This is a genomic window from Janthinobacterium sp. PSPC1-1 (assembly GCF_049897625.1).
GTDB classification, from domain to species: Bacteria; Pseudomonadota; Gammaproteobacteria; order Burkholderiales; family Burkholderiaceae_D; genus Janthinobacterium; species Janthinobacterium tructae.
This window is the reverse complement of the sequence record NZ_JAFCWP010000002.1, coordinates 739408-786429: the sequence shown is the minus strand read 5'-3', so window position 1 is coordinate 786429 and position 47022 is coordinate 739408. Positions and strand designations below refer to the sequence as shown.

General features: G+C 61.8%; 39 protein-coding genes, 2 tRNA genes and 1 pseudogene (1 of these 42 only partly in view). 25 read left to right on the top strand and 17 right to left on the bottom strand.

All coding sequences use genetic code 11. The features are described from left to right. Nucleotides 1-268: 268 nt before the first annotated feature. A complete protein-coding gene (locus ACP7EG_RS11045; protein ID WP_426087625.1) occupies nt 269-1045 on the bottom strand; it encodes an enoyl-CoA hydratase in 777 nt (258 codons plus the stop codon). A 76-nt stretch (nt 1046-1121) separates the two neighbouring features. Between ACP7EG_RS11045 and ACP7EG_RS11040 the strand changes: the two genes are divergently transcribed. Together ACP7EG_RS11040 and ACP7EG_RS11035 are read left to right on the top strand one after the other, a co-directional pair. Continuing rightward, entirely contained in the window at nt 1122-2423 is a 1302-nt protein-coding gene (locus ACP7EG_RS11040) for an MFS transporter (RefSeq protein WP_426087624.1), read from the top strand. A gap of 137 nt (nt 2424-2560) precedes the next feature. After that, a complete protein-coding gene (locus tag ACP7EG_RS11035; RefSeq protein WP_332862549.1) occupies nt 2561-2998 on the top strand; it encodes a universal stress protein in 438 nt (145 codons plus the stop codon). Nucleotides 2999-3037: 39 nt separating this feature from the next. Here the strand turns inward: ACP7EG_RS11035 and mltA are convergent, their stop codons facing one another. Next, nucleotides 3038-4279 carry a murein transglycosylase A gene (gene mltA, locus ACP7EG_RS11030; protein ID WP_426087623.1) on the bottom strand — a complete coding sequence of 414 codons (1242 nt, stop codon included), beginning with the start codon at nt 4277-4279 and terminating at the stop codon, nt 3038-3040. A 49-nt stretch (nt 4280-4328) separates the two neighbouring features. Between mltA and ACP7EG_RS11025 the strand changes: the two genes are divergently transcribed. Then, a complete protein-coding gene (locus ACP7EG_RS11025; protein WP_167468630.1) occupies nt 4329-4475 on the top strand; it encodes a hypothetical protein in 147 nt (48 codons plus the stop codon). 23 nt (nt 4476-4498) lie between these two features. Here the strand turns inward: ACP7EG_RS11025 and apaG are convergent, their stop codons facing one another. Beyond that, nucleotides 4499-4873: a Co2+/Mg2+ efflux protein ApaG gene (gene apaG / locus ACP7EG_RS11020; protein ID WP_034753698.1), complete on the bottom strand. Its 375-nt coding sequence runs from the start codon at nt 4871-4873 to the stop codon at nt 4499-4501. 159 nt (nt 4874-5032) lie between these two features. Between apaG and rpe the strand changes: the two genes are divergently transcribed. From rpe to ACP7EG_RS10985, 7 genes are all read left to right on the top strand, one after another. After that, complete coding sequence (gene rpe, locus ACP7EG_RS11015) at nt 5033-5707, top strand: ribulose-phosphate 3-epimerase (RefSeq protein WP_426087622.1); 675 nt, start codon at nt 5033-5035, stop codon at nt 5705-5707. After that, complete coding sequence (locus ACP7EG_RS11010; RefSeq protein ID WP_426087621.1) at nt 5707-6423, top strand: phosphoglycolate phosphatase; 717 nt, start codon at nt 5707-5709, stop codon at nt 6421-6423. The genes rpe and ACP7EG_RS11010 overlap by 1 nt, the downstream gene beginning before the upstream one ends. A gap of 253 nt (nt 6424-6676) precedes the next feature. Further along, entirely contained in the window at nt 6677-8173 is a 1497-nt protein-coding gene (gene trpE / locus ACP7EG_RS11005) for an anthranilate synthase component I (protein ID WP_426087620.1), read from the top strand. A 1-nt stretch (nt 8174) separates the two neighbouring features. Then, nucleotides 8175-8738: an aminodeoxychorismate/anthranilate synthase component II gene (locus tag ACP7EG_RS11000; protein ID WP_096233736.1), complete on the top strand. Its 564-nt coding sequence runs from the start codon at nt 8175-8177 to the stop codon at nt 8736-8738. 65 nt (nt 8739-8803) lie between these two features. Further along, nucleotides 8804-9847 carry an anthranilate phosphoribosyltransferase gene (gene trpD, locus ACP7EG_RS10995; protein WP_426087619.1) on the top strand — a complete coding sequence of 348 codons (1044 nt, stop codon included), beginning with the start codon at nt 8804-8806 and terminating at the stop codon, nt 9845-9847. A 32-nt stretch (nt 9848-9879) separates the two neighbouring features. Next, a complete protein-coding gene (gene trpC, locus ACP7EG_RS10990; protein ID WP_426087618.1) occupies nt 9880-10680 on the top strand; it encodes an indole-3-glycerol phosphate synthase TrpC in 801 nt (266 codons plus the stop codon). 20 nt (nt 10681-10700) lie between these two features. After that, a complete protein-coding gene (locus ACP7EG_RS10985; protein ID WP_426087617.1) occupies nt 10701-11165 on the top strand; it encodes an energy transducer TonB in 465 nt (154 codons plus the stop codon). Here the strand turns inward: ACP7EG_RS10985 and ACP7EG_RS10980 are convergent. The 10 genes from ACP7EG_RS10980 to dkgB all read right to left on the bottom strand — a co-directional run bounded on the left by ACP7EG_RS10980 (nt 11116) and on the right by dkgB (nt 24177). Beyond that, on the bottom strand, nt 11116-12291 hold the full coding sequence (locus ACP7EG_RS10980; protein ID WP_426087616.1) for a GGDEF domain-containing protein: 1176 nt from the start codon (nt 12289-12291) through the stop codon (nt 11116-11118). The two genes, ACP7EG_RS10985 and ACP7EG_RS10980, sit on opposite strands and share 50 nt — an antisense overlap. A 219-nt stretch (nt 12292-12510) precedes the next feature. After that, a complete protein-coding gene (locus tag ACP7EG_RS10975) occupies nt 12511-14352 on the bottom strand; it encodes a M61 family metallopeptidase (RefSeq protein ID WP_426087615.1) in 1842 nt (613 codons plus the stop codon). A 27-nt stretch (nt 14353-14379) separates the two neighbouring features. Then, nucleotides 14380-14988: a nucleotidyltransferase family protein gene (locus tag ACP7EG_RS10970; RefSeq protein ID WP_426087614.1), complete on the bottom strand. Its 609-nt coding sequence runs from the start codon at nt 14986-14988 to the stop codon at nt 14380-14382. A gap of 13 nt (nt 14989-15001) precedes the next feature. Then, entirely contained in the window at nt 15002-17275 is a 2274-nt protein-coding gene (locus ACP7EG_RS10965; protein ID WP_426087613.1) for a molybdopterin cofactor-binding domain-containing protein, read from the bottom strand. Nucleotides 17276-17285: 10 nt separating this feature from the next. Continuing rightward, entirely contained in the window at nt 17286-17744 is a 459-nt protein-coding gene (locus ACP7EG_RS10960) for a (2Fe-2S)-binding protein (protein ID WP_071079595.1), read from the bottom strand. A 132-nt stretch (nt 17745-17876) separates the two neighbouring features. Then, on the bottom strand, nt 17877-18593 hold the full coding sequence (locus ACP7EG_RS10955; protein WP_426087612.1) for a DsbC family protein: 717 nt from the start codon (nt 18591-18593) through the stop codon (nt 17877-17879). Between the two features lie 170 nt (nt 18594-18763). Beyond that, a complete protein-coding gene (locus ACP7EG_RS10950) occupies nt 18764-20008 on the bottom strand; it encodes an FAD-dependent monooxygenase (protein ID WP_426087611.1) in 1245 nt (414 codons plus the stop codon). Between the two features lie 78 nt (nt 20009-20086). Next, complete coding sequence (locus ACP7EG_RS10945; RefSeq protein WP_426087610.1) at nt 20087-22258, bottom strand: S41 family peptidase; 2172 nt, start codon at nt 22256-22258, stop codon at nt 20087-20089. A gap of 148 nt (nt 22259-22406) precedes the next feature. Next, nucleotides 22407-23351: an LLM class oxidoreductase gene (locus tag ACP7EG_RS10940; protein WP_426087609.1), complete on the bottom strand. Its 945-nt coding sequence runs from the start codon at nt 23349-23351 to the stop codon at nt 22407-22409. A 1-nt stretch (nt 23352) separates the two neighbouring features. Further along, the gene (dkgB, locus tag ACP7EG_RS10935; protein ID WP_426087608.1) at nt 23353-24177 is read right to left on the bottom strand and encodes a 2,5-didehydrogluconate reductase DkgB; all 825 of its coding nucleotides are present in this window, start codon (nt 24175-24177) and stop codon (nt 23353-23355) included. Nucleotides 24178-24363: 186 nt separating this feature from the next. Here dkgB and ACP7EG_RS10930 point away from each other — a divergent pair. The 3 genes from ACP7EG_RS10930 to ACP7EG_RS10920 all read left to right on the top strand — a co-directional run bounded on the left by ACP7EG_RS10930 (nt 24364) and on the right by ACP7EG_RS10920 (nt 28303). Further along, a tRNA-Phe gene (locus tag ACP7EG_RS10930) sits at nt 24364-24439 on the top strand. Nucleotides 24440-24755: 316 nt separating this feature from the next. Further along, on the top strand, nt 24756-25529 hold the full coding sequence (locus ACP7EG_RS10925) for a hypothetical protein (protein ID WP_426087607.1): 774 nt from the start codon (nt 24756-24758) through the stop codon (nt 25527-25529). A gap of 1142 nt (nt 25530-26671) precedes the next feature. Then, a complete protein-coding gene (locus ACP7EG_RS10920) occupies nt 26672-28303 on the top strand; it encodes a TIGR04141 family sporadically distributed protein (RefSeq protein WP_426087606.1) in 1632 nt (543 codons plus the stop codon). A 170-nt stretch (nt 28304-28473) separates the two neighbouring features. Here ACP7EG_RS10920 and ACP7EG_RS10915 read toward each other — a convergent pair whose 3' ends face one another. After that, nucleotides 28474-29013 carry a DUF2058 domain-containing protein gene (locus ACP7EG_RS10915; protein ID WP_071079601.1) on the bottom strand — a complete coding sequence of 180 codons (540 nt, stop codon included), beginning with the start codon at nt 29011-29013 and terminating at the stop codon, nt 28474-28476. A 266-nt stretch (nt 29014-29279) separates the two neighbouring features. Between ACP7EG_RS10915 and ACP7EG_RS10910 the strand changes: the two genes are divergently transcribed. From ACP7EG_RS10910 to ACP7EG_RS10895, 4 genes are all read left to right on the top strand, one after another. Then, entirely contained in the window at nt 29280-29585 is a 306-nt protein-coding gene (locus ACP7EG_RS10910; RefSeq protein ID WP_096233722.1) for a PsiF family protein, read from the top strand. A 90-nt stretch (nt 29586-29675) separates the two neighbouring features. Next, complete coding sequence (locus ACP7EG_RS10905) at nt 29676-30086, top strand: energy transducer TonB (RefSeq protein WP_426087605.1); 411 nt, start codon at nt 29676-29678, stop codon at nt 30084-30086. 120 nt (nt 30087-30206) lie between these two features. Then, nucleotides 30207-32471: a putative bifunctional diguanylate cyclase/phosphodiesterase gene (locus tag ACP7EG_RS10900; RefSeq protein ID WP_426087604.1), complete on the top strand. Its 2265-nt coding sequence runs from the start codon at nt 30207-30209 to the stop codon at nt 32469-32471. 97 nt (nt 32472-32568) lie between these two features. Continuing rightward, nucleotides 32569-34959, top strand: coding sequence for a prolyl oligopeptidase family serine peptidase (locus ACP7EG_RS10895; RefSeq protein WP_426087603.1), 2391 nt, complete (start codon nt 32569-32571; stop codon nt 34957-34959). Nucleotides 34960-35095: 136 nt separating this feature from the next. On the opposite strand, the gene ACP7EG_RS10890 is transcribed toward ACP7EG_RS10895, so the two are convergent. Continuing rightward, nucleotides 35096-36091 carry a cytochrome-c peroxidase gene (locus tag ACP7EG_RS10890; protein WP_426087602.1) on the bottom strand — a complete coding sequence of 332 codons (996 nt, stop codon included), beginning with the start codon at nt 36089-36091 and terminating at the stop codon, nt 35096-35098. A 208-nt stretch (nt 36092-36299) separates the two neighbouring features. On the opposite strand from ACP7EG_RS10890, the gene ACP7EG_RS10885 reads away from it, so the two are divergent. After that, nucleotides 36300-36737: a hypothetical protein gene (locus ACP7EG_RS10885; protein WP_426087601.1), complete on the top strand. Its 438-nt coding sequence runs from the start codon at nt 36300-36302 to the stop codon at nt 36735-36737. A gap of 41 nt (nt 36738-36778) precedes the next feature. On the opposite strand, the gene ACP7EG_RS10880 is transcribed toward ACP7EG_RS10885, so the two are convergent. After that, nucleotides 36779-37537, bottom strand: a complete 759-nt coding sequence (locus ACP7EG_RS10880) for a hypothetical protein (RefSeq protein WP_426087600.1) — start codon at nt 37535-37537, stop codon at nt 36779-36781. A gap of 131 nt (nt 37538-37668) precedes the next feature. Between ACP7EG_RS10880 and ACP7EG_RS10875 the strand changes: the two genes are divergently transcribed. The 3 genes and pseudogenes from ACP7EG_RS10875 to ACP7EG_RS10865 all read left to right on the top strand — a co-directional run. Beyond that, a tRNA-Phe gene (locus ACP7EG_RS10875) sits at nt 37669-37744 on the top strand. A 288-nt stretch (nt 37745-38032) separates the two neighbouring features. Then, nucleotides 38033-38374: a collagen-like protein gene (locus ACP7EG_RS10870; protein WP_426087599.1), complete on the top strand. Its 342-nt coding sequence runs from the start codon at nt 38033-38035 to the stop codon at nt 38372-38374. Between the two features lie 123 nt (nt 38375-38497). Continuing rightward, nucleotides 38498-40858 (top strand): annotated as a pseudogene (locus tag ACP7EG_RS10865) (acyl-CoA dehydrogenase); the annotation flags it as partial. Here the strand turns inward: ACP7EG_RS10865 and ACP7EG_RS10860 are convergent. After that, a complete protein-coding gene (locus ACP7EG_RS10860) occupies nt 40816-42027 on the bottom strand; it encodes a TCR/Tet family MFS transporter (protein WP_426087598.1) in 1212 nt (403 codons plus the stop codon). The pseudogene ACP7EG_RS10865 and the gene ACP7EG_RS10860 overlap by 43 nt on opposite strands. 105 nt (nt 42028-42132) lie before the next feature. Here ACP7EG_RS10860 and ACP7EG_RS10855 point away from each other — a divergent pair, with 105 nt between their 5' ends. The 4 genes from ACP7EG_RS10855 to gdhA form a co-directional block, all read left to right on the top strand. Next, a complete protein-coding gene (locus ACP7EG_RS10855) occupies nt 42133-42771 on the top strand; it encodes a TetR/AcrR family transcriptional regulator (protein ID WP_426087597.1) in 639 nt (212 codons plus the stop codon). A gap of 96 nt (nt 42772-42867) precedes the next feature. Then, nucleotides 42868-44229, top strand: a complete 1362-nt coding sequence (gene yegQ / locus ACP7EG_RS10850; protein WP_426087596.1) for a tRNA 5-hydroxyuridine modification protein YegQ — start codon at nt 42868-42870, stop codon at nt 44227-44229. A gap of 184 nt (nt 44230-44413) precedes the next feature. Further along, on the top strand, nt 44414-45661 hold the full coding sequence (locus tag ACP7EG_RS10845; RefSeq protein ID WP_426087595.1) for a DUF819 domain-containing protein: 1248 nt from the start codon (nt 44414-44416) through the stop codon (nt 45659-45661). A gap of 207 nt (nt 45662-45868) precedes the next feature. Further along, nucleotides 45869-47022 carry the 5' portion of an NADP-specific glutamate dehydrogenase gene (gene gdhA / locus ACP7EG_RS10840; protein WP_426087594.1) on the top strand. 190 nt of this gene lie beyond the right edge of the window, so the window shows 1154 of its 1344 coding nt (coding positions 1-1154); its start codon is at nt 45869-45871; the stop codon falls past the right edge of the window.

Genomic DNA, 47022 nt, shown 5'->3' with positions numbered 1-47022 from the left:
ACATTTGATATTTTAAGTTAGACGCCAATCCGAAGATTGACGCTGCACTTACATCAAATGCCCACACTTATCGACTGTTAATTGTTAAAGAACGGTATTCGGTACTGCTTTCGCGCTATCGACAAAGCGTTGTGTTTGTCAGCTGCGAAGAAGGAAGAGTATGAAGCTTTTTCAGCATTTCGTCAACCTTCTTTTTTACTACCCAGCCCCTGAAGGCTGTCCCTTTTGTGCCGCAAACTAGTGCGTCTCATCGGGGAGGCGAATCATATCAAAGACCATCGAAGTTTGGCAAGCGCTTTTCCAGGAAAGCGTGCATGCCTTCTTTTTGAGCAGGCGTGCCGAAGGCAGCCTGGAACAAGCGCCGCTCGTAGGCGACGCCATCGGTCAGCGTGGTTTCGAAGGCGCGGTTGACGCAATCCTTGATCATCATGGCAACCGAGGTCGGCATGGCGGCGATGGTCTTGGCGGCGGCCAGGGCTTCTTCCAGCAATTTATCTGCCGGCACCACGCGCGACACCAGGCCGATGCGTTCCGCCTCGGCAGCGTCGATGGTGCGTGCCGTCAGCAGCAGATCCATGGCCTTGGCCTTGCCGATGGCGCGCGGCAGACGCTGCGTGCCGCCCGCGCCTGGCGTGACGCCGACCTTGATTTCCGGCTGGCCGAATTTGGCGCTGTCGGCGGCGATCAGGAAATCGCACATCATGGCAAGTTCACAGCCACCACCAAGTGCGTAGCCAGCTACGGCACCCACCACCGGTTTGCGCACGCGCAAGATATGCTCCCAGTTGCGGCTGATGTAACCCTGGGTAAAAGTGTCCGGATAGGTGTAATCGGCCATGGCGGCGATATCGGCGCCAGCGGCAAACGCTTTTTCGCTGCCCGTGAGCACGATGCAGCCGATATTCTCGTCCGCGTCGAATTTCAGCAGGGCGTCGCCCAGCTCATTCATCATGTTGTCGTTCAAGGCGTTGAGTGCCTTCGGGCGGTTCAGGCGGATGACCACCACTTTGTCCTGGATGTCGATGATCAAGTCTTCGTATTGCATAGTGTCTCCTCTGGATGAACGGTGTGACGATTGTAGCGGCTAACGGCGGCGGCGCGACAGGTGCGCTGCTATTATTGTGAGCCCGATCACCTTTATCGAGCAGCGTATTTTCTCTTCCTTCTTCCAGTACTGCGCCCGCCACCTGCGCGGCGACGGCAGCGCCGCCAGCGTCAATTTTCGCCGCTTGTGGTTCAGCAACGGCCTCAATTGCTTCGGCGCCCAGATCACCTCGCTGGCCCTGCCCCTGTGCGCGGTATTGTTATTACATGCGACGCCAGAACAAATGGGGATGCTCGTCGCCCTGCAGGCGCTGCCGTTTGCCCTCTTCGGCTTGCCCGTCGGCGTGCTGCTGGACCGGCGCAGCAAGCACCCGATCATGCTGTTCAGCGAAAGCATGTCGGGCCTGGCGCTGGCCAGCGTGGCCGTCGCCTACTGGTGCGGCGTGCTGTCGATGCCCTGGTTATATATAGTGGGATTCATCATCGGCACTGGCTTCGTCGTCGGTGGCGGCGCCGAACAGGTTTTCCTGACCTTCCTGGTGGGCCGCGACGGCTTGATCGATGCGCAATCAAAATTTGCTGCCACCGAATCGGCTTCGCGCCTGATCGGCCCCGGCCTGGCCGGCGTGCTGGTGCAAGTCCTGTCGGCGCCCGTCGCCATCCTGTGCACGGCCTGCGGTTATCTGGTTTCTGTAATCAATTTGCGCGCCATGAGCGTGCGCGATCCACGTCCCGCGCCGTCCGACAAGCACGCCCTGCGCGACATCGCCGACGGCTTGCTGTTTGTCTGGCGCGAACCGCTGCTGCGTGCGCTGGCCTGGGGCGCCGGCATCTGGCACTTCCTGTTTTACGCCAGCATGGCCTTGACGGTGCTGTTTGCCACACGCGACCTGGGCATGAGTCCTGGCGTGCTGGGCATGACGCAGATGCTCGGTGGCGCCGGCGTGCTGCTGAGCGCCTTCATCGTCAAGCCATTGACGCGCCGCTATGGCGCCGGCCGCACCATTCTGATCGGACTGGCGTCCACCTCCGTCTGCTTTGCCCTGACGCCCACCATCCCCGCCGCCTTGTTCGGCAGCGCGGCCGCCAGCGCTGTGGCGTATGCCGTACTGATGTTCTTTTTTGATTGCGGCGTGATGCTGTTCTTTATTCCCTACCTGGGCTTGCGCCAGAAAGTCACACCCGACCCCATGCTGGGTCGCATGACCTCGACCATGCGTTTCCTGACGGTGGCGACGGCGCCGCTGGGCGCGCTGGCCGCCGGCTGGGTAGCGGAACACTTTGGCGTGCGCAATGGCCTGGCCTGCATCGCGGCAGGCAGCATTGCACTGACGATCGCCATGGTGTGGGGCACGCCGCTGCGTAGCGTGCGCACCTGAAGCGATAAACGGGCATACACTGCTGAAAGATTGCCTTGGCGACACTATTCATGCCAAAGCCTGTGAGTTTTGATTTACATCAAGGAATTAATTGAGGTAAATCCATAAGCTGTCTTACATCACTCTAGGAGCACGTCATGTTTAACACCATCTTATTTCCCACCGACGGCTCGCCGCTGTCCGACAAAGCGGCCGAGACGGCCCTCGCCTTCGCTCAATTGAACAAGGCCAAGCTGGTTACCATCAGTGTGGTGCAGCCCTTCCCGTTCTCGCCGATGGCCGATGGCGGCATCGTGCTCGACGCCGGTTTGTACGAGCAACAAATGCAGGAAGCATCGCAACGCGCCGTCGACAAGATCGGTGAAGCGGCGCGCGCTGTCGGCGTGCCCTTCGAAGGCGTGGTCGTCGTCTCGCCCAGCCCGCACGAGGAAATCGTCAATGCGGCGCAAACCTACCATTGCGACATCATCCTGATGGCCTCGCATGGCCGCAAAGGCTTGAACAAGCTGTTCGTGGGCAGCGAAACGCAAAAAGTGCTGGCACATACCCAGCTGCCAGTCATGGTCCTGCGCTAACTTTGCGCTAGCGCATCCCCGCCCGGCGCCGCGAGAAACTCAGCGCGCCGGCGCCTGCTTCGGCAACAACACCCACACGGCGCCGCTCTGCTTCATGCGGCCCGCATTCTCCGCCGCTTCCGCACCGAAACCAAAGAAGTAATCGACCCGGATGGGGCCGCGAATGGCGCCGCCCGTATCCTGCGCCATCACCAGCCGCTGCATGGGAATCTCGCTATTGGCTTGCGTGGTGGACAGGAACACGGGCGCACCCAGCGGCAGGAAGCGCGAATCGATGGCCACCGAGCGCTGCGGCGTCAACGGCACGCCCAATGCGCCCTTCGGTCCCACTTTGGGATCAGGCAGGCGCTCTTCCTTGAAGAAGACATAGCTCGGATTGGCGTTGAATAATTCATCCTTGCGCGTGGGGTGGCCGGCGATCCACGCCTTGATGCCCTGCGCGGACGCCTGGCTCAACGTCAGCTCGCCCTTGTCGACCAGGTAGCGGCCGATCGATTTGTACGGGTGACCGTTCTGGTCCGCGTACGCCACGCGCACGGTTTCCTGCGTATCGGTCAGCTGCACGCGCCCGGAACCCTGCACTTGCAGGAAGAACGCTTCGACTTCGTCATCCACCCACAGCAATTCCTTACCCGTGACGGCCGTGGCGCGCTCGATGTCGGCGCGGGTCGCGTACGGGATCACCTTCTTGCCCACCAGCTTGCCCCGTAAACGCATGTTTTTCAGTTCCGGATACACGCCAGCCAGGTCGACGGACACGAGATCGTCAGGCACCTTGTACAGCGGCGTCTGGTATGGACCGCCCCGCTTGCGCGCGCCATGCAGCAGCGGCTCGTAGTAGCCCGTCACCAAACCGGTACTGGCGCCATCGGCGGTAATGACTTGATTGGGCACAAAGAAGGTCTCGAAGAACAGACGGATGGCCTTGTCGCTATCAGCATTCACCTGACGCGCGATGGTGCACGATTCCTTCCAGTCCGGGCGCTTGACCAGTACGCCGCACGAAGCCATGAAGGCGGGCCAGGCGGCGCGCATGTCGTCGCGGGCCCAGCCTGGCAAGGCGGCAAATTTGGCGGGCACGAAGGTGGGGGCCGTCGCCGCATCGATGGTGTCCTTGGCATCCTTGGCCTCGGCCGGCTTGGCCGGCACCGGCCTGACGACGGTCGGGGCGATGGCTGGCGCCTTGCCGCCGGTGGCAGCGGGTGGGGTGGACGGCGTGGTACAGGCGGAAAGCGCAAGCGCGACGGCGCCGATTGAAACGGGTAGACTACCGCGTGTCAACAGACGGCGGGTAAATACTAAGCTGCGGGTAAATAACATAGGGGGGCGTATGTGGATCTTGATGATAGAGGCGCTGGTGGCGTTCTTCTTGCTGGCATTTATAGTCTGGTGGACCATGTATTCGGGTAAAAAACCCGCACCACCGGCGCGCAAGCAGCTCAGTGAAGAACAGGACGCCACCGAAAAACTGAAATAGGGGCGCAAGCCCCCGGCGTTTCGTTAATGCAGGGTACGCGGCACCGACAGCACGAACTCGGGAATCGGCGCTTCGAACTGATGGCCATCCTCGGCCACGCAGAAGTATTCGCCGTGCATCGAGCCTTGCGGCGTGCCCAGCATGGTGCCACTCGTGTATTCGAACTGCTCACCCGGCTGCAGCAGCGGCTGGTGGCCGACGGCGCCCAGGCCACGCACCTCTTCGACCTTGTTGTTCGCATCCGTGATCACCCAGTGGCGCGAAATCAGTTGCGCGCCTGCCGTGCCCGTGTTGACGACGCGAATCGTGTAGCTGAACACGTGCCGCCCCTGGTCGGGGGCCGATTGCTCGGGCAGATATTGTGTCTTGACCGTTACCGTAAATTCATAAGTCGCCATCGTCATTCCTATTCAGACATTGCCAGTCGTATATTGTGTGTCGCGCGCGCTGCATTGGCCACCGCGCGCCATGTATTCTGCGTTCCAGTAAGGCATGGTAACGGCGTCAAGCGTAAAATAGCGCATCTTCGCACTTTCTACTCTTAGCCCTAAGCCACCATGACAACATTCCGTATCGCTCCCAGCATCCTGTCCGCCGACTTTGCCCGCCTGGGCGAGGAAGTGCGCAACGTCGTTACCGCCGGCGCCGACATCATCCACTTCGACGTGATGGATAACCATTATGTGCCGAACCTGACCATCGGCCCGCTGGTGTGCGAAGCGATTCGCCCGCACGTGCAAGTACCCATCGATGTGCATCTGATGGTCAAGCCTGTCGATCGCATTATCCCGGATTTCGCCAAGGCTGGCGCGAACATCATCACCTTCCACCCGGAAGCGTCGGATCACCTTGACCGTTCCTTGCAGCTGATCCGCGACAATGGCTGCAAATCGGGCCTGGTGTTCAACCCGGGCACGCCGCTGCACTACCTGGAACACGTGATGGACAAGATCGACATCATCCTGATCATGTCGGTCAACCCGGGCTTCGGCGGCCAGTCCTTCATCCCGCAAGCACTGAAAAAAATCGCCGAAGCACGCCGCATGATCGACGAATCGGGCCGTGACATCATGCTGGAAGTCGATGGCGGCATCAAGATCGACAACATCGGCGCCGCCGCTGCCGCCGGCGCCGACACCTTCGTCGCCGGCTCGGCCATCTTCGGCAAGCCCGATTACAAGGCCGTCATCGATGCGATGCGCGCCGAGTTAGCCAAAACGGTAGGCAACTGATGCAGCCGGGCACGCTGAAAGACCACGTACTGGCCGGCGTGCGCGCCGCCATCATCGACCTCGATGGCACGATGCTCGACACCGTGCCCGATTTTCATGTCGCCATCAACGGCATGCGCGCCGAATTCGATCTGGCGCCCATCAGCGCCGAGGCCATCAAGCTGATGGTGGGCAAGGGTTCGGAAAACCTGATCCGCGCCGTACTGACACTCGACTTCGACGCGGCCGGCGTGGAACAGCATTTCGAGCACGCCATGGACGCCTACCAGCGTCATTACCTGGCCGTCAACGGCCAGTACAGCACCCTGTATCCGGACGTGGAAGCAGGGCTGGCGGCGATGAAGGCAGCGGGCCTGCGCCTGGCCTGCGTCACCAACAAGCCGATCGCCTTCGCCCTGCCCCTGCTGCAACAGAAAAACCTGGCGCAGTATTTCGAGATCGTCTACGGCGGCGATTCGCTGCCGCAGAAAAAACCGCATCCCATGCCGCTGCTGCAAGTGTGTGCGGACTTCGACCTGGCGCCCGCCAAAGTGGTGGCCATCGGCGACTCCTCGAATGACGCGCAAGCGGCACGGGCTGCGGCTTGCCCCGTCTTGACCGTACCGTATGGTTACAACCACGGACACTCTATACACGACACCGATTCCGATGGTATAGTAAATACGCTGCTCGAAGCGGCGCATTTTATTAGCATGCACAACAGACCAGCATACTGACCATACCTAACACCATATCGTGAACACGTTTCTCATCAAAAAACACAATGTCACCCAAACCGGCTCGATTGAGGCCTGGCTTTGGCGACGCTGGCAATCCTGGCAGGCCTAAGGGCCGAGCCGTGTAAGATTGCTGTCGGCGGCACGCGCGCATTTGCGTGTTGTATGCGCCGGCAGGTTTTTTGATAACCACCGCAGGATCTGTGCTTTTAAGCACGACGCACACGCGTACCCTGGCGGCATGGAGAGACACATGACCGAACTCGAATTCAAATCGCTGTCCCAGCAAGGCTACAACCGCATCCCTCTGATCGCAGAAGCTTTTGCCGACCTGGAAACCCCGCTCACGCTGTACCTGAAACTGGCGCAAACCCAGCAAGGCGGCAAGAACACCTTCTTGCTCGAATCTGTCGTCGGCGGCGAACGCTTCGGCCGCTATTCCTTCATCGGCTTGCCCGCCACCACGGTGCTGCGCAGCCATGGCAACCGCACCGAGATCGTCAAGAACGGCGCCGTGATCGAAGAGCACGAAGGCAATCCGCTCGACTTCATCGAACAGTACCAATCGCGCTTCAAAGTGGCCCTGCGCCCCGGCATGCCGCGCTTTTGCGGCGGCCTGGCCGGTTACTTCGGCTACGACACCGTGCGCCACATCGAGAAAAAGCTGGCCGGCGGCGCGCCGAAAGACGACTTGAACCTGCCCGACATCCAGTTGATGGTGACGGAAGAACTGGCCGTCATCGACAACCTGTCCGGCAAACTCTACCTGATCGTGTATGCCGACACCACGCAACCCGAGTCGTTCTCGAAAGCGCGTCAGCGCCTGAAAGACTTGCGCATGATGCTGCGCCGCGGCGTCGATGCGCCCGTCACCAGCGCCTCCGTACGTACGGAAACCATCCGCGACTTTTCCAAGGAAGACTACCTGAAGGCCGTCGCCAAGGCGCATGAATACGTGATGGCCGGCGACTTGATGCAGGTGCAGATCGGCCAGCGCATCCGTAAACCTTATGTCGATTCGCCGCTGACCCTGTACCGCGCCCTGCGTTCGCTCAATCCGTCGCCCTACATGTACTTCTATAATTTCGGCGACATGCAGATCATCGGCGCCTCGCCCGAAATTTTGGTGCGCAACGAGAAGCTGGCGGACGGCGGCAAGAAAGTCACCTTGCGTCCCATCGCCGGCACCCGTCCGCGCGGCGCCACGCCAGAGCGCGACGCCGAATTGTCGGCCGAACTGCTGGCCGATCCGAAAGAGATCGCCGAGCACGTGATGCTGATCGACCTGGCCCGCAACGACATCGGCCGCATCGCCGAAACGGGCAGCGTGCACGTCACCGACCGCATGGTCATCGAAAAATACTCGCACGTGCAGCACATCGTCTCGAACGTGGAAGGCACGCTGAAAGATGGCCTGTCGAACCTGGACGTGCTGCGCGCCACCTTCCCCGCCGGCACCCTGACGGGTGCGCCGAAAGTGCGCGCCATGGAAGTGATCGACGAGCTGGAAATCACCAAGCGCGGCATCTACGGCGGCGCCTGCGGCTACCTGTCGTTTGGCGGCGAAATGGACGTGGCGATCGCCATCCGCACGGGCGTGATCAAGGACGGCATGCTGTATGTGCAGGCTGCGGCCGGCATCGTGGCCGACTCGATCCCCGAAATGGAATGGCAGGAAACCGAAAACAAGGCGCGCGCCGTATTGCGCGCCGCCGAACAAGTGCAAGATGGCCTGGATGGGGAGTTTTAAGATGCTGCTGATGATCGACAACTACGACTCCTTCACCTACAACATCGTGCAGTATTTCGGCGAGTTGGGCGAAGACGTGCGGGTCTACCGCAATGATGAAATCACGCTCGAACAAATCGAAGCGTTGAACCCTGACCGCATCTGCATCTCGCCCGGCCCGAAAGCGCCGGCCCAGGCGGGCATTTCGGTGGCAGTGCTCAAGCACTTCGCCGGAAAAAAGCCGATACTGGGCGTCTGCCTGGGCCACCAGGCCATCGGCGAAGCGTTTGGCGGCAAAGTCATCCGCGCCAAGCAGGTCATGCATGGCAAGACTTCCCTCATCGCGCATACGGGCGTGGGCGTCTTCAAGGACATTCCCAGCCCCTTCACAGTGATCCGCTACCACTCTTTGGCGATCGAACGCGCCTCGCTGCCTTCCTGCCTGGAAGTGACAGCGTGGACGGACGACGGCGAAATCATGGGCGTGCGCCACCGGGAATACGATATCGAGGGCGTGCAATTCCACCCCGAATCGATCCTCTCGGAGCACGGCCACGCCCTGCTGAAGAATTTCCTCGAGCGCTGATCCCATGCGCACGCCACGGCGTGCCATCAGTGTCCTCCTGCGCCATCATTGAAGAAGGAAGCATCATGCCGATCACCCCACAAGAAGCCCTGCTGCGCTGCATCGAACACCGCGAAATCTTTCACGACGAAATGCTGTACCTGTTCCGCCAGATCATGTCCGGCGAAATGTCGCCCACCATGATCGCAGCGCTCACCATGGGCTTGCGCGTGAAAAAGGAAACCATCGGCGAAATCGCCGCCGCCGCGCAAGTGATGCGCGAGTTTTCCACCAAGGTGCCCATGGCCGACACCACCAACCTGCTCGACATCGTCGGCACCGGCGGCGACGGCGCGCACACTTTCAATATCTCCACCGCCTCGATGTTCGTGGCGGCGGCAGCCGGCGCGCGCGTGGCCAAGCATGGCGGACGCAGCGTCTCATCCTCGTCCGGCAGCGCCGACGTGCTCGACTCGCTGGGCGTCAACATCAACCTGCAGCCCGAGCAGATCGCCCAGTCGATCGCGCAAACGGGCATCGGCTTCATGTATGCACCGAACCACCATGCGGCCATGAAGCATGCGGCGCCCGTGCGCCGCGAACTGGGCGTGCGGACGATCTTCAATATCCTCGGCCCGCTGACGAATCCGGCCGGTGCGCCAAACATTCTGATGGGCGTGTTCCACGCCGACCTGGTCGGCATCCAGGTACGCGTGCTGCAGCGCCTGGGCGCGCAGCATGCCATCGTCGTGTATGGCCGCGACAATATGGATGAAGTGTCGCTGGGCGCGGCCACCATGGTGGGCGAACTGGTCAACGGCGAAATCCGCGAATATGAAATCCATCCGGAAGACTTCGGCATGTCGATGATCGCCAGCCGCAACCTGAAGGTGGCCGACTCCATCGAATCGAAGGCCAAGATGCTGGAAGCCCTGCGCGGCGAACCCGGTGCGGCAGCAGACATCGTCGCCCTGAACGCGGGCACGGCGCTGTACGCGGCCGGCGTGGCCAGCTCGATCGAAGACGGCCTGGCGCGTGCGCGCACTGCCGTCAGCTCGGGCGCCGCCTTGGCAAAACTGGAACAATTCGTGCAGGTGACGCAGCAGCTTGGCACCCCGGCGCAAGCGTAAGCTCCTCGCCCTCCTTTAGAATAGCGACCATCATGTCCGACATACTCGATAAAATCCTGGCCGTGAAGGCCGACGAAGTGGCGAAGGCGAAAGCCCACCGCAGCCTGGCCAGCCTGCGCGGCGACGTGGAAAACGACAGCGCCCTGCGCGCCAATCTGCGCGGCTTCGAGGCGAGCCTGCGCCAGCACATCGCCGCCGGCAAGCCCGGCATCATCGCCGAAGTCAAAAAGGCGTCGCCATCGAAGGGCGTGATCCGCGCCGACTTCCGCCCGGCGGACATCGCCGCCAGCTATGCGGCGCATGGCGCGGCTTGCCTGTCCGTGCTGACGGATGAACAGTTCTTCCAGGGCTGCGTGGATTACCTGCAACAGGCGCGCGCCGCCTGCGCCATTCCCGTGCTGCGCAAGGACTTCATGGTCGACATGTACCAGATCTATGAAGCGCGCGCCATGGGCGCCGACTGCGTCCTGCTGATCGTCGCGGCGCTCGACCACGGTCTGATGGCGGAGATGGAAGCGTGCGCCCACGAACTGGGCATGGGCGTGCTGATCGAAAGCCACGATGGCGACGAACTGACGGCGGCACTCAAGCTCAAGAGCGCGCTGATCGGCATCAACAACCGCAACCTGCGCACCTTCGAAACGTCGCTGGAAACGACACTCGGCCTGCTGCCGCGCATCCCGCAAGACAAATTGATCATCACGGAATCGGGCATCCATAGCACGGCCGATGTGCAACGCATGCGCGACGCGCACATCCACAGCTTCCTGGTAGGCGAAGCGTTCATGCGCGCACCCGACCCCGGCGTGGAGCTGGCACGCCTGTTCAGTTAAACCATGGTAGGCTGGCAGGCATGAGACACACGATGATCGTCCTTGCCGCCGCCAGCCTGCTGTCGGCTTGCCAGACTGCGGCCCCGCCAGCGGCGCGCACGCCCGCACCTACGCCCCCTCGCACGCCGGCCGCGATACAGCTTGCCGCCAGCATCGACGCCTACAAGTCGCTGGTGGCGCAGCAGATCATGGCAGCCAACGCAGAATATACGTTCAGCGGGCGCCTGCCGCCCATACTGCCGGCCATCGTCGTGCTCGACCTGAGCGTCGGCCCCGACGGCGAGCTGAAAAGCGTGCATGTGCACCGCTCACGCGACAGCGAAGCCTCGGCTGCGGCGCTGGCCGCCGTGCGGCGCGTGCCAGCGTTCTTTCCGCCGGCGGCACACCTGATGCGCCGCCACGCACGGACCTTTGATTTCTCCGAAACCTTCCTGTTCAACGAGCAGTACCGATTCCAGCTGCGGACCTTGTCCGGTCCTCAGTAATCGCACAAGCATCGAGTTCGATGCGGTCGCGTCCCCGTTCCTTGGCCAGGTACAGGGCCGCATCGGCGCGCGACAGCAATTCTTCCAGCCCCTCCACCACCGAGGCCTGGCAAGCGACGCCTATGCTGACGGTACACGAAGGCAGTCCCGCATGAGTGGACTCGCGCAGCAAGGCGCGTATGCGTTCGGCCACGCCCAAGGCATTATGTACAGGCATATCCGGCATCAGCACGACGAACTCCTCGCCGCCGAAACGCGCCACGCAATCCGATTCGCGCAAGGCGCCTTTGATAACGGTGGCCACATGCGCCAGCACCTGGTCTCCCACCGCGTGACCGTAGCGGTCATTGATCAATTTGAAGTAATCGAGGTCGATGCTGAGCAGTGTCAATGGCAAACGGCGACGGCGCAGATTATCTATCTCGCGCGCATAGGCATCGCCAAAGCCGCGCCGGTTCAGCACCTGCGTCAGCGGATCGTGGGTCGAGCGGCGCTCCAGTATCTGCTGCAAGCGGCGCGTTGCCACCGTCATGAAGCCCACCGTCAGCAGCAGCGCCATGAAATTGGCGACCGCCAGATAGATGCCCGCCGGCGTGCCGGCCACCGCCAGGTTGACGCTGGCGCCGCCATGCAGCAATGCCGACACGCCGCGCGCCAGCACCACGACAGCTTGCAGCAGCATCAGCGCACCAAAGAAAAAACTCGAAAAATGGCGCTCACCGTAGCACCATACCAGCTGCACCTGCCGCGCATAAAACAGGAAGACCAGCAGGGAGAAGACCGCCACGCGCGCCGAGAAGTCGGGGTGCACCAGCAGCCACCAGCTATTGCCGGCGATGGCCAGGACAAGTATCAGCAGATAGGCGCGGCGACTCGTCGCCAGGCCATAGAATTTCTCCGTGCCCAGCATCGACAGGCCGATGCCGGCCACCAGCGCCGCATTGGCTGCGATCATGGACAGTGCCGGCGGCAGCACCTCGCGGGTGCCGAACAGCATCGATGCGCACACCAGCAACAGCAAACCGGCAGCCCAATGTCCCAGGCCATGCACCTCGCGCCGGAAACTCCGATACACCGAGAACATGACAATGCTCATCGCCCCGCACATCAGGGTCGTCATCAGCATGATCGTTCGTGGATCGAGGGTTTGCACGTTGGGCGCGATCTAAAAGAAACAGTTCGGCAATTTTAGTTTAGTTGAAGGAAAATTAGTTCATTTGCGGTAAATATGATGGTACAGCGCCAATATTGGTGGATTACTTGCATTTAAGAAGTGGCATCTTGAAATGAAAAACCGGCCATAACGGCCGGTTTCTAACTTAACGCATGTTCATCAACATGAGCATCATGCGGCGCTAGGACGCTTTGGCCCCAAGGCCTTCTTGGGCGCTGGCAGCAGCGTCAAGCTGACGCCAGGAACACGGTCGCCCTGCAGTACGGTGGCAAACGTCATCAGCTCGTCGCGGCGGAAGGCGTGGATGGCCACCCTGGCGCCGACGGCGTAACGGCCCAGCAAGGTATCCAGGTTGGTGCCCGTCACGCGCAAACCATCGACCGCCACCAGCACGTCGCCCGCCGACAGGCCAGCCACGTGGGCGGCGCCGCCCTGGTGCACCTGCGCCAGTTTGGCGTCGTTGCCATCGCGGCCCAGGTTGACGTCCAGGCTGGGCTTTTCCGCCTTGCGCGAGTCGCTGTACTTGACACCGAATGGCGCCAGCAGGCGCGCCAGCGGCACGTCGTCCGTGCCGCGGATGTAGCGCTCGAAGAACGGCTTCATGCGCGTGCCGGAAATCTCATCGAACAGGGCTTCGACTTCGGCCGGCGTCACGCCGCGGCCTTTTCCTTCTGCCTTGCCCTTGTAGAAATCGCGGCCATAGCGCTGCCACAGCGCCTGCATCACGTCATCCAGCGATTGCTCGCCATGCGTCTTGCTGCGGATCGTCAGGTCGAAGGCCAGCGCGATCAGCGAACCCTTGGTGTAATAGCTGACGATGGCGTTCGGCGCGTTTTCATCCTGGCGGTAGTACTTGCCCCAGGCGTCGAAGCTGGAATCGGCCACGCTTTGCTTGCTGCGGCCGCTGCCGCGCAGCACACTGTTGACGGTCTTGCCCAGCAGCTTGAAATAGGCTGCCTCGTCGATCAGGCCCGCGCGCACCAGCATCAAGTCGTCGTAGTAGCTGGTGAAGCCTTCGAATAGCCACAGCAGCGGCGAATAGCTTTCCGCCTGCAGGTTATACGGCGCAAAAGCGGCCGGCTTGATACGCTTGACGTTCCAGGTATGGAAGTACTCATGGCTGCACAGGCCGAGGAATTTCAGGTAGCCCTCGCCGATCTCCGTGCTGCTTGACGCCGTCGTCGGCAAGTCGGCACGGGCACAGATCAGCGCCGTCGAGGCACGGTGTTCCAGGCCGCCGTAACCGTCGCCGACGGCCATGGTCATGAACACATAGCGGTCCATCGGCGCTTTTTTTGTCTTCGGCTCGAAGAAGGCGATCTGCGTTTCGCAGATGGCTTTCAGGTCGCGACACAAACGGTCCAGGTCCAGGTTCGGCACCTTGCCCGTGACGACGATATCGTGCGGCACGCCATGCGCCTTGAAAGTGGCCAGCGCGAAGTCGCCCATTTCCACCGGATGGTCGATCAGCTCATCGTAGCTGGCCGCCTGGTAGCTGCCGAAGCCATAGCGCTTCGCCTTGAGTTCCGGCAGGGTGGTGGCGACTCTCCAGGTCTTGCAGGCCGCATCCTTCGGCTGCACGATGTGCACTTCATGCGGTTCGGCCTCCTGGCCCAGCACGCGCAGGAATACGCTGGTGCCGTTGAAGAAACCGTGATTCTGGTCCAGGTGCGCGGCGCGCACGGACAAATCCCAGGCATACACGTCGTATTCGACCGTCAATGGGCCCTTGCACGGGGCGGCTTGCCACGAATGCTTGTCCAGCTTGCTCAGCGCCACGGCCTTGCCCTCGGACTCGGCGCGGATGCTGACGATGTTGCGCGAAAATTCGCGGATCATGTAGCTGCCCGGGATCCAGGCCGGCAAGGACAAGACCTGGCCGATGGCGGCCGGCGACTTGACCGTCAAGGTGACCTTGAACATGTGGCCAGCCAGATCAAGGGCGGCGATACTGTAGATGATGCCGGCGGCGGGCGCCTTGGCGATATTTTTTTTAATTGGAGCTTTTTTCATGTTTTTCTCGTGTCTGGCATGGATATTCTAAAGTCGCCCGGGCGCGCCATGCACCGGCGACAAATCGTCAGATGTATCAATATCGCGCAAGATGCCGCTGTCGTCCACTGTCACGTCGCATACGGCATGGCTGTTGACGATGCTGCGCGCGCCCTGGTCGCCATCGAGCGCCAGCAGCAGCGGCAAGTGAAAGGCGCTGAACGCGACAGGATTGCCGCGCCGTCCCTGGAACACGGGCACGGCGATGCGCGCGCCATCGCCGATGGCTTGCGACAAGGCGGCGATTGTAGCCGCTTCTACGTAAGGCATGTCGCCCAGAGCGATCAGCCAGCCCGGCGCACCGCGCACATAGTCGATGGCGCAGGTGAGCGAGGCGGCCATGCCCGTGTCCGCATCATGGCAGACGCGCACCTCGCAGCCCAGCGCACCGAGTGCGCGCGCCACCTGCGTGTCGTCGGCGCGCACCACAGCCAGAACGCGCGGCAAGGCCGCCAGCATATTCCTGGCCGCCGCCGCCACGACGGGCAAGCCCGCATGCGGGCCTTCCGTCAACGGCTGCAATAATTTGTTCTGCACGCCGGAAGGATCGAACCTGCGTCCCCTTCCGGCTGCCAGCAAGATGCCGACCGTACTCAAAAAACTGCTATCGTCATGCGGCCGCCAGGTCGAACGGCAGCTTGCGCAGGCGCTTGCCCGTCAGCGCGAACAGCGCATTGGCGAAGGCGGGTGCCAGCGGCGGCACACCCGGTTCGCCCATGCCCGTCGGTGCGTCGCCCGATGGCACCAGGTGCACCTCGATCACCGGCATGTCGGGCATGCGCGGCACCGGGTAGTCGCCGAAGTTCTGCTGCTGCACCACGCCATCCTTGAGCGTGATGGCCGCGCCGGGAATGGTCATGCCCAACGCCATCAGCGCGGCGCCCTGCACTTGCGCCTCGATCGTCAGGGGATTGACGGCCAGGTTGCAATGCACGCCAGCCCATACCTGGTGCAGCTTGGGCGTACCTTCCACCACCGACGCCGTCACCACGTAGGCGACCACGGAATTGAACGATTCATGCATCGCCACGCCCCAAGCCTGCCCTTTCGGCAGCTTCTTCTTGCCATAGCCGGACTTGGCCACGGCCAGGTCCAGCGCGGCGATGTGGCGCGTGTGCTTCGCATCGATCAGCTGCTTGCGGTAGGCGACGGGGTCCATCTTCGCCACATGCGCCGCTTCGTCGATCAGGGTTTCCATGACGAAGGCCGTGTGCGTCGAGCCGACGGAGCGCCACCACAGCACGGGCACGTTCGCCTTGGCCGTATGCACGGACAGCTTCATCGGCAAGGTGTACGGTTCACCCATGCCTTCGACCATGGTGCCGTCGACGCCATTTTTCACCATGAACGCTTCGAACGGCGTGCCGGCCATGATGGACTGCCCGACGATGGTGTGGTCCCAGGCGAGGATCTTGCCTTTGGCGTCGAGGCCGATCTGCGCGCGGTGCACATGCGACGGCCGGTAGTAGCCACCCTTGATGTCATCCTCGCGGCTCCACATCAGCTTTAATGGTCCGCTCTTGCCTGCCGCCCGGTACGCCTTGGCGACATTGACGGCTTCGACCACGTAGTCGGACGAGGGCACGGCGCGCCGGCCGAAGCCGCCGCCGGCCATCATCGTGTGCAGGGTCACCTGCTCGGGTTTCAGGCCTGAGGTGGCGGCAATCGCCGCCTGGTCGCCGGTCTGGAATTGCGAGCCCACCCACATCGTGCATTTGTCGGCCTGCAGGTCGACGACGCAGTTGAGCGGCTCCATCGGCGCGTGTGCCAGATAGGGGAACTCATAGACGGCCTCGATTTTTTTCGGCGCCTTGGACAATGCGGCGACATCGAATGCGCGCGCCACCGTACCCGGCGTCTTGGCCAGCGCCTTGAAGGCCGCCAGTTGCTGGTCGCTGCTGACCTTTTCCACGGCGCTGCTATCCCATTCGATCACCAGCGCGTCGCGTCCCTGCTTGGCCGGCCAGTAGCCGTCGGCAATCACCGCCACGCCGCTGCCGCCACGGTCGGTCTTCACTTCCAGCACCTCCAGCACGCCTTTGATGGCCTTGGCCTTGCTGGCGTCGAACTTCGCCACTTTCGCGCCAAACACGGGCGGGCGCGCCACCATGGCCACTTTCGCGCCGGGCGGCTTGAAGTCGATGCCGAACTGCTGTTTTCCCGTGGACTTGGCGGCCGCGTCGAGCCGTTTCACGGGTTTGCCGATGATGGAAAAGTCGCGCGGGTCCTTCAGCTTAACGCTGGCAGGTACCGGTTGGCGCATGGCCGCGTCGGCAAGTTCGCCATACGTCGCCTTTTGCCCACCGGGGCCATACAGCACGCCTTTCGCGGCGCGCACCTGCTCGGGACTGACTTTCCACTGTGCGGCGGCGGCGCCCACCAGCATGGCGCGCGCCTTGGCGCCGATTTCCCGGTACTGCGTAAACGAATGGGCGATGCTGCCGGAGCCGCCCGTCATCTGCATGCCGTAGGCGGCATCCTTGTACTGCTCGCCGGCTGGCGCCAGCGCGCCCGTTACCGTCGACCAGTCGGCGTCGAGTTCCTCGGCGATCAGCATGGGCAAGCTCGTTTGCACGCCCTGGCCGAATTCCAGCCGGTTCACCTGCACCGTCACCGTGTTATCGGGGGCGATGTGCAAAAAGGCGTTCGGCGCGTACACGGGCTTGGCAGGGGCGGCATCGGCCGCCTGCGCCAGTTTCCCTGCGCCGGGCAGGAAAAAGCCCAGCATCAAGCCACCGCCGGCCACCGCGCCGGCCTTCATGAAACCGCGCCGCGAGACGCCATCGGCCGCGCCAACCACAGCCACCGGCGCCGCTGCCAGCGCCGCGCCCAGGGTCACGCCGCCATGCTGCAATGCTTCCTGATTCAACCATTCGATACGCATGTCGTTCTCCTCAGGCCAGGGTCTTGGCCGCGTCCTTGATGGCCGCGCGGATCCGTTGATAGGTGCCGCAGCGGCAGATATTGCCGCTCATGGCGCCGTCGATGTCGGCATCGCTGGGCGCCTTGTTGCTGCGCAGCAGCGCCGTGGCGCTCATCACCTGGCCGCTTTGACAGTAGCCGCATTGCGGTACGTCGTGGCGCACCCATGCCGCCTGCACCGCCTTGCCCACCTGGTCGTTTTCCATCGCTTCGATAGTGGTGATCTTTTGTGCGCCGACCGAGGAAATCGGCGTGATGCAGGAGCGGATGGGCTGGCCGTCGAGATGCACCGTGCAGGCGCCGCACAGGGCCGCGCCGCAACCGAACTTGGTGCCCGTCATGTTCAGGTTATCGCGCAGCGCCCACAGGATGGGCGTGGAAGGATCGGCGTCGACCTGCGTGTCGCGTCCGTTGATATTCAAGGTAATCATCTGCTGTTTCCCCTTTTTTGGATTGTTATGGCGTCTACAAACAACACTTGATGATACGACAGCGGAAAAAAGTACAAAAAAAAGCGCGCCTTGCGAGGGCGCGCCGTCCAGCCTTCCTGGCGACAGCCCGGATTACTTAATGGTCGAGAATTTCTGTTCCAGCGTTTTCGCATCGACTGCGCCCGGAATGCGGCTGCCGTCGGCAAAGAAGATGGCCGGCGTGCCCGAGACGCGCAACTGCTGGCCCAGGGCCAGGATTTTTTCATGCGGATTGGCGCAAGTGGCGGCGACCGTGGCCGGCGCCTTGCCGTTCAACATCCAGTCATCCCAGGCCTTGTTGCGGTCCGGTGCGCACCAGACATTGCGCGACTTGACGATGGAGTCCGGCGACAGGATGTTGTACATGAAGGTGTAGACGGTGACGTTGTCGATTTCCTTCAGCGCGTTCTGGCGGAAGCGCTTGCAATAGCCGCAGTTCGGATCTTCGAACACGGCGATCACGCGCTTGCCGTTGCCCTTGACGGATTTCATGGCCGAGTCGAGCGGCAGGTCGGAGAACTTGATGCGGTTGACTTCGTCCAGGCGCACCTTGGTCAGGTCTTGCGAGGTCTTGGCATCGAAGACGTGGCCGACGAACAGGTATTGCGCGGCCTTGTCCGTGTACAGGATATCGCCACCGGTGCGCACTTCGTACAGGCCGCTGTACGGCGTTTCCTTGACCGAATCGACCTTGGCGCCTTCGCCCAGACGCGGCTCGATCAGCTTTTTGATGCTCGCTTCCGTTGGCGTTTCCGCGCCGGCGCACGACATCATCAGGCCCGAGGCCATCAGCAAAGCGATTTTGCTCATGCTTCTGTTCATTGTTATCACTATCACTTCTCCACTTGAAACGCCTGACGGAACTGGCCCTGGCCCGACGTCGTTATCTCTTTGACAAAACGATCGCCGCAGACCAGCTGCGGCGACCTTGAATTTTCACTGCTACCATTATCCAGCGATATCTTAAGACTTACTGATTTTCACTGATGCCCCAATGCGTGCGAAATCATTTTCCGCTTCAGGGCTGGTAATTTATCCAGCAAGTTTAATCCCAAATTGCGAACCACGCGCAGCGGTTCCAGATCGGCGCCGAATAATCGCGCCAGGCCATCGGTGGCCAGCTGCATCAGCAGCACGTCTTCCTTGCGCGCGCGCGCATAGCGGGCCAGTACGCGCTCGTCACCGATGCCCCGGTGCGCCTCGCGCTCGCTGATCGTCTTGACCAGCTGCGCCACGTCGGCAAAGCCCAGGTTCATGCCGTGGCCAGCCATCGGGTGCACCACGTGGGCGGCGTCGCCCACCAGGGCCACGCGCGGCGCCACCATGGCGTGCGGGCGCATCAGGGTCAGGGGAAACGCGCGCACCAGCTCCGGCTGCAGCGGCGTGAGTTTACCAAGTTTGTCCTGGCAATACGCGGCCAGGCGCGCGGCCAGGGCGTCGGCCGATTCGGACATCAAGGTATCGGCCAGCGCATCGGGCGCAGACCAGACCAGTGAAACGCGCTCGCCCGGCAGCGGCAGCAGCGCGACGATGCCTTCGCTGCCCGTAAACCACTGGTGGGCCGCGCCATGGTGCGGCTTTTCGCAGGCGAAGTTGCTGACTACGCCGCGCTGGCCGTAGGAGCGGTAATCGAGGCCGATGTCGCACTGGCCGCGCACCCACGATTGGGCGCCGTCCGCGCCGACCACCAGCGCGCAGGTGATGGTGTCGCCGCCATCGAGGTGCACGATGGCCGAGTCGTTCGTCCATTCCAGGCGGCTGGCGCGGCCCTGCAGCACGCTGACGTTCGGCGCGAATTTCAGGGCGGCGTCCAGCGCCTGGCCCAGGTTGCGGTCTTCGATGATCCACGCCAGGGTAGCCACATGGGCGCCGTAGGCATCGAAACCGAGTCCGCCCGCCTGCGCGCCGTCGCCGTTGACCAGCATGGCGTCGACGGGCGCCACCCTGTCGGCCGCCAAAGCGCCCCACACCTTCAGCGACGACAGCAACTGGTGCGCCGTGTGATTGAGCGCATACACGCGCACATCCCAACTGGCTTCGACCGGCTTGGCGGCCGAAGGGGATGCGGGCGCCGGCGGACTCAACGGGGATAACAGGGTGACGCTTTGTCCTGCCTGGGCAAACGCCAGCGCCGTGGTTTTCGCGATGGCGCCGTTGCCGACGATGCAAACGTCGCTGTGGCTGTGCATGAAGCGCCGCATGGTGGGGGGAGTGGGACTGTTCATGCGGCCATTATAGCGTTTGCCGCCCCCGATTCAGCATGCTTGCGCGCCTGAGAAAACGGGGGAAGCCAAAGATTTTGACTATTCTTGATCCTGGCGTAGAAATGCCTGCGCCCGTTCCAGCACTTCATCGCGCCCGGCACGCAAGCCGGCCACCGTGGGCGCGACCAGGATATGCGGCTGCACGCCCACTCTTTGCAGCTGGCGCCCATCCGCATGGCGCACCTCCAGGCCCGAATACCAGACATGGACATTTCCAGGAAGCACAACTTCCCGCAAGTCGCCATTCGCCCCCGCGCTGGGCGTACCGATGAAAGTGACGGGCGTCGCCGCCTCCAGCATCAATGCCAGGTGTTCGGCCGCGCTTTGCGTTTGCTCGTTGATCAGCATGACGACTTTGCCGCGGTACAGCGGCCCTCGCGCGGGAAAGATAGGGTCCACATACGCCAGTTGCGCGCCATGGCCCGCTTCCAACGGCATTGCCAGCTGCTGGTACGAGGTGGAAAAGAAGGCGGCATGATTGACATTCAGGCGCCTGGCGATGGCGCGTCCTGTCGCGTGCGGGTAGCCGCGCATGTCGAGAATCAGCGCGCGGCTATCCTGGATGGTGTCAAACATGGCGTCGACTTCTTCGGGCAGCAATCGATCCAGGTCGACATAGGCGATACCCTGTTCCACCCGCACGCCTGGCAAGGCATGGCGCAAGGGTTGCACATCGTCCAGCGGCGTTGGCTCCAGTGTCACTGTGCGCCGTACCCCATCGCCGCCAGAGAGCAGCAGTTGCACCTTGCTCCCGGCCGGGACGATCAACATCTCATACATGGCCTTGCGCCAGTGCCCCGCATCTGACGAGGCGGCCGTCATGGTGCGCAAGCGCGCGAGGCGCACGGCCACGTCTTCGCCATCGATACTGATGATTTCATCGCCCGCATGCAGCAGGCCAGTGCGCTCCAGCGCGGGGTCGGTCACGCCGGCAACCACGATATGTCCGTCGATGCGCGCAAGCTGCACCCGCAGACCATGCGTACGCTCGTTCCAGCCCAGTGCCCGGCTGGCCGTACCGACATGGCTGTCATCGAGATGCACCGCCATCGCCTGCAGCGCCAGGCCATATTCTCGGGCGTCCCGTACCTCTTCCATGCGCCGCAGGCAGACCCGCAGGGCCTCTTCCCAGGAAGTGTCCATCAGACGGCGGGCGGGAAAGTACTTATCCATGGTTGCCCACAGCTTGATCGCCGCCAACATGCGCCATTCGCGCTGTGGAAAACGCATGTCGCGATACACGGCATCATCCTGCCGCACGGGGTAGATGGCCGCTTGCGCCACAGGCGACACTGTGCGGGCCGGGCGCGCCAGCAGCGCCAGCGCCGCCTTCACAGGCATACTGCCCTTGCCCGTGGCGCGGTCCTCGGGCAAGGTCTGGTCGGCATGCCAAAGCGCCACGCTGCCGTCTGGCCAGACCAGCTGGCCTGCGGAAAACTCCACCGGCAGGCCTTCGGCCAGCCACAGCGTTTGCAGCGGGCCGGCCCGACTGCGCCACGCCCCTTCCTCGGCCACGATGCGCGCGCGCCCTGCCCGCTGCAAAGCCAGCAAGGTGCCTGGCACAGGCTGCGTATCGTTCACGATCGCCACCATGGACAGCGCGCGCGCACCGGCCGACGGCTGCAGACGCTGCGTTTCCATCTGTATGAAACCGGGCGTGATGCCTTCCCAGTCCTGCGGATCTTGCGGCCGTGGCCCCGTTGAAAAGCGGTAGCGTCCCGCTGGCGGCAACAGCGGCTGGCCGATCAACTGGGCCAGCACGGCGTGCAGCATGACTGGCGACGGCATGGACGGTACTTCAGCGATCGGGCGCAGGTCCAGGATCACCCGCCTGGCACGCGCCGGCAGCACGAACGGAGCCGCATCAATCCGCATGCCTGGGTGCAGGTGCAGCAGCGCAGTATCGCCGGGCAGCCATTCCAGCACGGCGCCATCGGCCGGCCAGCGCACGAACTCCTGGCTTGGCACGCCAACGCGCAGCGCGCCGTCATGCAAAGGCGCCATCATGGTGGTGGCGGCGCCGCGCAAGCTGGCCTCACTATCCTTGCCCTGCAGTTGCGGCAGCGCAGAGACCAGTGCGCGGTCCCAGTCGATGGCGCCATCGGCCAGGGCCGGATGCGTAGCACGCGCCTCGCTCCACAGCCGCGCCAGCGCGAGCACGTCGCCCTCGCCCGCCTGCGTGGCAACCATGTGCAGGACGAGCATGGACATGACTCCCAGTTGCCATTTCACCCTCTGACCTACTTTCAATCGCTGCTCCCGCCGGTTCCGCCATGAAAAAGCGCCGCGCATGAACTTCGGGTTCACAAGCGGCGTTGAGTGCTTAATTATCCGGCAACATCGTGCGGGGCACAAGCGCTCAGACGGATGGACTATTTCCTTCTGCGTGAAAATGCGGCAGCACATATTCCGCGATCTCCTGCAAGGTCTCGGCCAACGGGCGGCGGTTCTGCCGCAGCTGCAAGCCGATATGCTGCACGCCTGCCGCGCGCATCGCATGCAGCTCCGCGATCAGGCCATCACGCCCCGTGTGCCCGCCGAAGCGGAAACGCTGCAGCGGCATGTGCGGATCGTCATCTAGGTCGAGGTGGATGAAGCTGACATACGGCTTGTCGTCGCCAGCCACGGCGCGCCATTGCGCCGCACGCCGCACATGGTCGTCCGGCGTACCCGGATAGGCGAGCCAGCCATCCATCTGCGCGCCGATCCAGGCGGGCGACTGCTGCGCCAGCCCCGCCACCAGCAGCGGCAACGGCGCGGCCGGCTTGGGCAGCAAACGGATGCCAGGCGGCAGGCGCATTTCTCCCCAGTCGCGCAGCATGGCCACCTGCTCGCGGAAGGTGGCGCCGCGCTGGTCGAAGTCGCGGCCAAACACGGGATACTCGACGGGCCGGTCGCCGCTGGCCACGCCCAGCAGCAAACGCCCGCCGCTCAACTGATCGACGCTGGCCGCCGCTTTTAACGTCAACACCGGTTCGCGCAGCGGCAGCACCACGGCGGCCGTGCCCAGCAAGATGTTCTCCGTGATGCCGGCCAGGTAGCCGAGGTAAGTAAACACCTCGAAGACCTGGGCCGCGTCGCCGAACGACGGGTCGTACAAAGGCACGTCGCGCAGCCACAGTGCCCGAAAACCCAGGCGGTCGGCCAGCTTTGCCAGCGCCGCATGCTGGTGCATATCGGGTTCGCCCGGCACGCGGCCGGAGGCCGCATGCGCCTGGCGCCCCGTGGACGACCAGTCATTATCGAGCGGCAGTTCCAGGCCAATACTGAAACCGCCCTGCCCCAACTTTGTCATGGCTCCCATATCAATCCCACTGCGGCGCCAGGCCGTCCGGGTTGGCCAGGCGCTCGCCCCGCTCCAGCGTGGCCATCTGCGCCATCTCGTCCGGTGACAGGGTGATGCGCTGGGAATGCAGGTTCGCTTCCAGGTTGGCGCGTTTGGTCGACGACGGGATCACGGCAAAGCCCTGCTGCAGCGACCAGCTCAGGGCCACTTGCGCCGGCGTCACGCCGTGCTTTGCCGCAATGGCCGCGATTACCGGGTCGGCGACCACCTTGCCATACGCGAGCGGCATGTAAGCCGTGATGTGGATGCCCTGGCTGCGCGCGAACTCGATGACGGTGCGGTTTTGCAGAAAGGGGTGGATCTCGATCTGTTGGGTGGCGATTTCTGCCGCACCCACCGTATCGATGGCTTGCCGCAGCTGCGCGTTCGTGAAATTCGACACACCGATGGTCCTGGTCAGCCCCTGCGCCTTGGCTTCCAGTAGCGCCGCCATGTACTCGGCCACGGGAATCGCGTCCTGCGGCGAGGGCCAGTGGATCAGCGTTAAATCCAGTTGTTCCAGCTGCAGCTTGTGCAGGCTGTCTTTTAAACTGGGAATCAGCTTGTCGCGCTGCAGGTTGTCGATCCAGATCTTGGTGGTGACGAACAGCGCGTCGCGCGGGACGGCACTGGCGGCGATCGCCTGGCCCACTTCCGCTTCATTGCCATAGATTTGCGCCGTATCGATATGCCGGTAGCCGACATCGAGGCCCGTGGTGACGGAATCGATGACGACCTGGCCCTGCAGGCGGAAGGTGCCCAGGCCGATTTCAGGGATGGCGGTGTGATTGGTGGGGGTATTCATGCGGCAGTCCTCTCAAGTCAGTAACGATGAGCACACTATGCGCCCATCCTTTATTGAGAAAAATACCGTTTATATCAAATCATATTTGATCCACAGGCAAGTAATGTGATGACCATGCAGGAAATCCGGGAAAAGTCGTCGCCGGCTCTTGCATTCCCGTTTCGGTCTGCTATAATTCGCCACCTTGGCCTGGTAGCTCAGTCGGTAGAGCAGAGGATTGAAAATCCTTGTGTCGGTGGTTCGATTCCGCCCCGGGCCACCAAGAATAAGTTGCTACAGAACGCCAACCCTCGCCGGTTGGCGTTTTCGTTTGTGGAATAGGAAGTCCTCGCGTCCGGCCTATTTCCTGGCCCCCACCCAGCTCCACACAACCGCCCGAGAATCGTCCAAACGTCCAACGGACATCTCTAACATCTCTAGCTAATCCAACCTAAGCACTGGGGTCATTACATTGCAGTTTTCCCCGAGGTCAACTTTCATTGTATTTTTACACATTACCAGTACAATGGCTGGCCCAGGCGCGCGCAGTTATTATCTCGCGGCCAAAGTAGCTCTTGAAAATTTTCGCGAGGCGCGCAGTGAGTATTGTTGACAGCCATCAGTTCATCAAATCGGTCAAGTCCAATCCCGACAATTTTTACATCATCCACTACTCGTGCCAAAACCTAAACGACGATAATGCTGCGCTTTCCCCGCGCGTAACTTCCATTGCCATCAATCATTACGCTAGTGGGCAATCAGTTAGTTTTTCTACTCACTCAATAGCAGAAGAGATGCATATTCCTCGAGATCAAGTTTTACCAAGATTTGATGAAGTTGAGCTTGCGCTGTTGACTCAGTTCTACAAATTCATCCGCGACCGTCGTGACAAATACTGGGTTCACTGGAACATGCGAAATCTTGCATTTGGATTTGAGCATCTGGAACATCGCTATCGTGTGTTAGGTGGAACAGACGCCAGCGTCATTGCCGTGGAGCGCAGATTGAATCTGAATGATTTGATCGCCGACCGTTACGGCGCCGATTATGCAAAACATCCGAAAATGACCTCTCTCATGGAAAACAATAGTGGGAGACATCGCGATTTCCTTGACGGCAAGGAGGAAGTCACTGCTTTTGAGAATATGGAATTCCTGCGCATGCACGCCTCGACGCTCTCCAAAGTTGGATTCTTTAGCTCCGCGATGCGCAAGCTAGTAAATGGCAAACTGAAAACCATGTCGAAGGGATACGGGGTTAAGCTGGAAAAGATCTTCGAAAGCAGAGCGGCAAAAGGAGTGGGACTATTCGCAACGGTGCTGACCATCGTTGTGGGACTGTGGCAAACGGGGCTTTGGATGAAGGGTTTGTGATGTGAATTCCGTGTCCGATTCAATTCGGAACAACGTAAATCATCCTTGCGCATATCTACGCGACTTTTTCCAACCAGTGAGGATAAGCTGGCGTTCGACTTAAAAATCCTTGTGCCGGTGGTTCGATCCGCCCCGTGCCACCAAGAACAGTCCCAAGCAGAACGCCAACCCATGCAGGTCGGCGTTTTGTTTCCGGAATCGAACCTCCTCTTATCCGGTCAATTTCCGGCACATTTCCCGCAAGGCCGCGCAGCCGACCGAACCGTCCAATTGTCCATGCGGCCCAACCGTCGCTCCGCAGCGCCGCTATCGAATGACCAACCGCTGTAGGATTGAGCAGGAATTCCTTCGATCAGGACAGCCGGTCAGTGCATCAACTGAATCTGACCAACGCGAAGAGCACAATTCGACCTGTCTCATCGGCAGGAGAACGGAATGATCAACGTGGCTTTACTAGGCATAATTCGACGCTGGCACATTCGTGACCAGATTCACCTACGAGATATCTCCAAGCGACTAGGCATCTCCCGCAATACCGTTCGACGTTATTTACGCTCGAAAATCACTGAGCCCAGCTATGCAGAACGCCGTATAGCGAGAGGGCTAGACAAATACTCTCTGCAATTATCGGGTTGGCTTAAGGCCGAGATGAGCAAGCCGAGTAAGCAGCGCCGCAGTTTGAAACAGATTCACGCCGACCTTAAAAAGCTAGGCTATTAAGGATCATATGACCACGTGGTAGCGCTTGCCAGATAGTGGAAGGTTGGGCAACTGAGAGAGTCAATTCATCGGGCAAACGAGCATCCACACAGCCAATAGGAAGAGGAAGGAGGTCCAGACTCCGATCAGAGTAATTTCAGCGAAACAGGACAGGTCGGAATTCAATGCAAATTCCGGGTCAATGTTCAGTGCAATTTAACAACAATGCCCGGGTCTTGTGTCGGTCTATTTTTTCATCGGCCTTTACATTAACAACCAGCGCCGCACACGTGGCGCCCTCAAGACTCCCCCTCCTTAGGTGAAGAGTTGCGACACTCGATCACTGACAATTCCGCTATAGTGACATTTCGATAGTTTTCTCAAAAAGAATCAAGGCAAAATAATGCAATTCAGAAAAGAAAATCATCAGAAAGAAATTGATCGTGAGCACTCCCGCTGCAGATGAAGAGCCACACCAACAAGTTAGCATCTTTTTGCTGCGCGATCGTTACTTGTCAGCTTTTCAGACAAGTTTCCCAGCGAGTACGGGTACTCAAATCGTCCTCTCGTCTGAGTTAGAGGGATATTTTGTACCGGTTCCGGATGATCCGGCCCCGCCCAGTTGGTTAAGCCATGTATTGACGTTGCTACCTCCCGGGACAGTCATAGATCTATCCGGACAACATCCCGGCGGAATACTTACGCTCAAATACAAAAATCGCAATTTTGTACTTACCTTTGGGCATGCTTGGGCCAAGTTGAAGAATATATGGCTAGAGCCAAATTTTGGGATGAGGGTCGCACTGAACTGCATTAGCCGGGACCAATTAACTGAGGTGAAAGCCGAGCAAGTTTTCGCAGCATGGCACCTGTCAAATGAACGGTCTCCAATGCCGACGTCGGTAGGGAAGTTCTCCATTGAAGGTAACAGAGATCTTGTTCACATGATTGAGGGCAGGCCAGATGCAACGACCGAGTTACTCTTGGGCTCAAAAATTCGAGGTGGCGTTTCGCTAAAGGCGAGTATAAATTTCAAAAAATTGAGTTTAACGTTAGATCTTATAATTTTATTGGAGCAAAAAACAGACTACAAGACAAAATGGCCAGAGATCGATAACCTTCACCTCGTGAATGATAATCTAACTCTCGCAACGCTAAATACAAACTTAGATACTCACTTAAAAAATACGACACAGGTTCTCACGACGATACTTGTTGCACCGACACAAAAAAATACGTCAATACCTTATGCTACATCCTACGCAATCGGAAGATTGACAAAAATAGGCAAAAGCGGTCGCGTTTCTTCTCCCTACTTGATGATTGGGAATTGGGTGGGCTATTTAAATGGCTTAGGTAAAACCGCAGATTTAATCAATGCGCATAGTACGCCAGTACATTTTCTAGATGAAAAAGACCAAGAGATAGCCAAGTCAAGTTTGTTTGATTGCATCGGTTTTGAAACAACGATAACAAGTGCCACGGGCACTCCTACCCACTACGTGTTGTCTGCGGGGTGGTGGTATGAAGCATCGCACAATTTCATAACCACGGTAAATGCTGAGCTGGCCACACTAGCTACGCCTTCCACTCATCCTTTAAGACCCTGGAACGGCACCGACGTAGAAGGCGTCTATAACGCTTCGTGTATTAGCCCCGGCAATGGTTTATATCTGTATGATGCAAAAAATGTGCACTTTGGAGGAGGACAGTCAAAATTCGAATTTTGCGACTTATTTCACGAGCCGACGATGACTTTGTTTTTCATAAAGCATGTCGGTGCATCTAACCATTTAAGCCATCTCGTAGAGCAAGTCAGGCGAACGGTAGAGCTTGTGTTCGGCATAGACAGTACATTCCGCACTAAGTTAGCTGCAAAATCTAACATAGTTCATCCGTCAGTCAGCACTACTTGGTTGACGGCAAATAGGCCTCGGCCAGGAGATATTAACCTTTGCTTGGTATCTATGGGACGAAACTATAGCGATTTTCCATTTTTCGCGAAATGTGGCCTCGCTAGATTACTGAAAGATTTGAGAAAGGGAAGCCATAGTGTAAGCTTCTTAAGCGTCTAGTTCGCTTGCCAGCATTATTTTTTACTCCGGCATCACTGGCGATATCCTGGGGCGATTACCTGCAGGATTTGACCTGCCTGTCGCACAGAATTAACGCGAAAAAAAGCCAACCCGAAGGTTGGCGCTCTCAACACGCAAGGCGGCCGCCTGCGGCCAGCCACACATCGTTCTTACCACATCAAATCATCGGGAATCTGGAACGCCGCATACGGATCGTCCTCGTCCACTTCCGTGCTGGCCTGTTTTACACGTACGACGATGGCGGGATCGCGTTCGGCGATCTTGTCGGCGATGATGCGCGGCACCAGCTCCACGGCGCCGCCCAGGCAGATGATCACCAAACGGCCCGCCACCAGGTGGGCCTGCACGGCGGCCGTCACGTAGATGCGCTCGATTTTGTTGTTAAACGTGAAGTTGTACGGCAGCTCGCCGTGGTTGCCCTTGCTCTGACGGTTTTTTTGCACCATTTGCGCAATCTGCGCCACGATGGCTTTCTGGTTGGCGGCTGCGTCGCGCTGGGCGTTCAACTCGCGCGCGCGTTCGGCGTTCTTGCGCTGCGTCTCGAGCGCGGCCAGGCGCACCTCATCGACACTTTGCGTGCCGCTCTTGCGCTCGTCCTTTTTCTGCTTGCTCTTGTCCTGGTTGGCCAGCTTGACCTTCTTCTTGTCGACCAGACCGGCCTTTAAAAACTGCTCTTGCAACGAGACCATAACTACTCCGTATTGAGGGTGCGCCGGCCAAGGCAGCGGCATCGGCCGGTGGAAAGACGCTAGCATAGCAAAAAACAGGGCCGCTGCCGCCGCAGAATGACTGCCCGCGCCGGCCGGTGGACGCATGGCGCCTGGCAGTAACAAAAAGACACACACGAGTGGAAATTTTGTTGATAAATGTCATATAGTTAGTTACGTTCTGCATATCGGCAGTGAACTGCCGATTGCATGTCCCCTTCCATCGCCTGCGTCTACAAGGATTTGCCATGAAACAATTAATCGCCCTCTGCATCGCTGCCGCGTTTGCCAGCACCGCCTTTGCCGCCGCACCGGAAGCGGCCCCAGTCGCCAAGACGGCGCAACAGTCGAAAATGACCACCTGCAATGCCGATGCCGCCGGCAAGAAGGGCGATGAGCGCAAAACCTTCATGAAAGAATGCCTGAGCGCCAAGCCAGCACCTGCCATGACGCAGCAAAACAAGATGAAAGCGTGCAATGCCGACGCCAAGGACATGAAGGGCGACGCGCGCAAGGCATTCATGAAAGAATGCCTGAGCGCACCCAAGAAATAAGCGCCGGTTCGTAGCGCCAGTGTACGCTTCACCCCATAGCGCCAGCCGAAAGGCTGGCTTTTTTTTGTCCCCACCGCCTGGAGTTCCCTTTTGCCCTATCGCCTGCCCCCTTCCTCTGTCAGCAGCCTGCTGACCACCGCCTGCCTCGCCATCGTCCTGAGCGGCTGTCACACGGCCACGCCGACGCCGGTCGCGGCACCTGCCGTGCGCGTGCCGGCCAGCATGCCGGCTGCTTGCCCCCAGCCAGCCTGGCCCCCGGGCGAGCAACGGCGCGGCGCCCAAGGCAGAGTGACCTTGCACTTCACGGTGGAGGCGGATGGCAAGGTCAGCGCAGCGGCAGTCATCCGCTCCAGCGGCTATCCAGCCCTCGACCAGGCGGCCCGCGATGCGCTGGCCAAGTGCGTCTTCCAGCCGGAAACGCTGGACGGCAAGCCCGTCGCCAGCAAGGTAATCATGCCCTACGAATGGATCAATGCATCCGTCGACAAGGCTGAACGTTGAACGTTGAACGCCGGCAATCATGCTTAATGATCAAGATGACATGGAGAAAGATAACGCGTAGTATTTAATCAACCTACTGCTCAGTACGGTTACACGGCATTCTGGAGAAAGGACGGCAGCGTGGCGGCGTCGAACGATCTCGCGCACTGGCGCGGCCAGGTCTTTAAGCACCTGCTGCAGGTGGTGCTGCTGCTTGGCTTCGTGACGGCCATTCCCAGCGCGTTGCTGGCCGCGAGCGAAGCCATCTGGTCCATTGTCGCCCTCGACTTGCTGGCCATCGGCTGGGTCGGCGTCATCTGGCATCTGCGCGCCATGCCCTACCGCTGGCGCGTGTGGCAATTCCTCATCGTCGCCTATCTGGTAGGCGTGGGCCTGCTGCTGAAAATCGGCCCCGTCAGCCAGATCTACATGATGCTCATGCCCGTGCTGGCGGCACTGCTGCTGGGCATGCGGCCCGCCCTGTCAACCCTGGCCCTGACCTCGCTGACCATCTTTTTCCTGGGCCTGCATCCCGACGTCGCCCTGCACCTGCCGGGCACGCCCGATTCTCCCGTGCTGCGCGCGCTGATCGTGGCCCTGAACTTCCTGTTTATCGCCGCCGTACTGACCCTGTCCTGCGCCTTCCTGCTGCGCTACCTGGAAGACAGCAGCCAGGCCCTGTCGCAACGCAACGCCGAGCTGCGCTTGACGGCCACGGCGCTGGCCCGCCTGAACGACATGGTGATGATCGCCGAAGTGGCCGAAGTGGCTGATGCGCCGCCCGGCCCCGGCGCCGGGACGGTATCGGCCACGCGCATCATCTTCGTCAACGACGCCTTCGAACGCAGCAGCGGCTATGCGCGCGCCGAGGTGCTGGGCCGCAGCCTGCTGTTCCAGCAGGGTCCCGCCACCGATACGGGCGAATTGGCGCGCGTCGCCGCCGCCATGGCCCGCGCCCAGCCGGCCAGGGCGGAATTGCTGAACTACAACAAGGCCGGCAAGGCGTACTGGGTCGAAGCAGAACTGGTGCCGTTTACGGATGCGGACGGCAGGCAAACGCACTGGGTGGCTGTCGAACGCGAAATCGACGAGCGCAAGCGATCGGAAGCGGACATCCACCGCCTGGCCTTCTACGACGTGCTGACGGGCTTGCCCAACCGGCGCCTGCTGATGGACCGCATCGCCCACTTGCTGGCCGCCGCGCCGCGCAACCATAAAATCAGTGCGCTGATGTTCATCGACCTCGACCACTTCAAGCACATCAACGACGCGCGCGGCCACGCCACGGGCGACGCGCTGCTGCGCCTGGCGGGCGAACGGTTGGCACAGCTGATGCGCAAGGCCGACACGGTGGCGCGCATCGGCGGCGACGAATTCGTCGTGCTGCTGGCGCACCTGGCCGATGACTTGCACGGCGCCGCCCATGCGGCGGCCCAGGTGGCCGAGAAAATCCGCACCGCCATCGCGCGCGACTTCGAGATCGGCGCGCAGTCGTATCATTGCAGCGCCAGCATCGGCGTGACCCTGCTGCCGAAAGCGCAGCAACAGGCGCACGACCTGCTACGCGAAGCCGATATCGCCATGTACCGCGCCAAGGCGGAAGGGCGCAACGGCATCGCCTTCTTTGAAGCGGCCATGCAGGCGGACGTGGAGCGTCGCCTGACCCTGGAACGGGCGCTGGCGCGCGCCCTCGACATGGGCCAATTGTGCATGCACGTGCAGCCCCAGGTCGACCGCCATGGACGGGTCACGGGCGCCGAAATGCTGATGCGCTGGCCGCAGCCGGACGGCAGCTTTATCGCACCGGGCATCTTCATCCCCATCGCCGAGGAATCAGGGCTGATCGTCAAGCTGGGGCACTGGGCCCTGCGCGAAGCGTGCCGCGCCGCCAGCCTGCTAGCGCAGGCCGGCCGGCCCGTGGCCCTGTCGGTGAACGTTAGCCCGGCCCAATTTCGCCAGCCCGATTTCGCCTCCCGCGTGCAGGCGGCGCTGGCCGAACACGGCACGCCGGCCGGCGCCCTGATCCTGGAACTGACGGAAGGCTTGCTGATCGACCAGCGCGACGCCTCGCTGGCGCGCATGCGCGAACTGGCAGCCCTGGGCATCCGCTTTTCCATCGACGATTTCGGCACCGGCTATTCCAGCCTCTCCTACCTGACCTCGATGCCGCTGTACGAACTCAAAATCGACAAACGCTTCATCGACGACACGCCACACGACACGGCCATCGTGCAAGCGATATTGGCCATGGCGCGCCACCTGGGCTTGCGCGTGGTGGCCGAAGGCGTGGAAACACAGGAGCAAGCCGACTTCCTGGTCGCCCACGATTGCGACGGCTTGCAGGGTTATCTGTATGCGCGGCCGATGCCGCTAGCCGACTTTCTCGCCTGGCTGGCCCGGCAGTAAGCTTAGCTTTCCGACATTTCCTGTACGAAACTCCTCCGCTAAAATACCGGCTTCATAGCCTGTACCTTCACCATCCCCTTTTTTAAAGCGATCCCCGATGCGTCTGGTTCTTCCCCTGCTGCCGCTCCTGCTGCTAACTCTGCTACCCGCCGCGCATGCGGCCCCTTCCACCACTGCAGCGCCCACGCCCATCACCCTGGACCAGGCCATGGCCGATCCCGACTGGATCGGCACACCCGTCGAAGCGGCGTGGTGGGGCTGGAATGGCCAGCTGTATTACAAGCAAAAGCGCCTCGGCTCGCCCTTGCGCGACACCTATCAATTGCCAGGCGCCAGCGCCAAACTGAATAGCGGCAAGAAGGTCGATGACGCACAGCTGGCCAATCTCGATGGCCAGCAGATGCTCGTCAACCGGGCCGGCACGCGCGCCATCCTGCTGCGCAACGGCGACTTGTTCGAGCGCGACCTGAAAAACGGCGCCTTGACGCAAATCACGCGCGGCGTCTCGGCCATCAGCGACCCACAGTATTCCGCCGACGGCGGCGCGGTGCAGTACCGCAGCGGCAGCGACTGGTTCAGCTGGAGCCGCGTTGACCGCCTGAGCGCCCCCGTCGCCCTGCTGCGCGCGGCCAAGGACCCGGATGCCAAGCCGGAAGCGGACGCCCTGCGCGAACTGCAGTTGCGCCTGATCGTCAACCTGGCGCGCCAGAAGGAAGACCGCGACGCCAGCCGCGAGCGCCGCCACGAAGAGCGACGCCTGGACGCCACGCGCGCGCCGGAACCGATCTACCTGGGAGATAAAGTCACGATTTCCGGCAGCGCCCTGTCGCCGGATGGCCGCTGGCTGCTGTTCGTCACGCAGGACAAGGCCGCCGAGAAGGGCAAGCTGGGCAAGCTGGCCCGCTACGTCACGGAAACGGGCTACCCGGAAGCGGACGACGAGCGCACGCGCGTGGGCCGCAACATGCCGATCGCGCAAAGCCTGAAACTGGCCGACCTGCGCACGGGCCAGGTGCGCGACATCGCTTTCGACAGCCTGCCCGGCATCGCCGTGGACCCGCTGGCGCTTCTGCGTGCCGAGCAAAAGCTGCCGCCGTTGAAAGGCAACCGTCCCGTGCGCATCGACGCCCAGCGCGACGGCATCGCCTGGACCGATGACGGCAGCAAAGTTGCCGTGCGCGTGCGCGCCATCGACAACAAGGACAGCTGGATCGCCAACGTCGACCTGGCCAATGGCGCCCTGGTGCCCGTGCACCGCATCAGCGACGCGGCCTGGGTCAACCGCCGCGCCGACGAATTCGGCTGGCTGCCTGACAACGCCACCCTGTGGTACCTCTCCGAGGAAAGCGGCTACGCCCACCTGTACACGAAAACGGGCGCGGCCCCGGCGCGCGCCTTGACCAGCGGCCAATGGGAAGTGAGCGCCGTCGAATGGAGCCGCGACGGCAAGAGCGCCTATTTTATGTGCAACCGGCAAGCGCCTGGCACCTATGAAGTGTGCGCCAGCACGGCCAGCGATGGCGGCGTGCGCGAAGTGACGAATTTGAAAGGCGTGGAAAATTTCGGCCTGTCGCCCGATAACGGCAAGCTGCTGCTGCGCTATTCGACCAGCTATGTGCCGGCCCAGTTGGCCACGGTTTCTGTCTCTGGCGGCAAGGCGAATATCCTCACGGATACGCGCAGCGACGCCTTCAAGGCGCGCAACTGGGTCATGCCGGAGCTGGTGCAAGTGCCGTCCACGCATGGCGCAGCACCGATCTGGGCCAAGCTGTACCGGCCCGCAACACTGGAAGCAGGAAAACAGTATCCGATCGTCATGTTCGCCCACGGCGCCGGCTACCTGCAGAACGTGACACAGCGCTACCCCGTCTACTTCCGCGAGCAGATGTTCCACAACCTGCTGGTAGAGCAAGGCTATATCGTGCTCGACGTCGACTACCGCGCCTCGATGGGCTACGGCAGCGCCTGGCGCACGGCCATCTACCGCCAGATGGGCCACCCGGAACTGGAAGATTTTATTGACGGCGCCAACTGGCTGGCGCAGCAGCACCAGGGCGACATCAAGAACGTGGGCATCTATGGCGGCAGCTATGGCGGCTTCATGAGCCTGATGGCCCTGATGCGCGCGCCGGAAATCTTCAAATCCGGCGCCGCCCTGCGCCCCGTGACGGACTGGACCACCTACAACCACGAGTACACGGCGAACATCCTGAACACGCCGGACATCGATCCGCAAGCGTACAAAATATCGTCGCCCATTGAATACGCCGACAAACTGACGGGCAACCTCCTGATCGCCCATGGCATGATCGACGACAACGTGTTTTACCAGGATTCCGTGCGCCTGTCGCAGCGTTTGATCGAGCTCAAAAAGGATAACTGGGAAATGGCCAGCTACCCGATGGAGCGCCACGGCTTCGTGCAGCCGGAAGCGTGGTATGACGAGTATCGCCGGATTTATCAGTTGTTCCAAAGAACCTTGAAGTAATCGTCATTGCCCGGCTCGCTCGGTAAAAACTGTCGGATTACGCGAGGCGAGGCCTCGCTAATCCGACCTACTCGCTCAGGCGTAGGTCGGATTAGCGGCGCAGCCGCGTAATCCGACACCCCCACACTCCAATTACTCAGTCAAACGGCACGGGCCGCAGCGTCGTGTCCGACGATGGCGGCAGGATCGGCAGCACGAGGTGCGGCTGCTTGCCCGTCAGGGTCTTCAGGAAAGCCACCAGCTTGGCATTTTCATCGGGCGTAAAGGTGCGGCCCAGTTGCAAACGGCCCATCACGTCGACGGCTTGCGTCAGGGTGGCCGCTTCGCCATCGTGGAAGTAGGGATACGTCAATTCCACGTTGCGCAGGGTGGGCACCTTGAAGTTGAAACGGTCGGCATCCTTGCCCGTCACGGCCGAGCGCCCTTGCGCCGTCATCGCCGTTTTATACGGTTCCACTACGCCCATCTTCTGGAAGGTGTTGCCGCCCACGGCGGGACCGTTATGGCAGGCGATACAGCCGCTGGATTTGAATAGCTGGTAACCGGCCAGCTCGTCTTTCGTCAGTGCGCTTTTCTTGCCCATCAGCCATTGGTCGAAGCGGGAACCGGGGGTTACCAGCACTTCCTCGAAGGCGGCGATGGCGCGCGTGACTTGCTCGATGGTCAATTTATCCTGGCCGAACACTTGCCGAAATTCCGAGCGGTAGGCGGGAATCGAGGCCAGCACGTCGATGGCCAGCTCGTGCGTAAAAGCCATCTCGCCGGGATTGGCGATGGGACCGCCCGCCTGTTCCTGCAAATCCTTGGCGCGGCCATCCCAGAATTGCGCCACGTTCATGCTGGAATTGAGCACCGTGGGCGAATTGATGGGCCCGCGCTGCCAGTTGTGGCCAATCGAGGTCTTGATGTTGTCCGTACCACCCATGCTCAGGTTATGGCAGCTATTGCAGGAAATAAAGCCCGAGCGCGACAGGCGCGGGTCGAAAAACAATTTCTTGCCCAATTCGACCATCGCCGGATTGGCCACCTTGGCGGCGGTGATGGGCTGGATCGGTTCCTTTTCGGCGGCGTGCAGCACACCGCCGAAGGCCAGGCTGGTGATGAAGAGGAAGGGGGATAAAGTGCGGCGCATAGTCTAACTCCTGGAAACATTCCCGAATCGGCGGCACGCGCCGGCGCGGGAATGCAGCGCACCGGCCCGGTTGCCACCCGTACATCGCTGATTGGATGTTGATTTATATTAACTTTGACTGCTTGGCAATGGAAATGACGGGGATCAAGGATAGTCCAGCGCGCGAATCGCGCTTGCCATTTGGGCAAGCGTGGCACATGATGAAGGCATGCAAACGCCAACCTACCCCACCCTGTTGCCATTGCTGCGCGCCGCGTGCGCCAGCTTTCTGCTGCTTGCCGCCAGCGCCTGCGGCAGCGCCCCCGCACAAGATGCGCCGCCCGCGCCCGGCAATGCCAGCTTGCTGGCGCAAATCCAGGCGGAAGTGGGCGCCGCTGCTTGCGATTCCACGCAGCAATGCCAGACCCTCGCCATCGGCGCCAAGGCCTGCGGCGGACCCGAGCGCTACCTGGCCTGGTCCAGCAAGGACTATGACGGCAAAAAACTCAAGGCATTGGCCCAGGCGCAAGCCGAGGCCAGCCGCAAGCAGCAGCAGGCGGACGGCATGATGTCGACCTGCTCCATCGTCACGGATCCGGGCGCCACTTGCGAAGCGGGACGTTGCGTGCTGCAAAAGAGCGGCCTGGGCGGCAGCTCTGCGATGTAAAAAAGCCGCTGGATCAGCGGCTTGCGTGATTCTGCAACAGGTCAGGACTGCAGCTGCAAGGTCTTGATGATCTTGCTGTCCACCTTCTCGCCCGCGCCTGACATGGCACTCCGGCTTTCCTTGCGCAGCAACAATAAATGGTCACCGCTGACGCCATACTGGCGCGTTTCGTCCATCTTTTGCGTAAAGCTGATGACGACGAAAGCGCGCCCGCTGACGTCAAAGTGAAAATGGCTGGCCAGCGGCGTGCCGTCGGCAGCGATCCACACCTCGAGGCCGCCCTCGAACTTCTTCACATACTTGCGGTCCTTTTCCGGCACCTTGTCGAGCGACAAGGTAAAGCTGAGCAGGCGCGCCGGCTTGCCCTTGTAGTTATCCATCTTCTCGCCGCTGAACACGGCTTCCTCGATTTCGCGCGACAGGGCGTCCGCCGCCGACACCATGGAGCGCAACTCCGTCGCCTTCATTTCCCCCAGCGCAAAGCCGATCGGCGTCTTGCCCTTCGGATCTTTCACCCTGGCGCGCTGTTCGGCTTCCACTTTCGCCAGCAAGTCCTTACTGTAGAGCACCTGCAAGCCCGCCGGCCCGCCCTCGACAGCCACCGTGGCCTGGCCGCTATCGTCTTCCGCCGCCTTGCCCTCGCCCTCGCGGCGCCAGGTTTTCGATTCGACCTGCGCCTTGATCGGCATCTGGCCCTGCAAACGCGCCAGCGCCGCATTCAGATCGGCCAAGCCATCGGCCCGCGCCGTGCCGCAAAAAAAACTGAACAAACCCACAGCCGCCAGGCCCGGCACTCCCATACATCGCTGCATCGCCACATCCCTTCAGGTCATACAAGGATGCCAAAACACCATGTTTTGGCCATCTGTTGCATTTGAACACAGCTAGCTCTGGTCAGGTGGAAAGTCTTTCTGCTATAATTCGCCGCCTTGGCCTGGTAGCTCAGTCGGTAGAGCAGAGGATTGAAAATCCTTGTGTCGGTGGTTCGATTCCGCCCCGGGCCACCAAGAATTCAGCAGTACATAGCAAAAAGCCACCTTCGGGTGGCTTTTTTGTTTTCGCCTGCAAACAACGTCATGCCATCCATCGCCAGCTATGTACGCAAACGTACGGACTACAGCCGCCCAAGGGCCCATGCTGCAAGCAGACCACACACCCTTCCCGCCGCCAGCGTCCTGCGCGACACGGCGCAACGGCCACCTGGCCAGCTCTCCCCACCACACCGCCATGCGAAACTCGCGCCCGACGCCGTCGAGCCGTTCCGTACATAACGGCACACTGCCAAAGGATGCATCATGAAAACTACCCTGATATTGCTCGCGCTCGCCTCTACCCTCGCCTTGACCGCTTGCCAGCGCGAAGCGCCACCCGCGCCTACCGTCGTGCAAGTTGTTCCCGGCCCGGCCGGCGCGCCTGGTCCTGCCGGCGCTACCGGCGCCACGGGCGCTGAAGCCCCTGCCGGCGCGACGGGTGCCACCGGCGCCACGGGCCAGACCGGCGACAGCGGCATGCAAGGCAACGATGGCGCCAAGGGCGACGCTGGCACCGCCGGCGATGCAGGCGCCAAAGGCGACACGGGCGCCAAGGGCAAGACGGGCGATACGGGCGACACGGTGATTGTCGTTCCACAACGCTAATACGCCTCGCGCCAGACACCACAACGCCAACCCCTGCGGTTGGCGTTGTGCGTATGCGCTGTACCGCACAGTAACATCGGCCACATCAGCCTACCCTGCACTTATTACACAGGGAGATATCGCATGCTGATGATCATACTGATGGTGGCCCTGCTGGGCCTAGTTGCACTGTTCGCGCCCGGCCCCGTGCGCCGCGCCCTGCTCGCTCCGCGCCTGCTGGCCCTGTTCAAGCGCATCCTGCCAACGATGTCCGACACGGAACGCGACGCCCTCGAGGCGGGCACCACGTGGTGGGATGCCGACCTGTTTTCCGGCCGGCCCGACTGGACAAAACTGCATGCCTATGGCCGCGCCACGCTCACGGCCGAGGAACGCCATTTCCTCGAGCACGACGTCGAACGGCTGTGCGAACTGGTCAATGACTGGGAAACGCAGCAGCAACTCGACTTGCCACCGCAAGCCTGGGCCTACATGAAAAGCCAGGGTTTCCTCGGCATGATCATCCCGAAACAATATGGCGGCAAACAGTTCTCCGCCTACATGCATTCGCAAGTGGTCATGAAACTGTCGAGCCGCTGCTCGGCGCTGGCCGTGAGCGTGATGGTGCCCAATTCGCTGGGACCGGCCGAACTGCTGCTGCACTACGGCACCGAAGAACAAAAAGATTATTACCTGCCGCGCCTGGCCGCCGGCACCGAGATTCCCTGCTTTGCGCTGACCAGCCCGTATGCGGGTTCCGACGCGGCCGCCATTCCCGACCTGGGCGTGGTGTGCATGGGCATGCATGAGGGGCGCGCCACTCTGGGTTTCCGCCTCAGCTGGAACAAGCGCTACATCACCCTGGCGCCCTTGGCAACCTTGCTGGGACTGGCATTCCAGACCAGCGATCCCGACCATCTGCTCTCCGACAACGATGCACCGGGCATCAGCTGCGCCCTGATCCCCGCCAGCCACGACGGCGTGGTGATCGGCCGCCGCCACCATCCCTTGAACGCCGCCTTCCAGAACGGCCCTACGTCCGGCAACGATGTCTTCATCCCCATCGACTGGGTCATCGGCGGCCAGGCGCAAGTGGGCAAAGGCTGGCGCATGCTGATGGAATGCCTGGCGGCGGGACGCGCAATCTCTCTGCCCTCGTCCAGCGTGGGCATGGGCAAGATGGCCGTGCGCGGCACCGGCGCGTACGCGGCCCTCCGGCGCCAGTTCAACATGCCGATCGGCAAGTTCGAGGGGGTGCAGGAAGCGTTGGCGCGCATGGGCGCCAACCTGTACCTGATGGACGCGGCCCGCACCCTGGCCGCGCATGCCGTCGACCTGGGCGAGAAGCCGGCCGTCATTTCCGCCATCGTCAAATACCACGTCACGGAACGGGGACGCGCACTCGTCAACGACGGCATGGACATTCTCGGCGGCAAGGGCATCTGCGTGGGCCCGAACAATTTCCTCGCCAGCGCCTACCAGCAAATCCCCATCGCCATCACGGTCGAAGGCGCCAACATCCTCACGCGCAGCCTGATCATCTTCGGCCAGGGCGCCATCCGCGCGCACCCGTATGTACTCAAGGAAATGGCCGCCGTCCAGGAAAACGATGGTCGCAAGGCCGTGCGCGATTTTGACGCTGCCTTCTTTGGCCACGTGGGCTTTGTGCTGGGCAACCTGGCCAGGGGATTGTGGTACGGACTGGGCGGCGCGCGCCTGGCGGCCGTGCCCGACGCCGGCGCGCCCGCACTGGCACCCTACTACCGCGCGTTGACGCGGCTGTCGACGGCGTTTGCCGTCATGACGGATATGTCGATGTTCGTGCTCGGTGGCGAACTCAAGCGCCGCGAACGGCTGTCTGCCCGGCTGGGCGACGTGCTGGCGCAGCTGTACCTGGCTTCGTCCGTGCTGAAGCGTTACGAGGACGATGGCCGGCCCGAGGCCGACCTGCCCTATGTGCACTGGTCGCTGCAAGATGCGCTGCTCAAGGCGCAGCAGGGCTTGACGGGCGTGCTCGACAATTTCCCCGCGCGCGTGCTGGCCGTGCTGCTGCGCACCTTGCTGTTCCCATTTGGCCTGCCGCACCGTCCGCCGTCCGACGAACTGGGCAGTGAAGTGGCGCTGGCCCTGCAAACGCCAGGCGCCGACCGCGAGCGCCTGCTGGCCGACGGCCATGTTGCCAGCGACAGCGGCGATCCCGTGGCCTGCGCCGAGCGGGCACTGGCCTTGCTGCCCGACGTGCTGCACATCGAAAAGCGCCTGAAAGACACGCCAGAAGGTGCGGCCCTGCGGCACCTGCCGCAAAGCCTGTCCGCCATGCAGCCATGGCTGGCCGCGGCCAAGGCGGCAGGCACCGTCAGTTGCCAGGAGCACAATACCTTGCTGGAATACGCTCGCCTGGTCGATGGCTTGATCCAGGTCGATGATTTTGCGCCCGCCGCAGCGCAGGAAACGCAGGCCTCCTATCCCCGCGATGACGCCGGCGTGGTCGAGGCCAGCGACAAGCCCAGCACGAGCGGCACCAGCGCCACGTACACGACGATCACGGACAGCCAGACGGCGCCGGGCCAGTACGCCCTGACGCCAAAGTAAATACTGGCAAACACCAGCGGACAGAGCACGGACGCCAGGCTCACGGCTGAGGCCAGCACGCCCTGGAACTGGCCTTGCCGGTCCTCGGCAACTTGCCGCGTGGCCAGCGACTGCAGGGCCGGCGCGCCGATGCCGCCCAAGGCGAACACGGGCATGATGGCGAAGATCATCCAGCTGCGGCTGGCAAAGGCCATGACCACCAGGGCCACGCAGGCGCAGGCCACGCCCGCCAGGATGGTGGCGCGCTCGCCCAGCAGCCTTACTGCCGGGCCGGGAAGGAAGGCTTGGGCCAGCGCCTGGCACACGCCGAAGGCGCCCAGCGACAGGCCGATCCACAGCCCGTTCCACTCGAACGCATCGTGGCCCCACAGCGCCCAGCACACGCCATACACTTCGCCCGCCGCGCTGAAGGTAAAGAAGATGACGGTGATCGGCAGCAGGCTTTTCTGAGAAAAAACCCAGCGCAGCGGGCGCAGGGGATTCAATGCCGCCAGATCGATTTTCCCGCTCGTGGGCTGGCGAGACTCGGGCAACGTCAACAACGCCAGCAGCAGGTTGCCAGCATTCAAAACGGCGGCCGCCATGAAGGGCAGGCGCAGCCCGTAATCACCCAGTGCGCCACCGAGCACGGGGCCGATGATGAAGCCGGCGCCGAACATGGCATTCAACAGGCCAAAACGGCGCGCACGCTGGTTTTCAAGAGAAATGTCCGTGATGTACGCGGTGGCCACGGAAACGTTGGCGCTCGTCAGCCCCGCGATGGCACGCCCCAGCAGCAGCATCCACAGGCTGGGCGCGAAGGCCAGGAACAGGTAATTGGCGGCCGCGCCCGCCAGCGAGAGCAGCAGCACGGGGCGCCGCCCCAGGCGGTCGCTCAGCGCGCCCAGCACGGGCGCAAAGATGAACTGCATCAGCGCATACAGGGCCGTCATGATGCCGATATACGGCGCCACATTGGCCGTCTGCGTGACCTCCTGCAGCAGCGCGGGCAGGATGGGGAAGATCAGGCCGATGCCGACGGCATCGAGCGCGACGGTGGCGAAGATGACAGGCAGCGCTGCCACTGGAATGGACGGTTTCATATACTCAATCTAAATATGTACTCAGTACATAAATAGTACGCCCAGCCTGGCTGCACCATCAAGCGTTATCTGTACTCAGTACACTTCGTGTATGATCGGGGCAACATGACGATTCCTGCCGACCTCCGCTCCCGCAAACGCCTTGCCACCAGGCAAGCCATCTCGAATGCCGCCACGCGCCTGTTTTTCGTGCGCGGCTTCGAGCAAGTGACGGTGGACGAGATCGCTGCGGCCGCCAGCGTGGGACGCATGACGGTGTTCAACCACTTCCCCCGCAAAGAAGACATGTTCTTCGACCGCGAGGAAGAGGGCCGCGAACTGCTGCGCGAGGCGCTGCGCCAGCGCGATCCCGCCGTTTCCCCCGTCGACACCCTGCGCCTGCTGGCGCACCGGCTGGCACTGGAAGACAGTCCCTACATCACGTTCTCCGCCGCCGGCCAGGGTTTCATTGCCACCATCGAGGCCAGCGACACCTTGAAAGCGCGGGCGCGGGCAATCCGCGACGAGCTGGCGCAGGTGGTGGCGCAAGCGCTGACGGAATCCACGGGACAGAAAAGCGACGATCCCCTGGCCCAGCTGGCGGCCAGCCTGCTGCTGGCCACCTGGAGCACCGCCCTCATCGAAGCGCACCGCGCCTTCCGCCTGCATGGCGACGCGCAGCTGGCCAAGGCCGGCTTTCTCGCCCTGGTGGACCAGGGGCACACTGGCTTGAACGCCGCCATGGCGGGTACGCCTTACGCCTGAGCAGTACAGCATGCTGCCGGAATGGCCAATTCCTTGACACAGGGCAAGGCGTCGCCGCGCCAGCCGGCATAAAATGGCCGGCTTTGCCCCTCGCCCATGCGCCACGCTCCCGAACTTCTCCTGCCTGCCGGCTCCCTGGCCAAGATGCATGCCGCCTTCGACTATGGCGCCGACGCCGTCTACGCGGGCCAGCCGCGCTACAGTTTGCGCGTGCGCAATAACGATTTTTCGACCTTGCAAGCCTTGCAGGACGGAATTGATGGCGCGCATGCGCGCGGCAAGCAATTCTTTGTCGCCAGCAACATCTTCGCCCACAATGCCAAGCTGAAAACGTATTTGCACGACATGGAACCGGTGATCGCCATGCGTCCCGACGCCCTGATCATGGCCGACCCGGGCCTGATCATGATGGTGCGCGACAAGTGGCCGGACGTCCCCGTGCACCTGTCCGTGCAGGCGAATGCCGTCAACTGGGCCGACGTGAAATTCTGGCACCGCATGGGCCTGACGCGCGTGATTTTGTCACGCGAACTGTCGCTCGACGAAATCGAGGAAATCCGCCAGCGCTGCCCGGAGATGGAACTCGAAGTGTTCGTCCACGGCGCCCTGTGCATCGCCTATTCGGGCCGCTGTCTGCTGTCCGGCTACTTCAATCACCGCGACCCGAACCAGGGCACCTGCACCAATTCCTGCCGCTGGGATTACAAGGTGAAAAATGCCTCGGAAGACGCCAGCGGTGATCTGGGCGGCATGCAGGTGGTGCCGCTGGAATTTCACCAGGCGCTGGCCGAGGCCGACAACAATGCGTTTTCCGCCCTGCACCAGCAGCAGCGCCACCCGCTGGCCGACCAGCCCTACTTTATCGAAGAAGCCCAGCGCCCGGGCCAGCTGATGCCCATCCTCGAAGACGAGCACGGCACCTACATCATGAATTCGAAGGACTTGCGCGCCGTCGAGCATATCGAACGCCTGGTCAAGATCGGCGTCAATTCGCTGAAAGTCGAGGGCCGCACCAAGTCGCTGTACTACGCGGCGCGCACGGCGCAAGTCTACCGCCAGGCCATCGATGATGCCGTGGCGGGCCGTCCTTTCGATATTGCTCTCTTGGGTCAGCTGCAAGGCCTGGCCAACCGCGGCTACACGGACGGTTTTTACCAGCGCCACCACACGCAAACGCACCAGAACTACATGCGCGGCGCGTCCGAGGCGGACCGCAGCCAGTATGTGGGCGACGTGCTGGGCGTGACGGACGGCTGGGCCAGGGTGGAAGTGAAAAACCGCTTCGCCGTGGGCGACCGTATCGAGGCCCTGCATCCGGGCGGCAACCGCGATTTCACCATTGCGCGCATGCTCAGCGATGATGGCAAGGAGATCCAAGTCGCGCCCGGCAGCGGCCACTTCGTGCGCATCGAACTCGACGGGGCGCTGGACAAGGCCTTGCTGGCGCGCTATTTGTAACCACCAGTCTGCTGCGTGGGGTGGCGAAGCAGTTTCCAAGTGTTTGATTTGACAAGAAAAAATCCGCAGGGTAGCGCTTAAACAATTTGTTTAAGCCTCAACATTGCTATACGATACGGCCACCTCGCGCCCGGGGGCCGTATCGGCATACCGGGCGTTCCTGACACGTTCACCGGAATCCCCGATGCCACCTGCCACACCCGCCCTCATCACCAACGACGCCGTCGTCCTCGGCCTGCTCGCCATGACTCTGGGGGGCGTCTTCTGGAGCGCCTCCCGCACGGACGGCTTCTGGAAAAAGTTCTATACCTATATCCCGTCGCTGCTGATGTGCTACCTGATCCCGGCGCTGCTCAACACCTTCGGCATCATCGACGGCAACGCTTCCGGCCTGTACGCCGTGGCGCGCGACTATCTGCTGCCCAGCGCGCTGGTACTGCTGTGCGTGGCCATCGATTTCGGCGGCATCCTCCGCCTGGGACCCAAGGCCATCATCATGTTTCTCACAGGAACGCTCGGCGTGATGCTGGGCGCCCTCGTCTCGTTCGAAGCCTTGCGTTTGATCCACCCGGAAACGGTGGCGGGCGACACCTGGCGCGGCATGACGACTGTCGCCGGCTCGTGGATAGGCGGCGGCGCCAACCAGGCGGCCATGAAGGAAGTGTTTGAAGTCGATGCCACGCTGTTCGGCCAGTTCGTCGCCGTCGACGTGCTGGTGGCCAACGTCTGGACGGCCGTGCTGCTGTTCCTGGCCGGCCGCGCGGGCGCCTTCGACCGCTGGACGGGCGCGGATTTATCCGCCATCAATGCGCTCAAGGACAGCATCGAAAGTTATCGGGCACAGCACGCGCGCATCGCCACCTTGACCGACATCATGATCATCCTTGGCGTGGGCCTGGGCGTGACGGGCCTGTCGCACTTCCTGGCCGGCCCCATCATCAGCTGGATCGCCACCCTGCCGGCCGAGTGGCGCTTGCAGGATTACAGCCTGACATCGAACTTCTTCTGGATCGTCGTGCTCGCCACCACCTTCGGCCTGCTGCTGAGCTTTACCCGGGCGCGCAGCCTGGAAGGCGCGGGCGCCTCGACCATCGGCTCGGCCATGCTGTACGTGCTGGTGGCTACCATCGGCATGCACATGGACTTGAAAGCCCTGTTCGACAAGCCTTTCCTGTTCCTGCTGGGCCTGATCTGGATCGCCGTGCATGGCGGCCTGATGCTGCTCGTCGCCAAGCTGATCCGCGCACCCCTGTTCTTCATGGCCGTGGGATCGCAAGCCAACATCGGCGGCGCCGCCTCGGCCCCCGTCATCGCCAGCGCCTTCCACCCATCGCTGGCACCCGTCGGCGTGCTGCTGGCCGTGCTCGGCTACGCACTGGGCACCTATGGCGCCTACATCACAGGATTGATCTTGCGCAGCATGGCGGGGTGACGCCTGTCCTGGCCTGACCAGCCTAGCCCGCAACGACAACGCCAGCCTTCGGGCTGGCGTTGTCGTTTACTGCTAGCATCGTTCGCAGAGTCCTAAAAAATCCCCAAAATGTAGCAGAAACCCCTCAAAACCAAATTTCCGCACCATTTTCGTGCGAAATCTGCGATGATAGTTGCCCAAATAACCGATTACCTCCATGGAATTCTGATGAAATACGCATCTGCTCACGAGTATGTCCAGCATGTCGCCGCACGCAATCCAGGTCAACCCGAGTTTCTGCAAGCCGTCACCGAAGTCATGGAGAGCTTGTGGCCGTTCCTGGAACAGCACCCGAAATACGCGGAACAAGGCTTGCTGGAACGCTTGATCGAGCCGGAACGCGTGGTGATGTTCCGCGTGTCGTGGGTCGATGACCATGGGCAAGTACAAGTCAATCGCGGCTATCGCATCCAGCACAGCATGGCCATCGGGCCGTACAAGGGCGGCATCCGCTTCCACCCCTCCGTCACCCTGTCCGTGCTGAAATTCCTCGCCTTCGAACAGACGTTCAAGAATGCGCTGACCACGTTACCGATGGGCGGCGGCAAGGGCGGCGCCGATTTCGATCCGAAGGGCAAGAGCCCCGGCGAAGTGATGCGCTTTTGCCAGGCCTTCGTCAGCGAACTGTTCCGCCATGTGGGCTCGGACACGGACGTGCCGGCCGGTGACATCGGCGTGGGCGGGCGCGAAGTGGGCTACATGGCCGGCATGATGAAAAAACTCAGCAACCGTGCAGACTGCGTGTTTACGGGCAAGGGCGCCAGCTTCGGCGGTTCGCTGATGCGGCCAGAAGCGACGGGCTACGGCACCGTGTATTTTGCCGAAGAAATGCTGAAAACGCGGGGCCGCTCGTTCGAAGGCATGCGCGTCTCCGTGTCCGGTTCGGGCAACGTGGCGCAGTACGCGGTGGAAAAAGCCATGGCCATGGGCGCGAAAGTCATCACCGTCTCCGATTCGAGCGGCACCATCATCGATGAAGACGGTTTCACGCCGGAAAAACTGGCCATCCTGATGGAAATCAAGAACCATCTGTATGGCCGGGTCAGCGACTACGCCGAACGCACGGGCGTGCGCTTCGAGGCGGGCCTGTCGCCGTGGCATGTGCCGGTCGACATCGCCCTGCCCTGCGCCACGCAAAATGAATTGAACATCGACGACGCGCGCATCCTGATCGCCAATGGCGTGCAGTGCGTGGCCGAAGGCGCCAACATGCCCACCACCATCGAGGCAGCCAAGGCGTTCGAGGCGGCCGGCGTACTGTATGCGCCGGGCAAGGCCAGCAATGCGGGCGGCGTGGCGACTTCCGGCCTGGAAATGAGCCA

Coding starts and splice junctions, on each gene's coding strand:
- ACP7EG_RS11045 (WP_426087625.1), bottom strand. CDS start 1,045: ATGCAATACGAAGACTTGATCATCGACATCCAGGACAAAGTGGTGGTC.
- ACP7EG_RS11035 (WP_332862549.1), top strand. CDS start 2,561: ATGTTTAACACCATCTTATTTCCCACCGACGGCTCGCCGCTGTCCGAC.
- ACP7EG_RS11025 (WP_167468630.1), top strand. CDS start 4,329: ATGTGGATCTTGATGATAGAGGCGCTGGTGGCGTTCTTCTTGCTGGCA.
- apaG (WP_034753698.1), bottom strand. CDS start 4,873: ATGGCGACTTATGAATTTACGGTAACGGTCAAGACACAATATCTGCCC.
- rpe (WP_426087622.1), top strand. CDS start 5,033: ATGACAACATTCCGTATCGCTCCCAGCATCCTGTCCGCCGACTTTGCC.
- ACP7EG_RS11010 (WP_426087621.1), top strand. CDS start 5,707: ATGCAGCCGGGCACGCTGAAAGACCACGTACTGGCCGGCGTGCGCGCC.
- trpE (WP_426087620.1), top strand. CDS start 6,677: ATGACCGAACTCGAATTCAAATCGCTGTCCCAGCAAGGCTACAACCGC.
- ACP7EG_RS11000 (WP_096233736.1), top strand. CDS start 8,175: ATGCTGCTGATGATCGACAACTACGACTCCTTCACCTACAACATCGTG.
- trpD (WP_426087619.1), top strand. CDS start 8,804: ATGCCGATCACCCCACAAGAAGCCCTGCTGCGCTGCATCGAACACCGC.
- trpC (WP_426087618.1), top strand. CDS start 9,880: ATGTCCGACATACTCGATAAAATCCTGGCCGTGAAGGCCGACGAAGTG.
- ACP7EG_RS10985 (WP_426087617.1), top strand. CDS start 10,701: ATGAGACACACGATGATCGTCCTTGCCGCCGCCAGCCTGCTGTCGGCT.
- ACP7EG_RS10980 (WP_426087616.1), bottom strand. CDS start 12,291: ATGCTGATGACGACCCTGATGTGCGGGGCGATGAGCATTGTCATGTTC.
- ACP7EG_RS10975 (WP_426087615.1), bottom strand. CDS start 14,352: ATGAAAAAAGCTCCAATTAAAAAAAATATCGCCAAGGCGCCCGCCGCC.
- ACP7EG_RS10965 (WP_426087613.1), bottom strand. CDS start 17,275: ATGCGTATCGAATGGTTGAATCAGGAAGCATTGCAGCATGGCGGCGTG.
- ACP7EG_RS10960 (WP_071079595.1), bottom strand. CDS start 17,744: ATGATTACCTTGAATATCAACGGACGCGACACGCAGGTCGACGCCGAT.
- ACP7EG_RS10955 (WP_426087612.1), bottom strand. CDS start 18,593: ATGAGCAAAATCGCTTTGCTGATGGCCTCGGGCCTGATGATGTCGTGC.
- ACP7EG_RS10950 (WP_426087611.1), bottom strand. CDS start 20,008: ATGAACAGTCCCACTCCCCCCACCATGCGGCGCTTCATGCACAGCCAC.
- ACP7EG_RS10945 (WP_426087610.1), bottom strand. CDS start 22,258: ATGTCCATGCTCGTCCTGCACATGGTTGCCACGCAGGCGGGCGAGGGC.
- ACP7EG_RS10940 (WP_426087609.1), bottom strand. CDS start 23,351: ATGGGAGCCATGACAAAGTTGGGGCAGGGCGGTTTCAGTATTGGCCTG.
- dkgB (WP_426087608.1), bottom strand. CDS start 24,177: ATGAATACCCCCACCAATCACACCGCCATCCCTGAAATCGGCCTGGGC.
- ACP7EG_RS10915 (WP_071079601.1), bottom strand. CDS start 29,013: ATGGTCTCGTTGCAAGAGCAGTTTTTAAAGGCCGGTCTGGTCGACAAG.
- ACP7EG_RS10910 (WP_096233722.1), top strand. CDS start 29,280: ATGAAACAATTAATCGCCCTCTGCATCGCTGCCGCGTTTGCCAGCACC.
- ACP7EG_RS10895 (WP_426087603.1), top strand. CDS start 32,569: ATGCGTCTGGTTCTTCCCCTGCTGCCGCTCCTGCTGCTAACTCTGCTA.
- ACP7EG_RS10890 (WP_426087602.1), bottom strand. CDS start 36,091: ATGCGCCGCACTTTATCCCCCTTCCTCTTCATCACCAGCCTGGCCTTC.
- ACP7EG_RS10885 (WP_426087601.1), top strand. CDS start 36,300: ATGCAAACGCCAACCTACCCCACCCTGTTGCCATTGCTGCGCGCCGCG.
- ACP7EG_RS10880 (WP_426087600.1), bottom strand. CDS start 37,537: ATGGGAGTGCCGGGCCTGGCGGCTGTGGGTTTGTTCAGTTTTTTTTGC.
- ACP7EG_RS10870 (WP_426087599.1), top strand. CDS start 38,033: ATGAAAACTACCCTGATATTGCTCGCGCTCGCCTCTACCCTCGCCTTG.
- ACP7EG_RS10860 (WP_426087598.1), bottom strand. CDS start 42,027: ATGAAACCGTCCATTCCAGTGGCAGCGCTGCCTGTCATCTTCGCCACC.
- ACP7EG_RS10855 (WP_426087597.1), top strand. CDS start 42,133: ATGACGATTCCTGCCGACCTCCGCTCCCGCAAACGCCTTGCCACCAGG.
- yegQ (WP_426087596.1), top strand. CDS start 42,868: ATGCGCCACGCTCCCGAACTTCTCCTGCCTGCCGGCTCCCTGGCCAAG.
- ACP7EG_RS10845 (WP_426087595.1), top strand. CDS start 44,414: ATGCCACCTGCCACACCCGCCCTCATCACCAACGACGCCGTCGTCCTC.